The sequence below is a fragment of the Youhaiella tibetensis genome, from assembly GCF_008000755.1.
Classification (GTDB): Bacteria; Pseudomonadota; Alphaproteobacteria; order Rhizobiales; family Devosiaceae; genus Paradevosia; species Paradevosia tibetensis.
Genome location: NZ_CP041690.1, coordinates 2,249,681 through 2,306,600 on the forward strand (window position 1 = coordinate 2,249,681; position 56,920 = coordinate 2,306,600).

Below are 56,920 nucleotides of genomic sequence, written 5' to 3' on the forward strand. Positions count from 1 at the left end.
CCACCCGATCGAAACGCTGCCCCACGCGCGTGAGACGCTGGAACAACTGATGGGGACCTACCGGCTGATACTCATCACCAAGGGCGACCTGTTCGACCAGGAGCGCAAGCTCGCCCAATCGGGGCTGGGCGAATTCTTCGATGCGGTCGAGATCGTCAGCGACAAGACTGCGGCAACCTACGAGCGCATTTTCCGCAGCCACGCGGAAGGGCCCGGCAGCGCCCTCGTGGTCGGCAACTCACTTAAATCCGACATCGTGCCGGCCATCGCCGCGGGAAGCTGGGGCGTCTACGTGCCGCATGCGCTCACCTGGAGTTACGAGCATGTCGAAGCGCCGGCCGACGAGCCCCGCTTCAGGCAGATCGAGCACCTCGGTCAGTTGACCGAGGTGCTCGACCATTTGCGCTAGGCTCAGATCGCGCGCGAGCGCGCCGACCAGAGCACCCTGGGTTCGTACGAAAAATCCTTGTCGAACGGATAGGTCGGTACCGCCTTGCGCAGGCGCGGCAAGCGCTCGACATACTGGTCCACGACACCCGGCGAGAGCGCCATGATCGAGGGATTGGCGATCGGCGCCAGTTCGGGTGACAGGTAGCCCGACTTCACGACGACGATCCTGGCATCCATCGGATTGAACCCGAGACGGACGAAATCGTGGATGTTGTGGTACGGGCGCCGCTTGGAATGCACGACGACCGAAATACCGCCGACCTGCAGCACCGCTTCGCGCAGCACGGGATCCTCGACCTCGAGCAGGAACGCGACCTCGGCCTCGACCTGCACCGGCTTGCTGCCCGCGCTATCGAGCGTTGCACCGATCGAAACCTCGATCTTTGCGCCGACGCCGGCAGCATAGGCGGCCTCGGTGGCGGGCCGGTCCGTAATCCCGGCGAGGATAACGCCCTTGGCACCTTTCTCGATCAGCGTTGCCAAGACATCGGCACGGTCACCGACGCCGCCGGCGGTCGGGTTGTCGCCGGAGTCGGCCAGCACGACCGGATGCGTCTGGCTGGCCATGGCCCAATCGACGCAGTCCTCGACGCTCCCGGTGCGGGAGCCGAAGGCGAACTCCTCGCGCGCATCCCAATAGGCCCTGGCCAGGGTCAGCGCTTCGCGCGTCATGGCTTCGCGATCCGTTCCGGTCATCACCACGGCGGCGGTGGCGCGCGGCTCGTCCGCCCATACATAACCCACCATCAGCGAGGCGTCCCAGATGCCCGGGATGGCATCGAGCTTGGGTAGCCGGGCATAGAGGCTGCGTGCCGGCTCGTCTTCGGTGGACGTTTTCTCGCCCGGCAGCACCACCGGTATCGGGCACCAGAGCAGCGATGGCTTCTCGCCGCCCTCAAGTGTGCGCAGCAGCAGTGCTACCGAGCGCCGCATCGTCTCTTCGACGTCGATGTGGGGCGCCGTGCGATAGGTCGAGTAGCAGTCGAGATTGTCGATGATCCGCTCGCTGAGGTTCCCGTGGAGATCGTAACTGGCGGTGATAGGGCAATCGGGGCCGACGGCAGCGCGCGCGGCAGCGATGAAATCGCCCTCGGCGTCTTCCAATCCCTCCACGAAAGCCGCGCCGTGCAGGGCCAGGTAAAGCCCGTCGATCTCGCCATGGGCGGCCAGGCGCTCGAGGAATTCGCGCTTGAAGCCCTCATAGGTCTCACGTGCTATCGGACCGCCGGGCACTGCGCGTGCATGGAGCGTAGGCAGGAAGGTCGCGTCATAATCCTTGAGAAACCGGAAGGCGGGCGCCTCGAGAAGTGCGTCCCCGCGATGGACGGTGAAATCTTCGGTTCGGGACAGGACGGGATTGTAGGTGCTGGATTCGATGTGAAATCCGCCAAAAGCAATGCGCATGAAGTATCTCGGTGCTGCTGGTCCGCTACCGATGAGAATTGGGTGAAACCGTTTTCAGAGCAACGCACAATTTGTGAAAAGATTGGGGAATCGGGGCGTTCCGGAGCGGGTCCTGCTTGCGCACAGGCCGCCCGCGCTTCCTTATCGCTAGAGGCAACGCGCCGCGGCAATCCAGGGAGGGAACATTGACCCGTATCATCAAGCAACTGGCCCACGTCTGCATCTTCACCGACGACCTCGACGCCACCGAGGCCTTCTACCGCGACGTCCTCGGCATACCGGTCAAGTTCCGCTTCGTCCGCAACGGAAAGCCGCACGGATTCTATCTCGATGTGGGCGGACGCACGAATATCGAGGTGTTCGAGAAGGCGGATACGGCATTTGCCGAATCCAACGCGATCAACCACCTCTGCCTGGAAGTCGAGAACATGGACGAGGCCATCGCCCACGTCCGCGCGCAGGGCGTCGCCATCACCGACAAGAAGTTCGGGATCGACGACACTTACCAATCCTGGACGGCCGACCCGAACGGAGTGAAGATCGAACTCTTCGAATACACGGCCAAAAGCGCCCAGTTCCTTGGCGGCGACCGCAACGTCAACTGGTAGTCAGGAGAGATCGAGCGCGAACCGCTTGAGGACGTCCAGTTCCACATGGCGCAACGCGCCAAGGTGCGTGGCGCGCAGGAACACCTTGGGCGCCACGCCGGCGGCATAGGCTTCGACCCAACGGTCGGCGACAAGGCACCAACGATCCCCGGGCGACAGCCCCGGAAACGCGAATTGCGGCATGGGGGTCGAAAGGTCGTTGCCGACCGACTTCGAGAACGCCAGAAATTCCGCTGTCATCTGGGCGCAGATCAGGTGCCGGCCCTGATCTTCGGGCCCCGCAGAGCAATGGCCGTTGCGATAGAAGCCCGTCAGCGGATCAGTCGAACACGCTTCCAGCGGCTCGCTGAAGACGTTCAGTTCCGGCTCGCGCTCGAAGAACGGGCTATTCAACCGTCACGCTCTTGGCCAGGTTGCGCGGCTGGTCGACATCCGTGCCCATGAAGACGGCCGTATGGTAGGCCAGCAGCTGCACCGGAATGGTCGCCAGGATCGGCGCCACGAAGCTGGGCACCGTGGGGAGAACGATGGTTTCGGCTACCCCCGCCCCGACCTTGGCGGCGCCCTCCTCATCGGTGATGAGGATGATCTTGCCGCCGCGCGCTGCAACTTCCTGCATGTTCGAAAGCGTCTTTTCGAGCAGCGGATCGGATGGCGCCACCACGATTACGGGCATGGTCTCGTCCACGAGCGCAATCGGCCCATGCTTGAGCTCACCGGCGGCATAACCTTCGGCGTGGATGTAGGAGATTTCCTTGAGCTTCAGGGCGCCTTCCATAGCGATGGGGAACATCGCGCCGCGGCCGAGATAAAGCACGTCCTTGGCCTTGGAAAGCCGCTTGGCAATGCGCTCGATCTGGGCTTCGGCGCCGAGCGCGGCCGAAACGGCCCGCGGCAGTTCCACGAGCGCGCGCACGAGTTCGCGCTCCTGGGCTTCATCGATCGTGTTGCGGGCTCGAGCAGCCGCGACGACCAGGCTGGCCAGGGCCGTCAACTGCGCCGTCAGCGCCTTGGTCGAGGCGACGCCGATTTCCGGGCCGCAGAGCGTCGGAAATGCCACCTGCGATTCCCGCGCGATGGTGGATTCCGGCACATTGATGAGCGAGGCGACATGCTGCCCCTGACCGGCGCAGTAGCGCAGCGCCGCCAACGTGTCGGCGGTCTCGCCGGATTGAGAGATGAACAGGGCAAGTCCCCCGCTCTCGAGGGGCGGCTCGCGGTAGCGGAACTCGGAAGCGACATCGACATCCACCGGCAGGCGCGCATAGCGCTCGAACCAGTACTTGGCCACCGAGCCGGCCAGATAGGCGGTGCCGCAGGCGGAGATCGTCAGCCGGCGCAGGTCGGCGAAATCGAACGGCAGGGCCTCGCGCAACGCCACGGTTTCCGCGCCCATGTCCACATAATGGCTGAGCGTGTGCGAGATCGTTTCGGGCTGCTCGTAGATTTCCTTGGCCATGAAATGGCGGTGGTTGCCCTTGTCCACCATCAGCGCCGATGCGTTCGAGATCATGAGCTCGCGCTGCACGATGCCGTCCTGGCCATCGCGGATGGTGACGCCTTCTGGCGTGATGACGGCCCAGTCGCCATCCTCGAGATAGGCGAGGCGCGAGGTGAACGGCGCCAGCGCCATGGCATCGGAACCCAGATACATCTCCGCCGTGCCGTAGCCGATGGCCAGCGGCGCCCCCTTGCGGGCAGCGATCAGGAGCCGATCGTGCCCCTTGAACATCAGGGCGAGCGCGAAGGCGCCGCGCAAGTGCTTGAGGGTCGAGGACACGGCGAATTCAGGATCGGAGCCCCGATCGAGCTCGCGCGTGACCCAGAGCGCTACAGATTCCGTGTCGGTCTGCGTCTTGGGGAGGTAGCCATCCTTGGCGAGGTCCGCGAGCAGTTCACGGAAATTCTCGATGATGCCGTTGTGGACCACCGCGACCCGTTCAGTCGCGTGCGGATGCGCATTGCCTTCGGTGGGCGCCCCGTGGGTGGCCCAGCGGGTGTGACCGATCCCGATATTGCCGGCCAGCGGCTCGAAGGCCAGCTTCTGCGCCAGGTTGCCGAGCTTGCCTTCTGCGCGGCGGCGGCTGATGCGGTCGTCCTCCAGAGTGGCGACGCCGGCGCTGTCGTATCCGCGGTATTCGAGCCGCCGCAACGCATCCACAAGTCTTGGCGCGACCGGCTCGACGCCGATGATTCCGACGATGCCGCACATGGTCCTAGCCCTTCTTTCTGGCTGCCTTGATGGCTTCGGCCCGGGCCCGAAGCTTGGGGGCATAGCCCGGCTTGTTCTCCTGCCGGGCCCGGCCCAACGCCAGTGCATCCGCCTCGACATCCCTGGTGATGACACTGCCCGAGGCAATGTAGGCGCCGTCCCCGATGCTCACCGGCGCCACCAGCGAGGAATTGGACCCGACAAAGACGTTGTCCCCGATATTGGTGACGCTCTTGTTGAGTCCGTCATAATTGCAGGTGATCGCGCCCGCACCGACATTGACCTTGGCGCCCATTTGCGTGTCGCCGACATAACTCAGATGGTTGATCTTGGAGCCGGTGCCGATAGTGGCCTTCTTGACCTCGACGAAGTTGCCGACCTTGACCGCCTCGCCCAACACCGCATCCGGCCGCAGCCGCGCGAAGGGACCGATCTCGGCATTGTCGCCAATCGTGGCCCCTTCGATGTGGGAAAACGCGTGGATGGTGACGCCGTTGCCGACCTTGACGCCCGGCCCGAAGAACACATTGGGCTCCAGCACCACGTCGCGGCCGATTTCGGTGTCGTAGGAGACATAGACCGAGGACGGATCCTTCATGGTCACGCCCGCTGCCATGAAGTCGTCGCGGCGCAACTCCTGGAACTGCATCTCGGCGCGCGCCAGTTGCTTACGGTCGTTGACGCCCATCACGTCGTGCTCGGGAGCAACGTGGTAAGTCACGCGACGGCCGGACTGGTTGGCGAGTTCGACCAGGTCGGTAAGGTAGTATTCGCCCTGGGCATTGTTGGTCTTGAGCTTGTCGATCAGCTCCCGGAACACTTCGGCGCGGAACCCCAGGATGCAGGCGTTCGAGAGCACGATCTTGCGCTCCTCCTCGCTGGCGTCCTTGTGCTCGCGGATGGCGAGCAGCTGCTCGCCCCTGGTGAGGAGACGTCCGTAGCCGGTAGGGTCGCGCGGCTCGAACCCCAGGATCGCCGCATCCCATCCCGCATCGAGCCGGTCGGTAATGCCCTTGAAGTTCTCGGCGCGAAGCAGCGGATGGTCGGCATAGACCACGACCACGTAACCCTCGGCCTTCTCCCAGGCAGCGCGTGCCATCGAGGCGGCATGCCCGGTCCCCTTGCGCTCGGTCTGCTCGAAGAACTCGGCCTGCGGGGCGACCTGGGACACCTTGAGGCGAACATCGTCGTGCCCGGGAGCCGTCACCACGGCGAGACGGGTCGCTCCGGCGCCCGCTGCCGCCCGGACCACGTGCGAGACGATGGGCAATCCGCCGACCTCGTGAAGCACCTTGGGCGTGTTCGAGCGCATGCGCGTGCCGTCGCCGGCAGCGAGGATAATGGCCAAAACGTCGGTCATTGCGATTGTCTCACGGCAAGAGTGTGCACTGCGCTCTTTCTCACTTTTATGGCAGCAACGTGTTGGCAAAGCGATAATGCAGAACCCGCACGATGCTAAAGTGTTCTCCGGGGGCCTGATTCGACGGCCACATTCGGAGGATGACTTGACTAAGGCCGGCGATCAATTTCGGCAATCGGATGTTACATTCTGGGGCTTCGCGGCACTCGCCTGCGGCGTCGTCGCAGTTCTATCGGCGAATGTTTCGGCGCTGATACCTGAAGGGACATTCCTCAGCCTCCATCTTTCCCGCCTCGAAGGCGGCAGCATCACCGAATTGCGCCAGAAAGTGGCCGAACTCTCGGTGGACGCCGCACGGCTGCGCCAGGATGCGCGCCAGACCCAATCCCAGATCAAGCTCACCGAGAATACGAGCGGAGAGATCGCCCGCCGCGTCGGCGCCCTCGAGGTAACCTTGCCCGCCCTGGTCGAAGCCATGCCCGGTGCAGCCTCGCTGGACCATTCCATCCTCACCTCCTCGATCGCTGACGATCCGGAACGGGAGACCGTACCGGCCGATGGTGGAGCGGTATCGGTCAAGCAGACGCCGATGGCCATTGCCAATTCGTCTGAGCAAAAGGCCGTTGCCGCCGCCCAACCGATTCCCCAGGCCCTGCCCGCCGCCCAGTTCGGCATTGCGCTCGGGCCTGCCATCGCCTCCACGCAGGCGAGCGCCACGTGGGACGCGCTCAATGTGAAGCTGGGCGACATTCTTGCCGGACTTGAGCCCGTGATGAACGGGGGTACCGCCGCGGAAGACGGCCACCTGATCGCCGGCCCCTTCGCGGACGTCAAGGACGCCACCGCGCTCTGCAAGCGCCTCGAGGCTGTCGCGGTCGCCTGCCTTCCGGTGCCCTATATCGGAGCCACGATCACCAACTGAGCGCGCCGCGCCTGAGGACAGGTGTGGGCGCAGCCGATTTGCGGTTGACAGGAAAAGGCTAAACACTATGTTCCGCGCCGACACGACACGGTGCTCGAACAGATGTATCGTGGTCACGAGATGTGTGCGCGTAGCTCAGTGGTAGAGCATCCGACTTTTAATCGGATGGTCGAGGGTTCGACCCCCTCCGCGCATACCATCCCTCCCCTCCAGAGCCGATCAACCCGGTAGCGTAACCACCACGGGGCCGCGCTTCGTGGCGACGATCGTATGCTCGTACTGCACCGTCAGGGCCGGCGGCTCGCTTACCAGAGTCCACTCGTCATCAGGATCCTTCTCGACGGCGTTGCGGCCACCGAGGGAGAGGAACGGCTCGACCGTGAACACCAGGCCTTCGGCGATCTGACGACGCTCGGAACGATCGGGCCAGGTGGGAATCTCGCCCGGCTCGTCGTGAAGGCTGTAGCCGATGCCATGGCTGGCAAGGTTGCGGATCAACGTATAGCGGTTCTTCTCGGCGAACTTACCGATGGCGTTGCCGATATCGGCCAGCGGGGCTCCGGGACGCACGGCACGAATACCGGTCCACATCGCCTTGCGGCCATCGCGGCAGAGGTTTTCGACCGCCTTGGCTACCGGCGCGACCGCGTAGGACGCGCCCATGTCGGCAAAGAGTCCGTCCTTTTCGGCCGATACATCGAGATTGACCAGGTCGCCCGGCTGGATGACCCGCGGCCCGGGTATCCCGTGCGCCACTTCCTCGTTGACGCTAATGCAGGTGGCACCGGGAAATTCGTAGGTGACCTGCGGCGCCGAACGGGCGCCGGCTTCCGCCAGTACCCGCGCGCCGATCTCGTCGAGCTCCTGAGTGGTGATGCCAGGGCGCAGCGCGCCGGCCATGGCATCGAGCGCCTGGGCGCAGATGCGCCCGATTGCCTTGAGTTTTTCGAGCTCTTCGTCGGTCTTGATGATCATTGAGACTTCAACTGGTGGAAATAGGCCAGGAGCCCCCGCGTCGAGCTGTCGTGGCCTTCCGAGGAAGCAGTTCCCTCGACCTTGGGGAGCAGAGCCTTGGCCAATTGCTTGCCGAGTTCAACGCCCCATTGGTCGTAGGAGTTCACGTTCCAGATCGTGCCCTGGACGAACACCTTGTGCTCGTAAAGGGCAATCAGCGACCCGAGAGTTTCCGGCGTGAGCTTGGAATACATAATGGTATTGGAGGGGCGATTGCCGGGGAAGACCTTGTGTGGGGTCAGTTCCTTGATCCGCGGCTTGTCGAGGCCCTGCGCCTTGAGTTCGGCCTCGACCTCGTCCTCGGTCTTGCCGAGCATGAGCGCTTCGGACTGGGCCAGCACGTTCGCCACGAGCTTGGCGTGGTGCGGCGGCAGATGCTCATGGGGGTTGGCTGCGATCAGGAAATCGCAGGGAATGACATCGGTGCCCTGGTGGATGAGCTGGTAGAACGCGTGCTGGCCATTGGTTCCCGGCTCGCCCCAGACGATGGGGCCGGTCGACCAATCGACCTGCTTGCCGTTGAGCGTGACCGACTTGCCATTGCTCTCCATGTCCTGCTGCTGCAGATAGGCGGCGAAGCGGGACAGGCGCTGGTCGTAGGGCAGCACGGCCTGCGTCGAGAAATCCCAGACGTTCCGGTACCAGACGCCGATCAGGCCCATGATGACCGGCAGGTTCTTTTCCAGCGGCGCCGAAAGGAAATGCGCATCCATTTCGGCCGCGCCCTTGAGGAACTTCTCGAAGTTCTCAAAGCCCACCGCGATGGCGATGGGCAGGCCAATCGCCGACCACACCGAATAGCGCCCGCCGACCCAATCCCAGAAACCGAAGATGCGATCCTGCTTGATGCCGAAAGCATCGCAGGCCGGCAGGTTCGTCGAGAGCGCGGCGAAATGGTCTGAGACCCCCTCCTCTCCCACACCTTCGGCGATCCATTTGCGGGCCGTGGCCGCATTTGTCATGGTCTCGTCGGTGGTGAAAGTCTTGGATGCCACGATGAACATCGTGCGCTTGGGATCGAGGCCCTTGAGGGTATCGTGAATATGGGCGCCATCGACGTTCGAAACGTAATGAACGCGCAGGTCGGCGCGGGTATAGGGCGCCAAGGCCAGCGTCACCATGGCCGGCCCGAGGTCCGAACCGCCGATACCGATGTTGATGACGTCGGTGAACTGCTCGCCAGTGGCGCCACGAATCGAGCCGTCGCGAACCTGATCGGAAAACACCTTCATGCGCCCGAGCACGTCCCGCACATCCGGCATGACGTCCTTGCCGTCGATCGGGACAGCCTTGTCGCCCTGGTAGCGCAGCGCCATGTGCTCTACGGCACGATCTTCGGTGATGTTGATGTGCTCGCCGCCCCACATTGCGTCCCGCCGGGCTTCCAGGTCGACCTGCCGCGCGAAATCGAAGAGCGCCGCCATCACATCCGCATCGATGCGGTTCTTGGAATAATCGAGCAGGATATCGCCGGCCCTGGCCGAGAATTTCTCGAAGCGCGCCGGATCGGCCGCGAACATCTCCCGCATCGGCGTCTTGTTGAGGCGCTTCTTGTGCGTTTCCAGCGCGGCAAAAGCCGCCTTGCGTCCAGACTTGGCCATCGTAACCCCTGTTAGAGCGGTGGCAGATCGCCACCCGCCCATCCGGCGCGCGTGGCTTCCGCATATTCGGAAAACGTCCCGGCTTCGATAGCGGCCCGGGCACCGGCTACAAGTTCTTGATAATAGGCAAGGTTGATCTGCGAAAGGATCATCGCGCCTAAAATCTCTTCGGTCTTCACCAGATGGTGGAGATAGGCTCGCGAAAAGCGCCGGCAATTGCGGTTGGGCGACTGCTCGTCCACCGGGCGCGCATCATCCTTATGCCGGGCATTCTTCATGTTGATGACGCCGAAGCGCGTGTAGATGTGCCCGTGCCGGCCGGCGCGGGTCGGGTGCACGCAGTCGAACATGTCGATGCCGCGCTCGATGGCGCCCAGGATGTCGTCGGGCTTGCCGACGCCCATCAGGTAGCGCGGACGGTCCGAGGGCAGAAGCGGGCAGACGCCGGACAGCACCTCGAACATCACTTCCTGCGGCTCGCCCACCGCAAGGCCACCCACCGCATAGCCGTCGAAGCCGATCGACTGCAGGCCGGCGGCCGACTTGGCGCGGAGCCGCAGGTCGTCGCCGCCCTGGACGATGCCGAAAAGCGCGCGATTGGCCTGATTGTTGAACGCGGTCTTGGACCGGTCGGCCCATCGCAGCGAAAGCTCCATGGCCCGCTCGATCTCGCGCGTCTCGCTGGGCAGCGGAATGCACTCGTCGAGCTGCATGATGATGTCGCTGTCGAGCAGCGTCTGGATCTCGATGGAGCGCTCAGGCGTGAGTGAATAGGCCGAGCCGTCGATATGGGAACGGAAGGTGACGCCCTTCTCGTCGAGCTTGCGCAGCTTGGCCAGCGACATCACCTGGAACCCGCCGCTGTCGGTCAGAATGGGGCGCTCCCAATCCATGAAGGTGTGAAGCCCACCCAGCGACGCGACGCGCTCCGCTCCCGGCCGCAGCATCAGATGGTAGGTGTTGCCCAGAAGGATATCCGCCCCGGTCTCGCGCACCTGTTCGGGATACATGGCCTTGACGGTGCCAGCCGTACCGACCGGCATGAATGCCGGGGTCTGGATGTCGCCGCGAGGGGTGTCGATGCGCCCGCGCCGGGCATTGCCGTCGGTGGCGAGGAGGGAGAAATTGACCTGCTTCATGGGCGGCGTTCTACCGGTTTGCTCTGGCGCGGACAACGGTGCAACTCACCGGATCGACTCGATGGCCGTGCTGGCCAGCTCGAACGCCCCGAAGAGAGCGGCGGCGGCAACAGTGAGGCCAAGCAGGCAGACGACGAGCCCGGCCAGAAGTCCGACGCCGTCGCGATTGAGCATCGAAAAGCTCATGATGCAGAGCCCGACATTGGGAATGGCGTTGATGAAAGGGATCGGGATGGTCATCACTACGCTGATCGCCATCACGAAGATGCCGAACGGAATGGTCGCGGCCGCCCCGGTGAGCCACTTGAGCCGGGGCCGGGAGAAGCGCGCCGCATAGCGCGCGGCGACGGCCACGCGTTCGCTCAGCTTGATCAGCAGGCTGAGCGGGAGCTTGCGGTCGCCGATCAGGGCCGGAAGCCGGATGGGCCAGCCGAAGATCATCGCCAGCGCGATGCCAAAGGTCGTCCAGGCGATGGTGCCGCCGAAACCGGGCGGCCCGGGCAGCATGTTGAGCAGGGTGAAAAGCAGGATCAGCAACCGGTGCGAGCTACGCCCCATGACATCGATCAGGCGCGAGAAGGTCAGGTTGGGATCGTCGCTCGCCTCCAGCCGCTGCAAGGCAGCGACCATGCGGTCGGTGTAGCGCTCGACGGGACTGCGCGAAACCCCGCCCGCCCCGTCCGCGCTCACTGGTTCGTCCCGGCGTCCGATGGCAGGTCGGCGCGGAACAGCAGCGAGGAATCGCCGTAGGAATAGAAGCGATAGTGGTTTTCGATCGCATGCCGATAGGCGGCGTGCATCGTCTCGAACCCGGCGAACGCACTCACCAGCATGAACAGCGTCGAGCGCGGCAGGTGGAAATTCGTCATGAGGACGTCGACCACGCGGAACCGGAAACCGGGCGTGATGAAGATGTCCGTGTCGTCGGAAAAGGGCGCGAGGGTGCCGGTCGCGCGCGCCGCGCTCTCGAGCAGGCGCAGGCTCGTCGTTCCGACGGCTACGATCCGCCCGCCACGGGCCTTGGCGGCGAGAATGCGCGATACCGTATCCTCGTCGATCACGCCCCACTCGGCGTGCATCTTGTGGTCCTTGACGTCATCGACCTTGACCGGAAGGAACGTCCCTGCCCCGACATGGAGCGTCACGCGCTCGAAGGCCACGCCCTTGGCGGCGAGACGTTCGAGAAGTGACTCGGTGAAGTGCAACCCAGCCGTCGGCGCCGCCACTGCCCCGTCGTGGCGGGCATAGACGGTTTGGTAGTCGGACTTGTCGCGCTCCTCGAGGTCGCGCTTGGCCCCGATATAGGGCGGCAGCGGCATCGCGCCATGCGATTTGATGGCTTCATCGAGCTCGGCGCCGGACAGGTCGAAGGTGAGCGTAACCTCCCCTCCCTCTCCCTTTTCCGAGAGCGTAGCCAGCAGCGGCTCCTGCTCGCCATTGCCCAGTTCAAGCCGATCGCCTTCGGCGAGCCGCTTGGCGGGGCGCGCAAAGGCCTTCCAGGTGCGCGCGTCCACGCGCTTGTGGAGGTTGAAGGCAACGGACGAGCGGTTCTCGCCACGCACGCGGATGCCGCGCAGATCGGCCGGCAGCACCTTGGTATCGTTGGCCACCAGCACGTCGCCCGGCTGCAGGATGTCGACGAGATCAGTGACGACGCGATCTTCCATACCCCTCCCCGGCTCGACCACCAGCATCCGCGCGGAATCGCGGGGCTCGGCCGGGTGAAGGGCGATCAGGTCGTTGGGGAGCTCGAAATCGAAATCGTCTACGCGCATCGGGAACCGTGCAGGACGCGGGCACGGCGTGCCGCGTCGAAGAAATGCAATGGCGCGGGCCGTAAAGCCCACGCCATCAACAGCGCCGCGTCAACCGCGGCGCGCATCATCAGGCGATGTCGGCAGCGACCTTGACCGACACCATCTTGTCCGGATCCTGAACGGGCTCGCCGCGCTTGATCTGGTCGACATTTTCCATGCCCTCGATGACCTTGCCCCAGACCGTGTACTGGCGGTCGAGGAAACGGGCATCGTCGAACACGATGAAGAACTGCGAGTTGGCGCTGTTCGGGTTCTGGGCGCGGGCCATCGAAACCGCACCGCGAACGTGCGGCTCGGCATTGAATTCCTGCTTGAGGTCCGGGTACTTGGAGCCGCCCATACCGGTGCCGGTCGGATCACCGGTCTGCGCCATGAAGCCGTCGATCACGCGATGGAACACCACCCCGTCATAGAAGCCTTCACGGGCGAGCTTCTTGATGTGCTCTACGTGGTTGGGAGCCAGGTCCGGTCGCATCTGAATGACGACGTTGCCTTTGGTGGTCTCGATGACCAGGGTATTTTCGGGATCGGCGTAATCGGCCATGAGAGATCTCCTGAAGGTTCGGGGTTACTTGTATTCGATCTTTGCGGAAATGATCTTGTCCGGATCGGTGACAGCGCCGTTATCGGCCTGCGAACCCTTCTTGATATTGTCCACGAACTCCATGCCCGCAACCACCTTGCCGAAAACGGTGTACTGACCGTTCAGGTGCGGCGCGTCGGCGAACATGATGAAGAACTGCGAATTGGCGCTGTTCGGGTCCTGCGTGCGCGCCGCGCCGATGACACCACGAACGAACGGCTCGCTCGAGAATTCGGCCGGTAGGTCGGGAAGATCCGAGCCCCCCATGCCGGTGCCGGTCGGATCGCCGGTCTGCGCCATGAAGCCGTCGATCACGCGATGGAAGACGATGCCATCGTAAAAGCCCTTCTCGGTGAGCGTGACGATGCGCTCGACATGCTTGGGCGCCAGGTTCGGCAGCAGCTCGATATCGACGGTGCCGTCCTTGAGCTGCAGCATCAGGTGCGGGGTGCCGGTCTGCTGGGCCTGGGCTGCCTGGGGCACGCCCAGCGCGCTGGCGATGACCGCCACGAAGGCGAATGCAAGAATGCCGATGAAGCGATCGACGCGCGGAAAGGCAGCAGCGCTCATTTGTTTTTCAGGGCCTTAAGAACGATTGCGGGAACGAAAGCGGCAATGTCACCGCCCAGTTGGGCGATCTGACGCACAAGTGTGGCGGAGATGTGCCGGACATGCGGACTGGAGGGCACAAAAACCGTCTGGAGGTCGGGCGCCATCTGGGCGTTCATCCCGACCATCTGCATTTCGTAGTTGTAGTCGGTGGTGTCGCGCAGGCCACGGATGACCAGCTTGGCCCCCGCCTCGCGCGCCGCCAGGACCATGACGCCATCGAACTCGATGACGTCGATGACGGTGTCGGTACGCTTTCCGATGGGATCCACGGTCTGGCGCAACAGCTCCATGCGATCCTCGTGGGCGAAAAGCGGCGCCTTTGAATGATGGGTGCCAACGGCGACTACCAGCCTGTCGACCAGCTTGCAGGCCCGTTCGATGACGTCGAGGTGCCCATTGGTGACCGGATCGAACGAGCCCGGATAAAAGCCGACAAGCCGCGACATTGACGTCCCCCGCCTGGTTTTTCGTTGTTGGGCGGGTTGTGTCACGCCTGATGCTGCAAGGCAAGCCAGAGGGCCGCCCCGATCAGGATCGCTCCGGCCGCACGATTGACCTGCAACGCCAACTGGCCCGTCAGCAGATGCCGGGCCCGCGAGGCGATCACGATATAGCCTGTATCGGTGATGAGCGCGGCGCCCATCTCGATCAGCCCCAACACCAGCACCTGCGGCCAGGCCGGATGCATCGGGTTGACGAACTGTGGCAGGAAGGCCCCGAAGAACAGGAACGCCTTTGGATTGCTCCAGAGCACGAAGAAGCCCGATACGACCTGCCGCCAGGCGGTACGCTCGGTGTGTGACTTGTCTACGGAGATCGAGCTCCGCGAGCTCAGATACCCCCAGCCGACCCAGGCGAGATAGGCCGCCCCGCCCAGCTTGATCCAGAAGAAGGACGCGTTGACCGCTGCCGTGACGGCCTCGAGCGCGATCGCCACTAGGATCACCATGGAAAGCCGGCCGACCTGCGCTCCCAGTTCCATGAGCATGCCGGCCTTGAACCCGCGCGCCAGGGCCGTGCTGACGATGGCCGAAACGGTGATGCCCGGGACGATGACGACCACAAAGGCGGCGATAATGAAGGTGGTGAGGCTGGCTAGATCGAACACGGCGAGGTCAAAGCTGATGCTGCATCCAGAGATTGGGTTCGACATAGACCGCCTGGTCACGTTCCACATCGACCGACAGCGGCGCCAGGCCACCATCGAAGGCGTATTCCCCGCTCTGCGGAAACCGCAGGCCCGTCCATTCCTGCCATTGCGCCAACGTGCCTGGAATCACCATCGAGCGGGGTGCAACCTTCACGATGCGCGCGCCCAAACGCCAGTGCTTGCGCACCCAGGGATCGAATGGCGCGCCGTCCGGCAGCTGCCACCCGCAATACTGCGCGAACGACTGCAATTGGTATTGGGCCTTGCGCGTCGGACGGACCGGGGCAACCAGGGCACCAAGCCCCTTGGCCCGCGCCGCTTCTTTCATCGCGCCCAGCATGCGATCGGCAAGATCGGATCCACGCTGGGAGTGCGCAACGACGATCGAGAGAGCCGAAAGAGCATTGGCCTTGCGGCCTGCACGCATGTCGGACACGCCGCCTCCAAGCACTGCGTCCCATCCCTCATCAGGAAGTTCAGTGCCATCCTCCCAAAGGAACGGAATGGCGTTCCCCAGGGCAACCACCACGCCCGCCTCGTCGACGGCAATCGTCTGATAGTCGGCAAGTTGCGGATCGTAGAGCGCCTCCCAGGCCCAGTTCGAGACCGTGTCGTGCTGCATGTAAGGCGGATAGAGCGCGGCGGTAAGCGCTTCGGCGGCGGGCCGCAGGTCGGGCCGCGCCGCCGCGCTCAGGAGTTGGATGCTCAAACTCTCAAGCTCGCTTCTGGAGGGCCAGCCAGACGCCGCCGGCCATGAGGATAACGCCGGAAACGCGATTGAGCAGGCGCACGCGAGCCGTGCTCAGCAGCCCCCGGGCACGGCCCGCAATGATGGCGTAGATGGAATCGGTCGAACCGGCGACGAGCATGAAGAAGAAGCCGAGGACCATGATCTGCGGAAAGGTCGGGCTCTCGACCTTTACGAACTGCGGAATGAAGGCCCCGAAAAAGATCAGCGCCTTGGGATTGGCCCAGATGACGAAGAACCCTTCGAGCACGATGGCCATGAAGGACTTATCTTTGACGGCCTTGGCCGTGCCGAGCTCGCCTTTGCTGCGCAGCATCTTGAAGCCGAGCCAGATCAGATACGCCGCGCCGACCAGCTTGATCCAGTCGAAGGCCCAACCCATGAAACTGACGAGCGCCTCCATCCCGGTCGCCACGACCAGGATCATGGTGACGAGCCCGATTTGCGTACCGAGCACGATGGCAAGACCGGCGAGCGTTCCGCGCGCCAGCGCATTGGCAATGATGACGGTCACGGTCGGCCCCGGCACTATGGCCAGCACGAAACACGCACCGAGATAGGTGATGATGGTCGGCAGATCGAACATGTTTGTCCCCCGCGAGCAAAACGCCCATCAGGAGATATCACTGCCGCACCTTGGTTCGAAACCGGAAAGTGGCGCCGAACCGGCTAATTGAGGCGAACGTCGGTTACCCCGGCCAGGGCCTTGATGCCGCCCGCCACCTCCGCCGTCAGCTTGAAGCTGCCCGGAAGCTTGATCTCGTATTCGCGCGCACCGCCATCGCGCGACACGATGAGCGTCACTGCCCCCTCACCACCCGGCTTGAGCTGGGCGCGAATGGCCGGCAGGCACTTCTCGCTCTCCGGGAACACGGTGAGCTGGCGCCCGAGCTTCTCGGTAGCGCCGTCGATCGATTCCGCCTTGATCAAGCGCAGGCTGATCCCATCCGGGCGCTCGTCCGCCTCGACCTCGAGGATCAGCGAACGACCGGTTTCGAGCACCGAACCATAGAGCGAAATCTGCTCGGAGAACGCGATGCACTCGTAGCCGCCACTCTGATCGGAGAGGTTGAGAATGGCCATTGGCGTGCCCTTGCGCGTCCGTCGGTCCTGCCGCGAGGACAGCGTGCCCGCAATACGCCCCGCCCGCGCCCCTTCCTTGACGGCACGCTCGAAATCGCCCCAGCGCTGCACGCGCAGTTTCTCGAAGAGATCGGTATAGGCGTCGAGCGGGTGAGCCGAGAGATGGAAACCGATGGCCGAGTACTCACGCTCCAGCCGCTCGGCCAGGCTCCAGGGCTCGAACATCTCAGGCAGGATGATCGGCTCAGGCTTGTCGGACGCAAACATGTCCACGATGCCATCGTTGCGGTCAGACGCGACGCGTTGAGCGGTGCCCAGCACGGAGTCGATTGCGGCAAAGGCCTGCTCGCGCCGCGAAACCAGGGAATCGAAGGCGCCGGCATTGACCAGCGTCTCGAGCGTGCGTCGGTTGACGATCTTGGGGTCGACGCGCGTGGCGAAGTCGGCGAGATCCGCGTACGGGCGATCGCCCCGAATCTCTGCGATATGGTCGGCCACCTGCCGGCCGATGCCTTTGACCGCGGCCAGGCCGTAATGGACCTTCTTGTCTCGCACCGAGAAGACCGCCTCGGACTGGTTCACGCACGGAGGCACGATGGTGATGTTGTGGCGCAGGGCCTCGCGCCGGAAATCCGCCAGCTTTTCAGTGAGCCCCATGTCGAGGGTCATCGAGGCTGCAAGGAATTCCTCGGGATAATGGGTCTTGAGGTAGGCCGTCTGATAGGACACCCAGGCGTAGGCGGCCGCGTGGCTCTTGTTGAAGCCGTAGTTGGCGAACTTTGCGAGAAGATCGAAGATCGTATCGGAGAGGGCTTCCGAGACGCCATTCTTGATGGCGCCGTCGCGGAATCGGACGCGCTGGGCGTCCATCTCGGCCTTGATCTTCTTGCCCATGGCTCGGCGGAGCATGTCGGCCTCGCCGAGCGAATAGCCCGAGAGCACCTGGGCGATCTGCATCACCTGCTCCTGGTAGACGATGATTCCGTAGGTTTCATCGAGCACCGAACTGAGGGCCTCGTGCGGGTATTCCACCTGCTCGCGGCCGTGCTTGCGGTCGCAGAAGCTGGGGATGTTATCCATCGGGCCGGGCCGATAGAGCGCGTTCATGGCGATGAGGTCTTCGATGCGGTCGGGCTTGAGGTCGATAAGGGCACGCCGCATGCCCGGACTTTCAAACTGGAAGATACCCGCCGTGTCCCCGCCCGCGTAAAGTTTGTAGGTCGCCTCGTCATCGAGGGGAATCTTGTCGATGTCGAAGGTGCCGTTCTCGCCGTTGATCATCTTGACGGCGTAGCTGATGGTCGTCAGCGTCTTGAGGCCCAGGAAGTCGAACTTCACTAGCCCAGCGGGCTCGACCCACTTGAGGTTGTACTCGGTGACCGGCATGTCCGAGCGCGGATCGCGGTAAAGCGGCACCAACTCCTGGAGCGGGCGGTCGCCGATCACGATGCCGGCAGCATGCGTCGAAGCGTGGCGGAAGAGCCCTTCGAGCGCCTGGCCGATTTCGAGGAGCTGGGAGACGGTTTCGTCCTCGTCGCGCATCGCCCGCAATTGCGGAACTTCGGCGAGGGCACGTTCCAGCGTCCAGGGATCGGCGGGATTGGCCGGAACGAGCTTGCAGATGCGATCCACCTGGCCGTATGGCATCTGCAGTACGCGGCCCACGTCGCGCAGCACAGCGCGCGCCTGAAGCGTACCGAAGGTGATGATCTGGGCCACCTGCTCGGCCCCGTATTTCTGCTGCACGTAACGGATCACCTCTTCGCGGCGATCCTGGCAGAAGTCGATATCGAAGTCGGGCATCGAGACGCGTTCCGGATTGAGGAAGCGCTCGAAGAGCAGGTTGTAGCGGAGCGGGTCGAGGTCGGTGATGGTCGTCGCCCAGGCGACGAGCGAACCGGCGCCCGAACCACGGCCGGGGCCAACGGGTATACCCTGCCCTTTCGCCCACTGGATGAAGTCGGCCACGATGAGGAAGTAGCCGGGAAACTTCATCTTCTGGATGATGCCGAGCTCGAACTCGAGCCGTTCATGATACTGCTCGGCGGTCCAACCCGGCGCCAGGCCGTTGACCTCGAACCGCTTGGCGAGGCCATCACGCGCCATTTTCCCGAGCGCTGCCGCTTCGGCGGCCACGGCCTCATCCTCGCTCACCCCCGGGGCAGCGGCGAACTTGGGCAGGATCGGCCCGCGCGTGCGCGGCCGGTAGCTCGTGCGCTGCGCGATCTCGATGGTGCTGTCGAGCGCCTCGGGGAGATCGGCGAAGAGCTCCATCATCTCGGCGCGCGTCTTGAAATAGTGCTGGTCCGAGAGCTTGCGCCGCTCGGTCTGGGCGAGCACGGTGCCGCCCGCAATCGCCAGCAGCGCGTCATGCGCCTCGAAATCCTTGCGCGACTTGAAGAACGGCTCGTTCGTGGCAACGATCGGAACGCCGCGCTTATAGGCGTAGTCGAGCAGCTGCGGCTCAACGAGCGCCTCGTTGTGGCGTCCGTGGCGCTGCAACTCGATATAGAGCCGGTCGTCGAACAGCTCGCGCAACCGATCGAGCCGCGAATGGGCGTGGGCTTCAAGGCCACTGGCGAAGAAGGGATCGACTGATCCTTCCGGCCCGCCCGTCAGGCAGATGATGCCCTGGAGGTTATCACGATCGAGCCAGCCGATCTTGGCGGCGGCCCTGCCGTTCTCGCCTTCCAGATAAGCGCGGCTGACCAGACGCGAGAGATTGGAGAACCCCTCACCGGTCGCCGCCATGAGCACAACCCCGCCCTTGCCGAAATTGCCGCGTTCGGGCCCGCGATCGTCGGCGGTCCAGAAATCGAGCGCCAGCTCGCACCCGATCAGCGGCTGAATGCCCTTGCTGGTGGCCTTTTCGGAGAGTTCGAGAGCGCCGAAGAGGTTGTTAGTGTCGGCGATGCCGATCGCGGGCTGCTTGTCCTCCTTGGCCAGCTCCAGAATCTTGGCGAGCTGGATGGCCCCTTCGAGAAGGGAAAAGGCCGAGTGGACGTGCAGATGAATGAAACCTGGACCGGGCATGAACGATATTCCGTGTGGACGTATCTTTTACATCCAGGAGGCGCAGAACCAACTGCGCCTCACGATCAATTCACAACCCTCACACGAGTCGGGAGAACACATCCATCCAGGTGAGCGCGGAGATGGTGAAAGCACCCAGGGCGAGAACGGCGAACAGGTCCTTGATGAAACCGATGATCATTTCAAAGCTCCTTTGTTGCTGTTCCGTTCTTATATGTTCTCTATTCGTTCATGTCCAGGAACACGGGTGTTCGCGAGGTTAAAAGGGTAACGAAACGTTAAAATTTGAATCAAATCGGGTGCCCTCCCCGCTGTTCACGCAACGAACAACAGGACCAAAGCGCAAGATGGCCGGAGAGGCCTAGAGGGTGTGCGGAAGCACCAGGCCGTCACGAAGGGTGACGATGCGATCGGCGCGGCGGGCCAGGTCGTGATTGTGGGTTGCGATAAGGGCTGCGGCGCCCTCGTCCCGGATAAGCTGACGCAGCGCCTCGAAGACCAGATCGCTGGTGGCAGGATCGAGATTGCCCGTCGGTTCGTCGGCCAGCACGACGCGGGGATGGTTCGCCGCCGCGCGCGCGATGGCGACGCGTTGCTGCTCGCCGCCCGACAGTTCGGCCGGCCGATGTGCGGCACGCGAGTCCACACCGAGCATCGCCAGGAGTTCGTGACTGCGTTTGTCGGCATCAGCCTGGCTCTTGCCCGCGATCAATTGCGGGATCGAGACGTTTTCGAGGGCCGTGAACTCGGGCAGCAGATGATGGAACTGGTAGACATAGCCGACGGTGGTGCGACGCAGCATGGTGCGCGCGCGGTCGCCCAGATGACTGGTCGGCACGCCCAGGATTTCGACCTCACCCTGCTGGGGCCGCTCGAGCAGGCCCGAGATGTGCAGGAGGGTCGACTTGCCTGCGCCCGAGGGCGCCACAAGCGCCACCAGTTCACCGCCCTTGACCGTCAGGTCGGCGGATTCGAGAACCCGTACGATGGTGTCGCCGTCGCCATAGTGGCGGTGGACACCCCGCAGAACCAGTTGCGTATCACTCATACCGCAGGGCCTCGACCGGATCGTACTGGGCGGCCCTCAGGGCCGGATAAAGCGTCGCCAGGAAGCTGAGCAGCAAAGCCAGCCCCACCACGACCGTTACCTCGAAGGGATCGATCTTGGAGGGAAGCGACGAGAGGAAGAACACTTCCGGCGGGAAGAGCCGCACCCCGATGAGCTCGGAAATGCCGGCGCGCAGCGCCTCGGCATTGGACGCAATCAGCACGCCCGCCACGAACCCGATGAGCGTGCCGATGACCCCGATCGCCGTGCCGGTGATCGAGAAGATGCGCATGATCGAACCGCGCGTGGCCCCCATGGTGCGCAGGACGGCGATGTCGGCGCCCTTGTCCTTCACCAGCATGACGAGGCTGGAAATGATGTTGAATGCCGCCACAAGCACGATCATCGAGAGAATCGTGAACATCACCACCCGCTCGACCTGAAGGGCCGAGAAGAACGTCTCGTTGCGCTGCTGCCAGTCCGAAAGGATCATCGGCCGTATCCCGGGCGTATTCTGCAACCGTTCGCGCATCGTGTTGATGTCGTCGGGGTTGTCGATGAAAATCTCGATGGCGCTTGCCCGATACTGGCGCTCGTAGGCCGCGTCGATCTCCTCGTCCGTCGCCATGGGATCGGGTGGTTCGACCCCTGGCTTGAGGACATCGTCGTACATCTTGAAGTAGTCCTGGGCCAGGTGCATCGGCATGTAGACGTAGAAACTGTCGAACTCGACCATGCCCACGTTGAAGATGACGTTGACGGGGAACGAGCGGATCTGTGGCGTCGTGCCGAAGGGCGTGGTGGCTCCGTTCGGATTGACGATCGTTATGGGATCGCCAATGCCGACGCCGAGCCGTTCGGCAAGCCGATAGCCGATTGCGACACCCTGGGACTGATCCCACTGATCCCATCCGCCCTGCTGGGCGCTCTGGGAGAGCAGCCCGAGCTTCTGGATGTCGGAAAACTCCATGCCGCGCACGGTGGCCCCGGTCGAGGCGTTGGACTGGCTCGAGACCAGGGCCTGCCCCTCGACATAGGCAACGGCATGCCGAACCCCCGGCACGCCCTCGATGAGCTCAACCGTCGGCTTGTAGTCGGTGAACTTCTCTTCGATCGGGTAGGCCGAGAAATGGCCGTTGAGACCGAGGATCTTGGTCAGCAGTTCGTCGCGGAACCCGTTCATGACCGACATGACCACGATGAGCGTGGCGACGCCGATGGCGACGCCTGCCATGGTCAGGGCCGCAATCACCGAGATGAAGGCGTCCTTGCGGCGGGCGCGAAGGTAACGGCCTGCTATCATCCATTCGAAGCGCGAAAAGGCGTTCGTGGATTGCTCGGCGATCTGCGGTGTGGGAGCGTTCAAACCTTGTTCCGCCTTTGCGGTTCGATCAGGCCTCGCAGCCTTTCGACCGCGGCCGCGACCGGCAACGTCTCGCGCTCACCGGTCTTGCGATGCTTGATTTCGACTTCGCCCGACTTGAGGCCGCGCGGCCCCACGATGAGCTGGTAGGGAATGCCGATCAGGTCGGCGGTCGAGAACTTGGCGCCGGCGCCCTGCTCGGTGTCGTCGTAGAGCGCATCCACGCCGGCATTCTGCAGCTCGCCATAGAGCTTCTCGCTGGCGGCGTCCGAATCGGCGTCGCCGGACTTGAGGTTGATCACGACCGCTTCGAAGGGGGCCACGCTGACCGGCCAGATAATGCCGGCCTCGTCGTGGCTCGCCTCGATAATGGCGGGCACCACGCGGGTGGGGCCAATGCCATAGGAACCCATATGCACGGTTACTTCCTTGCCATCGGGACCGGTCACGGTCGCCTTCATGGGCGCGGAATACTTCGTCCCGAAGTAGAAAATATGGCCGACTTCGATACCGCGCGCAGAAACCCGCTTGGCCTCTGGCACTTCCGCCTCGAAGGCGCCCATGTCGACCATCTCTTCGGTCGCCGCATAGAGCGAGGTCCAGTCCGCCACGATGGGCGCCAGGTCACCGCGATAATCGGTGTCGATGGCCGGGATGGGCTTCTCAAGCAGGTCGGCATGGCAGAAGACGGCGCTTTCGCCGGTGTCGGCCAGGATGATGAACTCATGGCTGAGGTCGCCGCCGATCGGGCCGGTGTCTGCACGCATGGGAATGGCGGTGACGCCCAGACGATAGAAGGTGCGCAGATAGGCCACGAACATCCGGTGATAAGCCTTGACCGCGCTCGCCTCGTCCAGGTCGAACGAATAGGCGTCCTTCATGAGGAACTCGCGGCTGCGCATGGTGCCGAAGCGCGGGCGGATCTCGTCACGGAACTTCCACTGCACGTGATAGAGATTGAGCGGCAGGTCCTTGTAGGACTTCACATAGGTCCGGAAGATGTCGGTGATCATCTCCTCGTTGGTGGGACCGTAGAGCATGTCGCGCTCGTTGCGATCCTTGATGCGCAGCATCTCCTTGCCATAGGCGTCGTAACGCCCGCTCTCGCGCCAGAGGTCGGCGGACTGCAGCGTGGGCATGAGCAATTCGATGGCGCCCGAGCGATCCTGCTCCTGCTCGATGATGGCCTTGACCTTCATCAGCACGCGGTAGCCGAGCGGCAGCCAGGAATACATGCCCGACGCCTGCTGGCGGATGAGGCCCGCGCGCAGCATGAGCCGATGGGAAACGATTTCGGCTTCCTTGGGAACCTCGCGAAGAACGGGCAGGAAGTAACGGGAAAGACGCATAACTACTCCGGTTTCGCGGACGTCGATTCGAGGCTTTGGATGGTCCGTAGTCAAATCCTACAAATCACCGCGTTGCAAGCATACAAGCTATGCAGAATCTGCGTGACAGGGGTGTTTTGAGTTGTTAGGGTCCAGCCCCATAAACACAAAGGCGGCGAGAAACCGCCGGACGCCGACAACGTCAAGGGAGGAGCGTTGGCCGCCGCTACGTGCGCGCGTAAGACCGACGTATTGTCGCGAAACTTTCCAAAAGCAGGGCTACGCGCCCTGCTTTTTTTATTGCCTATCAGCGGATTATGGCAGGAATTTTACAGTCCGCTCGAAGAAGCGCCTGCACCGCCTTCACGGAAATGAGAGCACACGTGTGCGCATCGAAACTGAGCGGCGGATGCGTCTCGCGCGGGAGGCTGGCGCCGCTTCAGGTGTGTAGCTGGAAGACCGCGCTACGCGTACCGGCAGCGTGCGGGGAATCGCCGAAATCGGCGACGGAATATTCCGCGATCGGGTGCAGAGCGCCCAGCGGGAGATGGGCCCGAAAAGGATCGCCGACCACGACCTCGACACCCGCCGCCACGCACCGGGCAAGGAAAGGCAGAACACGACCTGCCAGGTCCGGCGCATAAAAGAGGTCGCCCACAAGCACGAGGTCGGCATCGGGCGGATCGCCCGCGATCAGGTCGTCGCCGGTTGAGGCGAGTTCCACCCCGTTAGCGGCGGCGTTGAGCGCGATGGCAGCCAGCCCGTTCCTGTCGACCTCCGCCGCCAGAACAGAGGCCGCGCCAGCCTTGGCCGCGGCAATGCCGACGATTCCCGAGCCGGACCCGAGATCCACGACCCGCCGTTCCCGCACGAGCCCGGGATTGGCCCGGATGTGCCGGACGAGCACCGCTCCCCCGCCCCAGACATAGGCCCAGTACGGAGGACAGGGATCGGCGTCCTCATCGACGGCGCTCTCCAATCGCCGGAGACCGCTGGCGGGATGGGGAGTATAAAGGACGATGTCGGGAAAGGCCGGCACCGGGAGAAGCGCAAGGTTCTCCCGGATGAATGCGGCGACATCCGACGCAGTGCGGCGCGGGGCGTTCTCGATTTCGCTCAAGACGCCCCCGTTTGGCCTAGTGCCAGTAGTGCTGCAGCCAGGGGTTGGAGAGCCCCCAGAGAATGAGGCCCATCACCACGGCCGACACCAGGCTGTTGGCGATGAGGCGCGGCACGAGGCGCGGCAGGACCGGCGCGCCGGGCTCGGTGCCCCGAACCACTTCGCCCGCGTCGATCTGATTGCGCACGCGGAACGGCAGCACTGCGAACAGGCATACCCACCAGATGATGAAGTAAATCGCGATCCAGCTGCCGATCTGCATAAGGCTCTCCTAAACTCGGTGCACGAACACCGTGACGTTCGGCTTGCGGCCCCAGAACGAGTTGACCTCGGCCCGGATGGCGCGATGCAAGGCGCTGTTGAGCATCTCGACATCGCCCCGGCGCTTGGCCGGAACGCTCCGCAAGACGCCCTTGATGGTCTTGTCGACCACCTCGCCGATCGTCTCGTCGTCGTCCTCGACCTCAGGCAGACCTTCTATCACCACCTCGGGGCCCGAAACCACCTGCCCATTGCCGGTGACCGCCAGGCTCACGACTATATGACCGCCGAACGAAAGTCTCCTGCGGCCTTTCACCCCACTCTCCTCGGGCGTGCAGAGCACGAGCCCGTCGAGATAGAGCTCACCGGAGCGAACTTCACCGGGGAAAGACATGGGCTCGGGGAAGAGCCGCACGAGATCGCCGTTGCGGATCTCGAGGACGTTCGGAACGCCATGGTCGCGGCCGAGCTTGGCATGGGCCTGAAGGTGCGCAGCCTCGCCATGCACGGGGACCAGAACCGTCGGCTTGACCCAGTCGTAAAGGCGCTTGAGCTCCTCGCGGCGCGGGTGGCCGGTCGTGTGCACCAGGCCATCGGCCTGCGTGATGACGTCGACGCCGCGGTCGATGAGGCGGTTCTGAATGTCGATGACTTCGCGCTCGTTGCCGGGGATCGCCCAGGACGAGAAGATCACCTGGTCGCCGGCATTGAGGTCGATCGCCGGGTGCTCGCCGCGCGCGATGCGGGCGATGGCCGCACGGGCTTCGCCCTGCGAGCCGGTGCACAGCAGCACGACCTTGTCGCGCGGCAGGCTCTTGTACATGTCCTGGTCGAGGAACGGCGCGATGCCTTCCATCATGCCCAGCTCACGGGCGATGCCGGTGATGCGGTGAAGCGCCCTGCCCGACACCACGACCTGACGTCCGGCCTTCTCGGCCGCGCGGGCGATCGAAATCACGCGTCCCACATTGGAGGCGAAGGTCGTGAGCGCCACGCGATAGGGCGCTGCAGCAATGAGCGCGGCCAGCGTATCGCCGACGATGGATTCGCTCGGGCTCTCGCCGTCCTTGAGCGCATTGGTGCTGTCGCAGATGAGCGCCAGCGGCGGCGCGCCTTCATCGGCGCCGATGCGCTTCAAACGCTCGATGTCGGTCGGCGGGCTGCCGACGGGAGACGGATCGAGCTTCCAGTCGCCGGTGTGAAGCACACGGCCCACCGGCGTGGTGATCAGGAGCGCGCAGCTTTCGGGAATCGAGTGCGCGACGTTGATCGGCTCGATGGTGAACGGGCCGACTTCGAACGGCTTGCCGGTCTGCATCAGGCGCACCGGCACTTCATCGACGATGGCATCGGCGGCGCGCTTGGCGGCCAGCATCGCGGCGGTGAACGCGGTGGCGTAGACCGGCTTCTCGAAGCCCGGCCAAAGGTCGAGCACGGCGCCGTAATGGTCTTCGTGGCTGTGGGTGAGGATCAGCGCCAGCACATCGTCGGCGTTCTCTTCGAGGAACTCCGGGTTGGCCATGATCAACTCGATGCCCGGCAGGTCCGGCCCGCCAAAGCTCACGCCGCAATCGACCACGATCCACTTCCGGCGGTTTGCGGGGCCGAAACCGTAGGCCCCCATGTTCATGCCGATCTCGCCGACGCCCCCAAGGGGGACGAAGACAAGTTCATCGGTCAATGGCTTCTTCATTAGCTATCCAATCCAAAATCGGTCGTGGCGACAGCGGAGTTCCGCTCGCCCGACGCCTACTTGCAATGTCAATTCCGTTACGGCGCGACGCTTGCCGTCGTACCGAAATGGACGTCGCCGGCGGTTATCGCGATGCGCGTGTCGTCATCCGCGCGCACGACCAGCCTGCCGGCGTCGTCTATCGTCTCGAAGATTCCGCGGACGATGTCGCCGTGGCGATTCACCGCCACCGGCGCGCCGATTCCGGCCGCGAAATCGCGCCACTGGCGCAAAACCTCAGGAATGCCCCTGCCCTGGTCCCACAACGCATAGGTATCCACCCACGCCTGGGTCAGGGCCTCGAACACGGCCTGTGCATCCACATCGGCGCCCAGGTCGCGAAGGCTGGTTGCGGGATACGGTGTTCCTTCGGGCGCTGCAACGACGTTGACGCCGCACCCCATCACGATCGCGGTACGGCTATCGGCGAGCTTCTGCGCCTCGAGCAGGATGCCCGAGAGCTTGGCCCCGTCGGCCAGCACGTCGTTGGGCCACTTGAGGGCGATGCGGGCACGTTTGCCGCCCTCGTCGCCATCAGCTCCGTCCAAGCCGGTCTTGAACTTGCCTTGCGGAAGTACCGCCGCCAGCGCGCAGTTGAGCGCGACGCCGGCAACGAAGCCCAGCGTTGCAGCGAAGGTGGGGTCGACATCGGGCACGATCAAGAGGCTGGCCGCCAGATTGCCGTGCGGCGACACCCAGGGACGCCCGCGCCGGCCGCGCCCATCGGTCTGCTGGAGGGCAGCAAACCAGATCGGGCCGCCATCTCCGCCCTGCGCGGCCTTCATTGCCTCGGTATTAGTAGAGCCTACAGTATCAAAACCCCGCAGGCGGTAACCTGCGAGGCTTGCTTTTGCACCGAGCCTGAAGGGCCGGGACACCTTAGAACAGGCTTCCCGACGCCGTGTGGGCCCAGGAGGCGAGCGGCGAACCGAGCGTGAAGTAGTAGGTGACGATAAAGAAACCCGTCACCGCCATCACGGCAGCCAGTTCGCTTGGCACGCGCTCGAACTGGCGCACCGGTTCATCGAAATACATCGTCTTGATCACGCGCAGGTAATAGAAGGCGCTCACCGCCGATGCCAGCACGCCGATGACGGCAAGCACGAAGAGCCTGGCCTCGATCGCCGCCAGGAACACGTGCCACTTGGCGAAGAACCCGGCGAGCGGCGGCAGGCCGATCAGCGAGAACATCAGGATGGCGATGATCGCAGCGACGAAGGGACGGCGCTGGGCCAACCCAGCATAGTCGGAAATCTCCTCGACAGCCTCGCCATCGGCGCGAACCGAAAGCAGAGCCGCAAAGAGGCAGACAGTCATCACGATATAGATGGCCATGTAGATGGCGACGCCCTCCACACCCACCTGCGTCCCCGAGGAGAGGCCGACAAGGGCGAAGCCGATATGGCCGATCGAGGAATAGGCGATCAGTCGCTTCATGTTGCGCTGGCCGATGGCGGCAAACGCGGCGAGCACCATCGAGGCGATCGACAGGAAGATCACGATCTGCTGCCAATCCTGCGAGATTGGCGCGAAGCTTTCGATGACGAGGCGGATGAAGAGCGCCATGGCGGCGACCTTCGGCGCGGTCGCAAAGAACGCGGTTACCGGCGTCGGGGCGCCCTCATAGACGTCGGGCGTCCACATGTGGAACGGCACGGCCGAGATCTTGAAGGCGAGGCCGGCCAGCAGGAACACCACGCCGAAGACGACGCCGATATTGCGTCCGCCCGAGGCAATGACCTGGGTGATCTGGTCGAGCTGAGTGTGGCCGGTGAAGCCATAGATCAGCGAGGCGCCATAGAGCAGCATGCCCGAGGACAGGGCACCAAGCACGAAATACTTGAGGCCCGCTTCAGTCGCCTTCTCGCTGTCACGCTTGATGGCAGCGACGACGTAAAGCGCCAGGCTCTGCAGTTCGAGACCGACATAAAGGCTCATCAGGTCGTTGGCCGACACCATCATCATCATGCCGGCGGTCGCCAGCAGCACGAGGACCGGATACTCGAACTTGTCGAGCCCGTTCTCCTTGTTGGTGGAGAACGACAGGATCAGCGCGAAGGCCGAGCCGCCGAGCACCAGCACCTTCATGTAGCGGGCGAAGCCATCAAGGATGAAGCCGCCCGAGAAGATGATGCCGCCCACCGGCTGCAGGATGACGAGCGCCATCGCAACCAGCAGGACAAGGATCGCCAGCCACGAAAGCACGATCGTGTTGGGCTTCTTGGAGAAGACGCCGAGCAACAGCAGCACCAAGGCACCGGCCGCGACCAGCATTTCCGGGTAGGCCGGAGCGAGGGAAGCGAAGCTCGTGATATCGGAGGTCATCGAAAAGCCCCTAGTGCGCCGCTACGGCAGCGGGAACGTGCCCGACCGCGGCGGAAAAGTTCGTGACAAGCAGGTCGACCGCCGTGCGGGTCGCATCCAGGATCGGTGCCGGATAGACACCGAAATAGATCGTCAGCACGGCCAGCGGGATCAGGATCGCCGCTTCACGCCAGTTGAGATCCAGGATGCCCATCAGCGCTTCCTTGGTGAGCGCGCCGAAGACAACACGGCGATAGAGATAAAGCGCGTAGCAGGCCGACAGGATCACGCCCGTGGTCGCAAACGCGGCAACCCAGGTGTTGATCTGGAACGTGCCCAGGAGCGTCAGGAATTCACCGATGAAGCCGGACGTGCCGGGCAGACCGACATTGGCCATGGTGAAGATCATGAACACGAACGCATAACGCGGCATCCGCTCGACGAGACCGCCATAGGCGGAAATCTCGCGGGTGTGCATGCGGTCGTAGACGACGCCGACGATGAAGAAGAGCGCGCCCGAGACGATACCGTGCGAGATCATCTGGAAGATCGCGCCCTGAACGCCATAGACGTTGCCCGCGAAGATACCCATGGTGACAAAGCCCATGTGCGCCACCGACGAATAAGCGATGAGCTTCTTCATGTCGGTCTGCACGAGCGCGATGAGCGAGGTCAGGATGATGGCCGCTACCGAGAGCACGAACACGAAGTTCGCGAACTGGGCGGAGGCATCGGGGAACATCGGCAGCGAGAAGCGCAGGAAGCCGTAGCCGCCAAGCTTGAGCAGGATGGCCGCCAGGATGACCGAGCCACCCGTCGGCGCCTCGACGTGCGCTTCAGGCAACCACCGGTGGAACGGCCACATCGGCATCTTGACCGCGAACGAGGCGAAGAACGCGATCCACAGCCAGGGCTGCACGCTCTTGTCGAACTTGAAGGTCAGGAGCTTGGCGATATCGAGCGTACCGGCCTGCCAGTAGATGGCCATGATGGCCAGCAGCATCAGGACCGAGCCGACGAAGGTGTAGAAGAAGAACTTGTAGGCCGCCTGGATGCGACGGGCGCCGCCCCAGATGCCGATGATGAGGAACATCGGCAGCAGCGTGCCTTCGAAGAAGACGTAGAACATGGCGCCGTCGAGCGTCGAGAAGACGCCGAGCATGAGGGTCTCGAGCACCAGGAACACGATCAGGTACTCGCGCACCCGGTTGTGCACCGAGTCCCAGCTCGCCAGCACGCACATCGGCATCAACAGGCCCGTGAGCGGGATGAAAAGCACCGAAATGCCGTCCACGCCCATACGGTACCCGATGCTCTCACCGATCCACGGCACGTTGACCACCATCTGGAACCCGGCATTGGCCGGGTCGAAGTGTGCCCAGACCATCAGGGTCAGCACGAAGGTCACCAGCGTGGTGATCAGCGCTATCCAGCGTTGCGTATTGGCAGCCGCCTCATCGCGCCCCGGAAAGAAGAGCAGCAGCAGCGCCCCGACCAGCGGCAGGAATGTGACGATGGTCAGGATGGAGTTGTCGAACGTCATCCGAGGAGCCCCCCACTCGCGATGGCCCAGGTCAGCAGGGCTGCGACCCCGATGAGCATCGCGAAGGCATAGTGATAGAGATAGCCGGACTGCAGCTTGACGACCCGTGCCGTCAGGTCCTTGACCCGGTTGCCAAGGCCTTCGACGATGGTCTGGTCAACCAGCCAGTCATCGAAGCCGCGCCAGAGTGCGTTGCCGATCCAGCGGGCCGGACGCACGAAGATGAAGTCGTAGAGTTCGTCGAAGTACCACTTGTTCAGCAGGAACTGGTAGAGGCCGGGATTGGCCTTTGCCAGGTTCTGCGGAATGCGGGTATCGCGGATATACATCTGCCAGGCGGCCACGAAGCCGATGATCATGGCGATGGTGGCCGACCACTTGACCCAGAGCGGGCTTTCGTGAGCCGCCTCGAGCGCATGCTCGTTCACCGCGATCGAGCCCTGGAAGAAGTGGGTGATATGCTCGGCGTGGCCGAAGAACATGTCGTAGAACACCACACCCGAGAACACGGCACCGATACCGAGAACGAAGAGCGGGATCAGCATGACGCTCGGGCTCTCGTGAGCATGCTCGAAGGCGTCATGGCTGTCGTGGCTTTCGCCGTGGGCATCGGGCTCGACATGGGAGTGCTCGTCATGATCGTGCATCGGCGCACCGCGGCGAGGCTCGCCGTGAAAGGTCAGGTGAATGAGGCGCCACGAGTAGAAGCTCGTGAACATCGCCGCCACCACCAGCAGCCAGAAGGCCAGCGTGCCGACCGAACCGCCGACGCCATAAGACGCCTCGATGATCGAATCCTTGGAGAAGAAGCCGGCAAATCCAAGCGGCGTGCCGGGAATGCCGACACCCGTCAGCGCCAGCGTGCCGATGATCATCATCCAGTAGGTGATCGGAATCTTGCGGGCGAGACCGCCCATGTTCCGCATGTCCTGCTCGTGATGCATCGCATGGATGACCGAGCCAGCGCCCAGGAACAGCAGCGCCTTGAAGAAGGCGTGCGTGAACAGGTGGAACATGCCGGCCGAATAGACCCCTGCCCCAAGCGCCACGAACATGTAGCCGAGCTGCGAACAGGTCGAATAGGCGATGACGCGCTTGATGTCGTTCTGGACCAGTCCAACCGTCGCCGCAAAGAACGCGGTGATGGCGCCGATCACGAGCACCACGGTCATGGCGACGGTGGAGAGCTCGAAGAGCGGCGAAAGACGGGCGACCATGAACACACCCGCCGTCACCATGGTGGCGGCATGGATGAGGGCCGAAACCGGCGTCGGGCCTTCCATAGCGTCCGGCAACCAGGTGTGGAGCAGGAACTGCGCCGACTTGCCCATGGCGCCAAGGAACAGCAGCAGACAGACCACGGTCATGGCGTGGAAGTCCCACGACAGGAAGTGGAACCGCGCATCTTTGACGCTGTCGAGCGAGTGGAAAACCGTGTCGAAATCAAGCGAGCCGATAACCGCAAAGGCCGCGAAGATGCCGAGCAGGAACCCGAAGTCACCGACACGGTTGACGACGAAGGCCTTCATGGCCGCGGCATTGGCGGACGGACGCGTATACCAGAAGCCGATCAGCAGGTAGGACGCCAGGCCCACGCCTTCCCAGCCGAAGAACATCTGCGCGAAGTTGTCGGCGGTCACCAGCATGAGCATGGCGAAGGTGAAGAGCGAGAGGTAGGCGAAGAAGCGCGAGCGGTGCGGATCGTCGGCCATGTAGCCGATCGAATAGACGTGCACGAGGCTCGAAACCGTCGTCACCACGACCAGCATGATCGCGGTGAGCGTATCGACGCGCAGGACCCAGCGCAGATCGAGCGCACCGGACTGGATCCAGCGGAAGAGCTCCACCTTGGTCGCGGCGCCGTGCGCGGCAGCCTCTGCCTCGGCCCCGCCGCCAAAGGCGTAGGGAATGAAGACAGCCCAGGAGAGGAGCGCCGCGAGGATGAGCAGGCCCGTGGTGATGTATTCGGACACCTTGTGTCCGATCACCCGGCCCAGGAGACCCGCGATCAGTGCGCCGATCAGCGGCAGGAAGACGATGGCCTGGATCATCGCAGGGTCAGCCCTTCATCACGTTGACATCGTCCACGGCGATCGAGCCGCGGTTACGATAGAAGATCACGAGGATCGCCAGGCCGATGGCGGCTTCCGCCGCCGCGACCGTCAGGATCAGCAGCGCGAAGACCTGGCCGGCGAGGTCGCCCAGGTGGGCCGAAAAGGCCACGAAGTTCAGGTTCACCGCCAGAAGGATCAATTCGATCGACATCAGGATGATGATGATGTTCTTGCGGTTGAGGAAAATCCCGAAAACGCCCAGCGTGAACAGGATGGCTCCGACGGTCAGGTAATGACCGAGCCCAATTGCGACTGCCATTTTAGCCCTCCAGTCCCTGACCTGTCTTGACGCTGACGACCTTGATCGAGTCCTTGCCGCGCGCGACCTGCTTGGCGATGTTCTGCCGCTTGGCCTGCGTGCGGTGGCGCAGGGTGAGCACGATGGCGCCAACCATGGCGACCAGCAGCACGGCACCTGCCGCCTGGAAGAGGAACACGTAGCGGGTGTAGATCACCTGCCCGAGCGCACGGGTATTGTCGATGGTGGCATCGATCGGCACCACGCTCTGCCCAACCACGTCGGGCGAGATGAAGAACGTACCGGCCAGCAGCAGCAACTCAAGCAGGAAGATGATGCCGACGACCGCGGCGATGGGCGCGTATTGCAGCATGCCCTGGCGCATCTCGGCGAAATCGACATCGAGCATCATGACGACGAAGAGGAACAGCACCGCCACCGCACCGACATAGACGACGATGAGGATCAGCGCGAGGAACTCCGCACCGGCCAGCATGAACAGACCCGCAGCGTTCACGAACGTGAGGATCAGGAACAGCACCGAGTGCACGGGGTTTCGCGAGAAGATCACCATGGCGGCGGACGCCACCGCGATGATCGCGAAGATGTAGAAGAAGAAAAGCGGCAGGGTCATATTATGGTCCTGTCCTTACCGGTAGGGCGCGTCGAGCGCGATGTTGCGCGCGATCTCGCGCTCCCAGCGATCCCCGTTGGCGAGGAGTTTTTCCTTGCTGAAGTAAAGCTCTTCACGGGTTTCGGTGGCGAACTCGAAGTTCGGGCCTTCCACGATCGCATCCACCGGGCACGCTTCCTGGCAGAAGCCGCAATAGATGCACTTCACCATGTCGATGTCGTAGCGCACCGTGCGGCGCGTGCCGTCGTTCTGGCGCGGACCGGCCTCGATGGTGATGGCCTGGGCCGGACAGATCGCTTCACAGAGCTTGCAGGCGATGCAGCGCTCTTCCCCATTGGGGTAGCGGCGCAGCGCGTGTTCGCCGCGGAAGCGCGGGCTCACGTGCCCCTTCTCGAAGGGATAGTTGATGGTGGGCTTGGGGCTGAAGAAGTAGCGCATCGACAAGGCAAAGGCCGACACGAACTCCTTGAGCAGCAGCGAATTCAGGAACTGGCGCATATCAGGCCACTCCTCCATGCCAGCCCCAGCCGGTGAGCTGGAGAACGAAGGCGACGACGATGATCATCGCCAGGGAAATGGGCAGGAACACCTTCCAGCCGAGCCGCATGAGCTGGTCGTAGCGGTAACGGGGGACGAAGGCCTTGACCATGGCGAACATGAAGAACACCAGGCAGAGCTTGATGACGAACCAGACCACGCCGGGGATCCAGGTGAACGGCGGCAGCTCGATGGGCGAAGACCAGCCTCCAAGGAAGAGGATCGTCGTCATGGCGCACATCAGGATGATCGAGACGTACTCGCCCAGCATGAACATCACGTAGGGCGTGGACGAATACTCGACCATGAAGCCGGCCACGAGCTCGGACTCGCCTTCCGGCAGGTCGAACGGCGGGCGGTTCGTCTCGGCAAGCGCCGAGATGAAGAAGATGATGAACATCGGGAAGAGCGGCAGCCAGAACCAGTTGAGGAAGCTGAGCCACGGCACGCCGAGCATATGGGCCAAGCCCATTTCGCGCTGCGCGATCACGATATCGGTGAGGTTGAGCGAGCCCACGCAAAGCAGCACGGTGACGATCACGAAGCCGATCGAGACTTCGTAGGACACCATCTGCGCCGCCGAGCGCAGGGCACCGAGGAAAGCGTACTTCGAGTTCGAAGCCCAGCCGCCCATGATGATGCCGTAAACGCCGAGCGATGAGATCGCCAGGATGTAGAGGATGCCGACATTGATATCGGCCATGGCCCAGCCCTGGTCGAGCGGGATCACCGCCCAGGCCGAGAGCGCCAGCAGCACGGTGACGAACGGCGCCAGCAGGAACGGCACCTTGTCCGCGCCGGCAGGGACCATCGGTTCCTTGAAGACGAACTTCAGAAGGTCGGCAAAGCTCTGGAGCAGGCCGAACGCACCCACCACGTTGGGGCCGCGACGGATCTGGACCGCGGCCCAGACCTTGCGGTCCGCCAGAAGGATGAAGGCGGTGAAGACCAAGAGCGCAACGAGCAGCAGCAGCGCCTTGTAGATGAAACCAACCGTGTCACCCCAACCCAGGATGGGGATGCCGAGCAGGTAGTTCAGCGCTGAAACAACGAAGTCCATAGTGCTTCCCTATTCCGCCGCCTGCTTGAGACCGGCGGCCATCTGGGCGCATTCGCCCATCACGGCCGAGGCCCGCGCAATCGGATTTGTAAGATAGAACTCGGTGACCGGCGAAGCGAACTTGGCCGCCTTGGTCTTGACGCCGGCCTTGGCCAGCTTCCTGACGTCCTCGACGCTGCCCGCAAGGATCTGGTCGATCCGCGCCAGATGCGGATACTGCGCGTAGATCGCGGCCCGCAGCTGGTTGAGCGAGTTGAACGGCAGCGGCTGCCCGAGAACGGCGGAGAGCGCGCGAATGATGGCCCAGTCTTCCTTGGCCTCGCCCGGCGGGAAGATTGCGCGCGCCGTCATCTGCACGCGTCCTTCCGTATTGACGTAGGTACCGCTCTTTTCGGTGTAGGTCGCAGCCGGCAGGATGACGTCGGCGCGGTGAGCACCGGCATCGCCATGCGTGCCGATATAGACCACGAATGCCTTGCCCATGGCCGCCATGTCGTATTCGTCGGCGCCGAGCAGGAACATAACGTCGAGCTCGCCCTTGCCCGCCAGACCGATCTGGTCGGCCGAGCAGACGCCCCCGTCATGCGGCACGAAACCGATATCGAGGCCACCGACGCGGCTCGCCGCGTTGTGGAGCAGCGCAAATCCGTTCCAGCCTTCGGCAAGCGCCTCGCCGGAGGTGGCGAGTTTGGAGGCGAGCGCGATCACGTCGCGGCCCGGCTGCTTGCCGAGCTTGGCGTGCGAAACAGCGCCCTCGCCGACGATGATGAGAGGCTTGCTGGCCTTCTTGAGAACCTCGGCAAAAGCACCCTTCCCTGCGGCAAGATCGGCCAGGCTTTCATAGCCTTCGCCCAGGTAGTCGTAGGGGTAGGTGAGGTCTGCCTGCTCGCCGATGACGGCAATCGGGCTGCCCTTGGTCCGCCAGTTCTTGCGAATACGCGCGTTGAGGACCGAAGCCTCGCGGCGCGGGTTCGAACCGATGATGAGAATGGCGTCGGCTTCTTCGATGCCCGCAATGGTCGGGTTGAAGATGTAGGCCGAACGCGGCATCGAGGGATCGATGCCCGACATGGCCGGACGCACGTCGGTGTTGCCCGAGCCGAGCGAAGCCAGCAGCGCCTTGAGCGCATACATCTCTTCGACCGCGGCAAGGTCGCCGGCGATGGCGCCGATGCGGTTGCCGCCCGACTTCTTGACCTGGGCAGCGATGGCAGCGAAAGCCTCTTCCCAGGACGCAGCCTTGAGCTTGCCGCCCTTGCGGACATAGGGGCGATCCAGACGCTGGGACTTGAGGCCATCCCAGACGAACCGGGTCTTGTCCGAAATCCACTCTTCGTTGATCGCCTCGTTGATGCGCGGCAGGATGCGCATCACTTCGCGGCCACGGCTGTCCACACGGATATTGGAGCCCACCGCATCCATCACATCGATGGATTCGGTCTTGGTCAGCTCCCACGGACGCCCGTGGAACGCGTAGGGCTTGGAAGTCAGCGCGCCGACCGGGCACAGGTCGATGACGTTGCCCTGCAGTTCGCTCGACAGCGCACGCTCCAGATAGCTGGTGATCTCGGCATCCTCGCCGCGACCGATCAGGCCCATCTCGGAAATGCCGGCCACTTCCGTAGTGAAACGGACGCAGCGCGTGCAGTGAATGCAGCGGTTCATCGAAGTCTTGACCAGTGGGCCAAGATACTTGTCTTCGACGGCGCGCTTGTTCTCGTGGAAGCGGCTCTTGTCCACGCCATAAGCCATGGCCTGGTCCTGGAGGTCGCACTCACCGCCCTGGTCGCAGATCGGGCAATCGAGCGGATGGTTGATGAGCAGGAACTCCATCACCCCTTCGCGCGCCTTCTTGACCATCGGCGTGTTGGTGAACATCTCGGGCGGCTCGCCATTCGGGCCAGGACGCAGGTCCTTGACCGACATGGCGCACGATGCCTGCGGCTTGGGCGGACCGCCCTTCACCTCGACCAGGCACATGCGGCAGTTGCCCGCCACCGAAAGGCGCTCGTGATAGCAGAAGCGCGGAATCTCGGCGCCAGCAGCCTCAGCGGCTTGCATCAGCGTGAAATAGTCCGGAACCTCAATGAGTTGGCCGTCGACCTTAATGCTTGTCATCTGACTACCTGCCGCCTCCAAAGTTCACGGAGCGTACGAAAAAGGCCAGGGCGTTCCCCGGCGTCCGCAACAGGCGCGCAAACGGCCCGCTGCCGGAAATGGCGTAAAGTCCCGCAACGATCGCGATGCCGGCGGTCCACCAGGCATTGCTCGCATCATTGGGGAGCACGGCGAAGAAACCGATGGCGGCGAGCACCAGCCAGACAATGCCCGTGCAGACATTGTCGAGCCCTCGCTCCATGATTTCCGCCTCGGATTTGCTGCGTCCCATCGTCCTAGTCCGCCTTGCGCGCGTTGTAGGCTGCAAAGAGCTCGGTGATCAGCACGCCATCGATGCGTGCGCCATCGAGCAGGCAATCCTCGATCGACAGCGCCGAAAGATTGGCGTCGGTGATCTTCGAGTTCGACATGTTGGCGTTGTTGATCTTGAGATTGCTCAGATTGACGTCATTGACGCGCAGGTTGCTCACGTTGGCGTTGTCGATAACGGCATTGGAGAAGTTGATGCCGACAAACTGCGTCGCCGAGAGATTGACGTTGTTGAAGTGGCTGTTGGAAACGTTCACGTCATCGAACGTCGAATTGGTGACGACACTCTCCGTGACCTGCAGCCGCTCGCGCTTCTGATGCACCTCGATCATCGCCCTACTCCGCCGCGATCGAAGGCACTGCGCCCTCGGATGTCGAGTTGTAGGTGTAGGCGTCGATCCGCTCTTCGATCACGTGGCGGAAGTTGCGGATCAGGCCCTGGATCGGCCACGCCGCCGCGTCGCCGAGAGCACAGATGGTGTGACCTTCGACCTGCTTGGTGACTTCGAACAGCATGTCGATCTCGCGCTTCTGGGCGCGGCCCTCGACCATGCGCTCCATCACGCGCATCATCCAGCCCGTGCCTTCGCGGCACGGCGTGCACTGGCCGCAGCTCTCGTGCTTATAGAAAGCCGAAAGGCGCCAGATGGCCTTGATGATGTCGGTCTGCTTGTCCATCACGATGACCGCGGCGGTACCGAGGGACGACCCCACTTCGCGCAAGCCGTCGAAGTCCATGATCGCGTGACGGATTTTCTCGCCGGGCACGCAAGGAACCGATGCACCGCCAGGGATCACGGCGAGGAGGTTATCCCACCCGCCACGAATGCCGCCGCAATGCTTCTCGATCATCTCTTCGAACGTGACGCCCATGGCTTCTTCGAACGTCGCCGGGGTATTCACGTGACCCGAAACGCACATGAGCTTCGTGCCCGTGTTGTTCGCACGGCCGATCGAAGCGAACCACGCGCCCGAGCGACGCAGGATTTCCGGGACGACGGCGATCGATTCCACGTTGTTGACCGTGGTCGGGTTGCCATAGACGCCCATACCGGCCGGGAAAGGCGGCTTGAGGCGGGGCTGGCCCTTCTTGCCTTCCAGCGATTCCATCAGGGCTGTTTCCTCGCCGCAGATGTAGGCGCCGGCGCCGTGGTGGACGATGATGTCCAGGTCCCAGCCGTGGATGTTGTTCTTGCCGATCAGCTTGGCGTCATAAGCCTCCTGAACGGCATATTCGAGCCGCTGGCGCTCACGGATGAACTCACCACGAACGTAGATGAACGCCGTATGCGCATCCATGGCGCGGGCCGCCAGCAGGCACCCCTCGACCAGATGGTGCGGATCGTGACGCAGGATCTCGCGGTCCTTGCAGGTGCCCGGCTCGGATTCGTCGGCATTGACCAGCAGGTAATGCGGACGGCCGTCGGAGACCTTGGGCATGAAGGTCCACTTGAGCGCGGTCGGGAAACCGGCGCCGCCGCGGCCACGCAAGCCAGAGGCCTTGACCTCGTTGGTGATCCAGTCCCGGCCGGACTCGATGAACTCCTTGGTGCCGGACCAGGCGCCACGCGCCCGGGCACCCGCCAAGGTCCAGTCGCCCTGGCCGTAGAGGTTGGTGAAAATGCGGTCTTTATCTGCGAGCATCTCTCACACCCCTTAGCGCGGCTTCTTGCCGAAGACGCGGATGTATTCGGCCTCGCCGCCCTTCGCGAGCGCCTTGGCCTGCTTGATCCAGTCATCGCGCTCGATGCGGCCATGGAAGGTCAGCACTTCCTCGACCCTGGCGATGTCGGCCTTCTTGAAAGCCGCCACCTGCGCGAAGGTTGTGATCCCGAGGGCATTGAGCTTGCCTTCGAGGACCGGCCCCACGCCAGCGATCATCTTGAGATCATCCTTGGCGCCCTCGGGCGCCGTGAACAACGGAGCGGCACCATCGGCAGGAGCGGTCTTGCCCACAGCAGCACCGCCATCGACCTTGCCGGCCTTGGACTCTGCGCCCGTGGCCGTCGAGCGCATGGCGCGGGCAGGCTTGCCGTCAGCCTTGGCCGACGCGCCGGCAGCGGCGCGTTCGCCTTCGGCAGCGTCCACCGACACCTTCTTGGAACGCGACGGTTCCTTAAGAGCCGGCGCGGCTTCCTCCGAGACCTGGCGCTTGCGGCCGGGGGCGGTGGGAGCAGGCTCGTCCTTCTTGGCGGGCGCGGCAGCAGCAGCCGGAGCCGCAGGCGCCGCAGCAGTAGCGTCGGGAGCCGATGGAGCCACGAATTTTTCGCGCTTGGCGGAGGGCTTCTCGAGCAGCGTCGTCGCGCCGGACTCGGCCGCGGAGAACGCACGCTTGATCTGCGGCCCCGTCGGAACCTTCTCACCCCTGCCCGCCTGGAACTCGTTGATGATCTCTTCGAGCCGCTGCGGGGTCAGGTCCTCATAGGTGTCGTGGCCGATGGCCACCATCGGCGCATTCACGCACGCACCCAGGCACTCAACCTCTTCCCAGGACAGCGTTCCGTCCTCGTTGAGGGTGTGCGGATCGTGATGGATCTTGTGCTGGCAGATCGAACGAAGGTCCTCGGCACCGCGCAGCATACACGGCGTCGTGCCGCACACCTGGATGTGGGCGCGCGTACCGACCGGAGCCAGCTGGAACTGGGTATAGAAGGTCGCTACTTCCAGCACGCGGATATAGGCCATGCCCAGCATGGTCGCGACGTGCTCGATGGTGGCGCGGGAAATCCAGCCATCCTGATCCTGGGCGCGCATCAGCAGCGGGATCACCGCCGACTGCTGGCGACCTGCCGGGTACTGCGCCATCTTGGCGCGAGCCCAGCTTTCGTTTTCCTTGGTGAAGGCGAATGAGGCCGGCTGAACCGACTCGTCCGCAAGGCGCCGCACACTCATCAGCGATCCACCTCTCCGAACACGATATCAAGCGAACCCAGGATGGCCGCGACGTCGGCCAGCATGTGGCCGCGGCACAGGAAATCCATGGCTTGCAGATGTGCAAAGCCCGGCGCGCGGATCTTGCAGCGATAGGGACGGTTCGAGCCGTCCGAAACCAGGTAGACGCCGAACTCACCCTTGGGCGCCTCGACGGCGGCGTAGACTTCGCCGGCGGGAACCTTGTAACCCTCGGTATAGAGCTTGAAGTGGTGGATCAGCGCTTCCATCGAGCGCTTCATCTCGCCACGGCTGGGCGGCACGACCTTGCCGTCGATCGAAGAAACCGGCCCCTGCCCTTCAGGTGCGTTCAGCTTCTCGATGCACTGCTTCATGATGTTGTTGGCCTGGCGCATCTCTTCCATGCGGATGAGGTAGCGGTCATAGCAGTCACCATGCGAGCCGACCGGAACGTCGAACTCCATTTCCTCGTAGCACTCGTAGGGCTGCGATTTGCGCAGGTCCCAGGCGGCACCCGAGCCACGCACCATCACACCCGAGAAACCCCAGCTCCAGGCATCCTCGAGCGACACGACGCCGATATCGGCATTACGCTGCTTGAAGATGCGGTTGCCGGTCAGCAGACGATCGATGTCGGCAAGCGCCGCGGGGAATTGCTCACAGAACACCGCGATATCGTCGATGAGGTCCTGCGGCAGGTCCTGGTGAACGCCACCGGGACGGAAATAGGCCGCGTGCATGCGCGCGCCCGACGCGCGCTCGTAAAAGACCATCAGCTTTTCGCGCTGCTCGAAGCCCCAGAGCGGCGGAGTGAGCGCGCCGATGTCCATGGCCTGGGTGGTAACGTTCATCAGGTGGGAGAGCAGCCGGCCGATTTCCGAATAGAGAACGCGGATCAACTGGCCGCGGCGCGGCACCTTGATATCGAGCAATTTCTCCACGGCCAGGGCAAAGGCATGCTCCTGGTTCATCGGCGCCACATAGTCGAGGCGGTCGAAATAAGGGACGGCCTGCAGGTAGGTCTTGGCTTCGATCAGCTTCTCGGTGCCGCGGTGCAGCAGGCCGACGTGGGGATCGACGCGCTCGACGAGCTCACCGTCCAGCTCCAGGATCAGGCGCAGCACGCCGTGGGCCGAAGGGTGGACCGGGCCGAAGTTGATGGTGAAATTGCGGACTTCGACTTCGCTCATTACTGCTTCGCCTTCTCGTCGCCCGGCAGGACGTAATCGGTGCCCTCCCAGGGGGAGAGATAGTCGAACGAGCGGAATTCCTGGGCCAGCTTCACCGGCTCATAGACCACGCGCTTGCGTTCCTCGTCGTAGCGAACCTCAACGAACCCGGTGGTCGGGAAGTCCTTACGCAGCGGATGCCCGTCGAAGCCATAGTCGGTGAGGATGCGGCGCAGGTCCGGGTGACCGGAGAACAGCACGCCGAAGAGGTCGTACGTTTCGCGCTCGAACCAGTTCGCGCCCGGGAAGACGCCGGTGATGCTGGGCACCGGATCGACGTCGTTCGCCGCAACTTTGACACGAATGCGCTGATTAAGTTCAGGGCTCAGCAGGTGATAGACCACGTCGAATCGCGGATCGCGCTCCGGATAGTCCACGCCGCACACATCGGAGATCGAATAGAAGCGACATTTTGCGTCATCGCGCAGGAACCGGACAACGTCTACGATCGCCGTCCTCTCCACCGAAATGGTGAGTTCTCCGAACGCGACGTCCGCGGAGCGAACGACCGCTCCCAGCGTGCGCGAAATGTAGTCGCCGAGGTCCGTAAGTGGATCGACTTGAGCTGTTTCGTCCATGACTGGCGCCCTATCTTTCGATCGTACCGTCCCGGCGAATCTTCTTTTGCAGAAGAAGAATGCCGTAGAGGAGAGCTTCCGCGGTCGGAGGGCAACCGGGCACGTAGATATCGACCGGAAGCACCCGGTCGCAACCGCGCACGACGGAATAGGAATAGTGGTAGTAGCCGCCGCCATTGGCGCAGCTGCCCATGGAAATGACGTAACGCGGCTCGGGCATCTGGTCGTAGACCTTGCGGAGCGCGGGCGCCATCTTGTTGGTCAGCGTGCCGGCAACGATCAGAACGTCGGACTGGCGCGGCGAAGCGCGCGGAGCCGTACCGAATCGCTCGATGTCGTAGCGCGGCATCGACATCTGCATCATCTCGACGGCGCAGCAGGCCAGGCCCGTCTGCATCCACATCAGGGAACCGGTACGCGCCCAGGTAATCAGCTGGGCTGCAGTGGTGACCAGGAACCCCTTGTCCGCCAGTTCGTCCGAAACGCCGGCAAAGAACGGGTCGTCCGAACCCACCGGCTTGCCCGTACGCGGGTCGATCGCACCGGTCGGGCGCGGCGTAACCAGAGTGCCGCCCTGTCCGCTCAATCCCATTCCAACGCTCCTTTGCGCCACTCGTAGATGAAGCCCACGGTCAGAACGCCCAGGAAGATCATCATCGACCAGAAGCCGAACCAGCCCACATCCTTGAAGGCCACGGCCCACGGAAACAGGAAGGCGACTTCGAGATCGAAGATGATGAAGAGAATCGACACGAGGTAGTATCGGACGTCGACCTTCATGCGCGCGTCATCGAACGCATCGAAGCCGGCTTCGAAGGCGGAAACCTTCTCGGGATCGGGCTTCTTGAAGGCAACGATGAAGGGGGCCACAAGCAGCGCCAAACCAATGACGCCGGCGATGCCTATGAAGAGCACGATAGGCAGGTAGTTGCTGAGCAATTCGTTCATGCCAGGCCTATTCTTCGGTCCGGTCGGGCGACCGGGTTAGCGAGAGTTCAGCGGGCAATTGGGGCGCGCGAACCAACGCTCTCAAGATGGCTAGGGCTTATCGCTTCCCTACCGGTGATTCAAGCGAAACAAAACCGGATAAAAGCAGTCATAATTTCATTACGGACGCAATATCCGACAATAGCGAGCATCAGCGCGGACGTTTGGAAAAACACGTTCTGCACCAACGGGGAAAGAAGGCAAATTGCCTCACCCGGAAACCGGCTGGAACCGCGAAAACGGGCGGCGACAGCTCCTCGAGGCGATCGCGAATCGCCGCCTTCCGCCGCTGGCAAAAAACAAAGGCCCCGCCGTGGCGGAGCCTTCGAAAAAACCAAAACGGCGAACCGGGCCCGGTTCGCCGAATTGGGTTTGCAAGACGCTACCCCGCCCGAGGAGCCCCCGGGTAGAGTCGAGCAGTTCGGACTAGAAGTGGAACAGGACGCCGATGGTCGCCTTGGCCGCATTCTGGTTGACTGCATCAGGCATGTGCAGGCCCAGAACTTCGCCGCGGATCGACATGTTGTCGGTCACAGCCACTTCAACGCCACCGCCGTAAGCCCAGGTGCCGTAGGTCGTGCCGCCGCCGGCGTTGTCGTGGACCCAGCCACCACCGAGCGAAGCATAAACCAGGACCTGCGGCGAGGCGAGAACGCCGATCTTGCCGAGGATGAGGGCATCATAGCCGTTGAGGCCGGAGTCGTAGTACAGGCCATCGAACTGGCCTTCGACACCGAGCAGGAACGGGTCGGCGACGGTGAAGTTGGCACCGGCGACAACGCCGATCGAACCAGCCGAACCACCACCGGAAACCCAAGCGCCGCCGCCAGTGATACCAGCGTAGAAACCATCGAAATTGAAGATCGAGGTATCAACAACCGGAGTCGGCTGAACCGGGAGCATAAGGTCGGCCGCATGAGCGCCCGACGCCATGAGCGTGGCAACGCCAACGCCAGCCAAAAGTGCAGAAATCTTCATCTTGCATTCCCCTAGGGTAGACAACAGTCACAAGCATATGTCTCAGACCGTCTGGTCCATGACAACCCCGTCAACCCCCTAATCAGGGCCTTCGAGGAGGAATCCATGTCTTTTCGCGGGCACCTGTTGCAAGAATGGATCGGATTTGACCCAACCGTCAACACAATCGCGGACTTCCGTCCGGAGGCGCGGCCGCGAACAGGCCACGGAGAGGCAGAAACCCTTAGGGTCCCGCCCCAACTATGATGCGCCGGAATGATCCGGCGCAGCACGTATTCGTATTCCTGGGCGGGAGCAGTGTCCGGATTCGCCCGACCCTGCAACCACCCCCTGACGGTTTAGGCGCCGTCAGTTGAAATGAAACAACACACCGGCCGTCGCCTTGGCGGCGGAAGGTCCCTGCCCCCAGTTTGCGAGGCCGAGAACTTCGCCGCGCACGCTGATCGACTGGAAGGTCGCCACTTCGACGCCGCCGCCGAAAGCGTAGACGCCGTTGCCCGCCACGTTACCGACGCCGGCCGTACCGTAGGCCATGACGCCGTCTGTGAACTGGGCGCCGACGCGCGCCAGACCGAGCATATCCCACTTCCAGCCACTGTCGGGCCACATGACGCCGCCCTGGAATTCGACACCGGCAAGAAGCAGGTCGGTCATGGCGAAATTAACACCCGCCACCAGGTCCAGGTTCCAGCCGGTGACGGATGGGCCGTTCACTGTGCCCGAAAAGCCACCACCCTGGACGCCCGCATAGGCGCCGTCGAAGCTGAACATCGGGCTCGAATAGAGATCGGTCGCCGGCGTCCCGGAATACAGATCCGCCGCAAAGGCACCCGTAGACAGGAGCGTCGCAACGGCGGCGCCGAGCGTAAGTGTCCGTGCAATCATTTTTGTACTCCGCACATACATGTCGTTTGTGCACATCTTGTCGCTCACGCGGGCGCGGAGCCACCCCCTGCGGGGGTCATTTTGGCAGGTGCGGATAACGATTAGTGACGGAAGACAAGGCTTTGCGGCCCGATTGATCCAATTTGATACAAATTGCGTGAAAGAACGGTCGAACGATCAGAAGTGATAGTTCGCGCCAATGGTGACCTGGTTGGTCGGATTGCTGCCTTCGGCCTCGAACCCGTGCAGGAATTGCGCGCGCAGGGAGACGTTATCGGTGATGGCCATCTCGACGCCCGCACCCAGCAGCCAGTTGCTCTGGTCCGGAACGCCCAGGTCGATGCCGTAGCCGGCGGTGGCATAAAGCGCCAGGTCGTCCGCAACCAGGACACCGCCCTTGGCCAGGACCTGGCCATAGGAACTCTCGCCCTCGCCGCCCGCGAGGCCCTGCACCGCCACTTCGGCGCCGACGAGATAGAAATCGAATTGCGCATTGACGCCCAGGTCGATGCCGAGGCCGTACTGGTTGCCGCGCCCGGCGCTGAACTGGCCGGCGCCATAGACGCCGCCATAGAATCCGTTCCAGTCAAAGCCGGCATCGGCAACGGGAATCGCGGACGAAGGCGCGCTGGTTTCGTAGGTTATGGCATCGGCCGCCACGACAGGAAGCGGCGCCATAGCCAGAACGGCTGCGATCGCAAGTTTCCTGATCAAGCTCATCGTGCGGTCTCCTGTCACGGCCACTGAACGGTTGCGTTCAACGCGGAGCTTTCGCCGACGGTTCCTTTCCGGATACCAACGCCAATATGGTGCCTTCGCCGATCCGCGCCAATGCATCTTTGGGTGAGGTTGCGCATAAATTCGGGCCCGCGCTGGGCTAGAAAAAGGCACGGTCCCGGTGTGACCGGAACGACACAGCCTTCGCCCTTGCGCCGGGCACGACCATGCTCAAAAAATGCTCCATCCTGCTGGGAGCGTGCGAGATGGACCTGCGTCGTCTGACCGAGCTCTTCGAAACCAACCGGAAGACCGGCCATGGGGGCATTGCCTCGGTGTGCAGCGCCCATCCTCTTGTCATCGGCGCGACACTGGCGCTGGCGGGCGAGCGGGACCAGCTGGCGCTCATCGAAGCGACCTGCAACCAGGTCAACCAGTTCGGCGGTTACACCGGCCTCGAGCCTGCCGACTTCGCGGCAATGGTTCGCAAGGAAGCGGAATCGGTCGGATTGGGCGAGGACGACCTGCTGCTCGGGGGCGATCACCTTGGCCCGCAACCCTGGCGCAGCGAGCCTGCCGAGGAAGCCCTGGGAAAGGCGCGCGATCTCGTGCGCGCTTTTGCGGCTGCCGGATTTCAGAAGCTGCACCTGGACTGCTCGATGCGTTGCGCCGACGATCCGGACGTCCTTCCCGACGCCCTGATCGCCGGACGCGCTGCCAGTCTCGCGAGTGCGGCGGAGGAGACGGGCGCGCGTCCACTCTATGTCATCGGCACAGAGGTGCCCCCACCCGGCGGCATGGGCGCCGGTCATCACATCGCCGTCACCTCGCCCGCAAGCGTCAAGGACACCTACGAAGCCCACCACGAGGCCTTTGCCACGGTCGGACTCAAGGATGCCTTCTCACGCGTCGTGGCTGTCGTGGTTCAACCAGGCCTTGATTTCGGCAATGAGGAGATCGTCCATTTTGCGCCCGACAAGGCCGATCGCCTGGCCGAAGCGGTGCGGGACTATCCGGGAATCGTTTTCGAAGCGCACTCGACCGACTACCAGCTGCCTGCCGCCTACAGGGAGCTGGTGGCGCGTCACTTCGCGATCCTCAAGGTGGGCCCCGCCGCTACATTTGCGATGCGCGAAGCGTTTTATGCGCTCGAAGCCATGGAAGCCGAACTCGTGCCCTCGGGCGAGCGCTCGCGGCTACGCGCCATGGTCGAAGCCAGCATGCTGATGCGCCCGGCAGACTGGCAGGCGCACTATCATGGCGACGCGGACAAGCAGGCCTATCTGCGCCATTTCAGCTACTCGGACCGTATCCGCTACTACTGGGCCGCCCCGGAGATCGAGGCGGCACGCGAACGCCTCTTCGCCAACCTGGCCCGTACCGGCCTGCCACTTCCGCTGATCAGCCAATACCTGCCCCAGCATCACGGCGCGGTGGCAGAAGGTCGGATCGAGGCAACGCCCGGTGCACTGGTCGGCGCCAATGTGGTGCGGGCGCTCGCCCCCTATTTCGACGCCGCGGCGAGCCATTGACGCCCCATAGGGGCCCAGGCAAACCTCAGCCTCAGGGAGAAAGCCATGCAACGTGTCCTCGTCACCGGCGCCGCCAAAGGAATCGGCCAGGCAGTCGCCGAGGCTTTTGCGGCCCAGGGCGCCGCCCTGGTGCTGATGGACCTCGACGAAGCGGCCCTGACGGAGACGGCCCGAAGCCTTGCGGGAGCCCAGCGGGTGGAAATCTTGGTCGGCTCGGTGGCAAGCGCAACTGACTGCGCCGCCGCCGCCGAACTGGCGCAAAGCGCCCTTGGCGGCCTCGATGTCCTCTCCCACAACGCCGGCATCCAGACCTACGGCACGGTCGAAACGACCGATGAAGAGCTTTGGGATCGCACGCTCGGCGTCAACCTCAAGGGTGCCTTCCTCATTTCGCGCGCCGTGATGCCCTTGCTGCGCCAGTCACGCGGCTCCGTCGTCCACATGGCTTCGGTGCAGGGCATGGCCTCCCAGGCGGGCGTCACCGCCTATTCGGTCTCCAAGCACGGCCTGATCGGGCTGGTGCACTCGATGGCCATCGACTACGCCCCCTTCGGCGTTCGCGTGAACGGCATCGCGCCCGGCTCGGTGGATACGCCCATGCTGCGGGCGTCCGTCGCGCTGGCCGAGCATCCCGACGAGGTCTGGGCCGAGATCCGCCATATGCACCCGCTCGGACGGAGCGCACGGCCATCCGAGATCGCCGAGGCGGTGCTGTTCCTCGCCTCCGAGAAGGCCTCGTTCATAACGGGAGAAGTCCTGCGGGTGGATGGCGGCATGCTGGCTGGCCTGGGTGGCTCACCCAAGAAGGAATAGCCATGCGCAAGGTCGTCACCATCGGCGAAATCCTGGTGGAGATCATGGCGACCGAGCCCGGCGATGGCTTCAACGCGCCCATAGCCCTCGTCGGCCCCTACCCCTCGGGAGCCCCGGCGATCTTCATCGACCAGGTCGCGCGGCTCGGCCATCCTGGAGGCATCATCGGATGCGTAGGCGCCGACGACTTCGGCCGGCTCAATCTCGACCGCCTCCGTGCCGATGGCGTGGACGTTTCTGCGGTTCGCGTCGACGCCGAACTGCCCACCGGCACGGCGTTCGTGCGGTATCGCAGCGACGGCGGACGAGATTTCGTCTTCAACATCAAGCACAGCGCATGCGGCGCCGTTCGCGCAACGCCGCAATCGGCGGCTCTTCTTGCCGAGGCGGGGCACCTTCACGTCATGGGCTCCTCCCTCTTCTCCCCCGCCCTGGTCGAGGCGACGCTCTCCGCGCTCGAGGAGATAAAGGGGCGCGGGGGCACGATTTCCTTCGATCCCAACATCCGCAAGGAGATGCTTGGCCTCCCCGGCCTCGAGGCCGCCCTTCACGCAGTTCTCGAGCGGACGGACCTGTTCCTGCCGAGCGGGCAGGAACTGTTTCTCTTCACAAGCGCGCGCGAGGAAGCTTCGGCCGTCGCCGAAATCCTGACGCGTGCACGGGCGGTCGTGATCAAGCGCGGCGCGGATGGATCGAGCTATTTCGATCGCGACGCCGCGTTCCACGCTGCGGCCTTCCCGGCGAAAGAGGTCGATCCGACCGGCGCCGGTGATTGCTTCGCGGGCGCGTTCGTCGTCGGCTGGCTGAACGGGGTGGCCCCCGGCGAGGCGCTACGCCGGGCCAACGCCGCCGGCGCGCTCGCGGTGACCCGCAAAGGCCCGATGGAAGGCGCGGCTAGCGCCGCAGAGCTCGATCGGTTCCTCGCCTCACACGGCTAGTTGCGCGCTCTGCGCACGATAGCCCTTGCACAATTTCCGTTTTTGATGTGCGCTCGTCACCGGCCGGCGCTCCTCAGGAGGCCGGGGTCTCCCCGTTGGCGGAGCGTTCGGCCGGTATTCGGTTTCGCGCATAAGCAGACGTCCGCCCAAGGACGGACGAACCGGAGGAGAAATCATGAAGAAGTTCGTTATCGCGCTGGCGGCGATCGCCATCGGCGCGTCCTCGTTCCTGACGCCCGCAGTGGCCCAGGATCAGAAGAAGTTCACCATTGCCCTCATACCGGGCCTGACGACAGACGCCTTCTACATCACCATGCGCAAGGGCGCTCAGGCCGCCGCCGACGCCCTCGGGGTCGACCTGGTCTTCCAGGGCGCGCCCGACTTCAACCCCGTAACGCAGGTTCCGGTGCTCGATGCAGTCATCGCGCGAAAGCCCGACGCCATCCTCATCGCACCGACCGACAAGACCCAGCTCATCGAGCCGCTACGCAAGGCCAACGACGCCGGCATCCCCGTGATCACGGTCGACACCTTCATCGGCACCGGCGTCTACCAGACCGGATCGGGCGATGCCGACTTCCCGCTCGCCTACATTGCCTCGGACAACATCCTGGGCGGCGAAATTGCCGCGCGTGCCCTGGCCAAGTCGATCGGGGACACGGGCAAGGTCTATGTCTCCAACGTCAAGCCGGGCATTTCCACGACCGACCAGCGTGAAGAAGGCTTCAAGAAGGAGATGGCCAACCATCCCAACATCACGGTGCTCGACACCCAGTACAACGACGACGACGCCAACAAGGCAGCCTCCCAGCTCCAGTCGGTCTTCGCCCGCAACCCCGATCTCGTCGGCGTCTTCGGCGCCAACCTGTTCTCCGCGCTCGGCGCGGCCAACGGCGTGCAGCAGGCGGGCCAGACCGGCAAGATCAAGGTGGTCGCCTTCGACGCGCCGACCAGCATCGTGGACAACATCAACTCCGGCCTCGTGGACCTGGCGATCGCCCAGCACCCGGCCGAAATCGGCTATTACGGCGTGGTCTCGGCCTATGCCCACCTCACCGGCCAGTCGATCCCGACACTGATCGGCACGGGCTTCACCGTCATCGACAAATCCAACGTCACGGACCCTGACGTCGCCAAGTTCATCTATTCGGACTGACGACACGGTCCTCGCCGCTCCTCCGGTTCGCCGGAGGGGCGTTCCGCCCTTTCTCACGCAGAACGGACGCTAGATGACTGCACCCTCACCCGAGACCGCTTCGCCCGAAGCCGCCCCGCCGGCCGACCACGCCGACACCACCAGCGCCTGGCTCTCCACGCTCGCCGAAGGGCGCGCCTGGATTTTCCTGGTCCTGCTCATTCTCGTCTTCGAGTTCTGGTCGCGCAGCTTTGGAGCGACCTTCATCTTCTCTTCGTTCAACGTCGCCTCAATCGCCGTCTTTGCGGTGGCGCCCCTGCTCCTGGCCACCGGGCAGACTTTCGTCATCATCTCGGGTGGCATCGACCTTTCGGTGGGGTTCATCATGGGCCTGGCGGCGGTCGTCGCGGCCCATATCACCAATATCGCCGGCACCTTCATGCCGCTGCCGCTGGCCATGGTCGTCGGCATTCTCGTCGCGCTGCTGGCGGCAATGGTTCCCGGGCTCATCAACGGACTGCTGATCTCGCGCCTGCGCGTACCGGCCTTCATCGGCACGCTCGGCATGTTCGGCGTGGCCCGCGGCGCGGCTTTCCTCATCGCGGGCGGCACGACCGTGCCGGTGCGCAACGAGTATTTCGCGGCCCTGGGCAACGGGCGTTTCTTCGGCGTGCCCTATCTCGTCATCGTCACGGTGCTGTTCGTCCTGCTGATGCATTACCTGCTCAGCCAGACGCGGTTCGGCCAGCACAACTACGCCATCGGCGCCAATCGCCAGGCGGCGCGGCGCGCCGGCATCGACGTGGCCGACCATACCCTGCGCCTCTATGTGCTTTCCGCGCTCTGCGCCGGCCTTGGCGGCGCGCTCTACGCCGCCCGATTCAGCGCCGGCGCTGCGCAGGCGGGCGAACCGCTGCTCCTCGACTCCATCGCCGCCGTGGTCATCGGCGGGGCAAGCCTTTTCGGGGGGTCGGGCACGATCCTCGGGACGGTGGCGGGCGCGCTGGTCATTGCCGTGATCCAGTATGGCCTCGTCTTCGTCAACGTCGAACCCTTCTGGCAATTCATCGCGGTGGGCGTGGTGATCATCATCTCAGTGCTGATCGACCAGGCGCAGCGCCGCTTCAGCGGAGGCAGGCAGGATGAGTGAGTTCGACCCCACGGCCCTGCTTGAAGTCCGCAACCTCTCCAAGAACTTCGGCGCGGTCCAGGCCCTCAAGGACTTCTCGATGACCATCCATCCGGGAGAGGTGGTGGCGCTCGCCGGCGACAATGGGGCGGGCAAGACGACCATGATCAAGGTGGTTTCGGGCGTCTTCGCTCCATCGAGCGGCGAAATCCGCATGCAGGGCAAGCCCGTGACCTTCGCCTCCCCCCAGGACGCCCGCGCCCAGGGCATCGAGACGATCTACCAGGACCTGGCTCTGGCGGACAATCTCTCGATCGGCGGTAACATCTTCCTCGGCCGCGAACCGATGCGGCGCCTCTGGGGCGTATTGCCGGTGCTCGATCGCAAGGCGATGGCCGAAGCGGCGCGCGAGACCATGGCGCGGCTCGATTTCCACGTCAGCCGTCTCAACGCCCCGGTTTCCAATTTCTCCGGCGGTCAGCGCCAGGCCGTCGCCATCGGACGGGCCGTCTACTGGAACGCCCAGATCCTGATCATGGACGAGCCGACCGCCGCCCTGGGCGTTCCGGAACAGCGCAAGGTTCTCGCCCTCATCCGGCAGCTCAAGACCCAGGGGCGCGGGGTGATCTTCATCTCGCACAACCTGCAGGACATCTTCGCGGTGGCCGACCGCATCGTCGTGCTTCGCCGCGGCAATACGGCCGGCGAGCGGCAGATCGCCGACACCAACCCGGACGAGATCGTCAAGCTCATGGTCGGCGGGTAAGCCCGGCGCCCCGACCCTTTAGCCAGGGCGCCGGTCTTCGCATCAGGTCGAAGCGTCCCTGGGGACAGCGGTGGCGGCAGCCACGACCTCGTCGGGGATGTCGTCGAACGAGGCGTAGTTCATGTTGTAGAGCTTGGAGTAGAGCCCCTTTTGGGCCATGAGTTCATCATGGTTGCCGCTCTCGATCTTCTCACCGTTCTGGAGCACGATGATACGATCGGCGCCCCGGATCGTCGCCAGCCGGTGGGCGATCACGAGGCCCGTCCGGCCCTCCAGCAGCTTCACAAGCGCCTTCTGGATCAGCATTTCGGTGTAGCTGTCGATATTGGCGGTTGCTTCGTCGAGCACCAGAATCTTGGCATCGGCGACGAGCGCCCGGGCGAAGCTGATGAGCTGGCGCTGGCCGAGTGACAGGTTGCCGCCGCGCTGCTCAAGGACGCTGTCATAGCCGCCGGGAAGCTTCATGATGAAGTCATGAGCGCCCACCGCCCTGGCCGCCTCGATCACCTGTTCGCGCGTCGCCTGCGTCTTGTGGTAGCGGATGTTCTCGAGCACCGTGCCGGTGAAAAGGAACGGCTCCTGAAGCACCATGGCGATCTGCTCGCCCAGCGAATCCTGGGTGAGGTCGCGCACGTCGGTGCCCCCGACGAGAACCTCGCCGTCCCACACGTCGTAAAACCGATGGACGAGGGCCATGGAGCTGGTCTTGCCTGAGCCCGTCGGCCCGACCAGCGCCACCGTCTCACCGGGATTGACCTTGAATGAGACGTTCTTGAGGACCGGCAGACCCTTGCGGTAGCCGAAGGTCACGTTTCGGAACTCCACCGACCCGTCCATATCGGGACGCAGCACCTTGGCGTCGGCCTTGTCGACAACGTCCACCGGCACGTCGAGCACCTCAGTGATGCGCTGGCCCGACGCCATGGCGCGCTGCATGACCGAATACTGCATGGTCAGTGAGCGGATGGGGTCGAAGAAGCGCTGAATGTAGAACAGGAACGCCACCATCACGCCAACGTCGAGCCCGCCGTTGAGCACCATCGAGCCACCGACGACCACGACGATGGCCATGGCCATGCCGGTGAGGCTATCCACGATCGGCACCATGACCTGGGCAAACTTGGCCGCCGTCAGGTGCGTCTTGAGGTTGGCGTAGGCCTTCTCGTCATAGAGCTCGAAATTGACCTTCTGCCGGTCGAGGCTCTGGATGGTGCGCACCCCGTTGATGCCCTCGGCCAGCGCGCCGTTGGCCACCGAATTCGTCTCGTGCGCGGCCATGAACGCCACCTTGGCCTTGGGCAGCCAGAAGAGGCGGACGATGAACAGCACAGGCATGGTGGAAAGCGTGAGCAGGCCAAGCCGGAAATCGAGGAAAAGCAGCACGAAGACGATGCCAAACAGCAGCGCGATGTCGCCGACCGACATCACCGAGGTCTCCAGGAACTCCTGCATCGAGTTGACGTCGCCCTGAAGGCGCGACATCAGGCGACCGACCTCGGTCTTGTCCATGAACGAGAGCGACACGCGCTGCAACTGCGCGAACATCGCCCGCCGCATGTCGAACAGCACGTTCTCGGCCACCTTGCCGACCACCGATTCCTGAAGCCAGTTGGCGCCGAAATTGACGAGGATGACGATCGCGAAGGCAACCGATGCCCACACGAGGGTCATCGGATCGGCGCCGGGCGCCATGCCGTTGTCGATGGCGTAGCGGATGATGAGCGGGATGAGCAACTGGCTGCCGGTGAACACCAGCACTGCCAGGACCGAGATCACGATCTGGGCCTGATAGGGCTTCACGAAAGTCCAGATACGGCGCACGATCCGCGGATCGTAGGCCTTGCCGAAGATTTCCTCTTCCTCGCGGTGCGAGCCGACCACCGCCCGCGGCGGCTTGCGCGTGCGGTCTTCGCTTTCCTCGTCCCGAATCTCCTGAACCGACATCAGATGGCCTCCTCGGATAGCGGCGCTGCGTCATCCTCAGGCCTGACCTGCAAATCATAGAGCGCCCGGTAGCGCCCGCCCTTCGCCAGCAATTCTTCGTGGGTCCCGCGCTCGACGATCTGCCCGTTCTCGATGAAGAGGATCTGGTCCGCATGCATGAGCGAGCTCAGCCGGTGCGAAATGATCAGCGAAACCCGGTCGGAGGCGAAGCGCTTCATGGCGCCACGGATGCGCTGCTCGGTTCCCGCATCGATGGCCGCGGTCGAATCGTCGAACACCATGACTGCCGGCTTGAGGATCAGGCTGCGCGCGATCGACAGGCGCTGCCGTTGCCCGCCCGACAGCGACACGCCGCGTTCGCCCACCACCGTGTTGTAGCCCGTGGGCAGGCCGACGATGTAGTTGTGAAGCTGCGCGAACTCGGCCGCCCGCTCGATCCGGCGTTCCTTGGCCCATGGGTCGCCATAGGCGATGTTGTTCTCGATCGAGGTCGTGAACAGGAACGAATCCTGCTGCACCACGCCCACGGACTTGCGCAGCGACTGCAGCCGGACCTTGGAAATGTCCTGCCCGTCGATGGTGATCTTTCCGCCCGACACGTCATAGAAACGCGGGATCAGATGCGCGATCGTCGACTTGCCGCTGCCCGGCGGGCCTACGATGCCTACGGTCTCACCCTTGCGAGCCTCGAAGGAGACGCCGCGTAGCGTGGGCTCGGTATTGCCCGGATAGGTGAAATCGACATTGTCGAAGCGAAGCGTTCCGTCCCGAACCACGAGGTCCTGTGCGCCCGGCTCGTCCTTGATGGCCAGATCGAGATCGAGCAGCGCGAAGAGACGCGAACCGCACGTGGAGGCGCGGGCGAAGGAATTGACCATCAGGCCCAGCTGCCGGACCGGCATCTGCAGGATGGTCATGAAGGTGAGGAACGAGGCAAGTGTACCAACGCTCATATCACCCGCCATCACCTTGGCGCCGCCAAAGCCAAGCACCAGCCCCATGGAAACGAAGAACGAGAAGTTCATCGTCGCCGTGTTGCCGACGCGCAGATCGACGCGCTTGTGGGCCAGTTCGAGCGCGTCCTGCGAGGCGCGGTCGTATTTGTCGAGCTCGTGCTGCTGCGCCGCAAAGGCGCGGACCACGCGGATACCGCCAAGGTTTTCATCCATGACGCGCGAAAGCGCCTGCATCTTTTCCTGCAGGATCAGCCAGGTGTGGCGCAGGCGCAGCTGGGTCGTCGAAGACCGCCAGGCGACGAACGGCACAAAGCTGAGAGCGAGCAGCCCGAGCATCAGGTCCGTGCTCAGCAGCATATAGGAACCGACGCCAATCAGCGTTCCGAGCAGGACCACGCGCAAAAGACCGGTGGCGAAGAACATACGCACGCCATCGATATCGATGATGCCGAGCATGATGAGATCGCCCGAGTGCACGCGATCATGGAAGGAGAAGCTCAGGCGCTGGAGTTTTTCGTAGCAGGCCAGGCGCAGTTCATAGGCGCAATGGTGCCCCACCGCCTCGCCGAAATAGTTGTGCGTCATCGTGAAGATGCCGCGCAGCACGCTCACGACGAGCAGCAGGATCGCGGTCATCCAGAGCGCTGACTCGGCCGCTTGCCCCGCCGTCCCGGCGGTAGCCAGGCCGTGCGCCTCGTCCACCGCGCGCCCCAGCAATTGCGGAATGAGCAATTGCAGCCCCGAGGCTATGACGGTTGAGACCAACGTGATGGTCACCAACCACGGATGGCGCAGGTTCATCCGCGCAATGCGTACAAGCGTGCTGAGACCCTGCCCCCACTGGGCTTCGGCCACGTGGGCAAACGAATTGCTGCGCCCCTCGGCGCTGCTAACCGCTTCGGTTTTCAAGGAACTGATCCAGAGATGTAAAAAATATTGCCCGGAAACGAGCGTAGGGAGGAAGACTCAGCCGGACGGCCCAACTTCCATACCAAGAATGCGCTTTTTTTGTGCAGGTTCAAGAATGGAAAACCCAATAACCGACGTTTAGGTTCACCAAACTCGAAAGCTCAGGCAGGAGACACCCGTGAGCAGACTTCGTAGCCACTCCGAGAACCACCAGGTCAGCCGCATCGGCTGGCTGCGCGCCGCAGTTCTGGGCGCAAACGACGGCATCGTGTCAACGGCCAGCCTGATCATCGGCGTGGCCGCGGCCGCCTCCGACCGCAACGCGATTCTCCTGGCGGGGATAGCGGGCCTGGTTGCCGGGGCGCTCTCGATGGCGGCAGGCGAATACGTTTCGGTCAGCTCCCAATCCGACACCGAAAAGGCGGATATGGCGCGGGAAACCGCCGAGCTCGAGAACTATCCCGAAGCCGAGCATGCCGAACTCAGCGCGATCTACCAGGAGCGCGGCCTCGACAAGGCGTTGGCCGACGAAGTGGCGACCCAGATGATGGCCAAGGACGCCCTCGGCGCGCACATGCGCGACGAGCTGGGGCTTTCGACGGTGACCGCGGCCCGCCCCATCCAGGCCGCCATAACCTCGGCCCTGACCTTCAGCGTCGGGGCCGCGCTGCCCCTCCTCATGGTCCTGGTCTCGCCGCCCGCCTGGGTCGTCTGGAGCGTCGCGGTGGCCTCGCTCGCTTTCCTGGCGCTTCTCGGTGCCCTCGGAGCCTATGCCGGCGGAGCATCCATCCTGCGCCCCACCATCCGGGTGACCTTCTGGGGCGCCCTGGCAATGGCCATTACCGCAGGGATCGGCGCGCTCTTCGGGACGGTGGCCTAGGGACGGGTGCAAATGCCCTGTTAGTCCTAACCGTTCGTTTATCATCGGTGCGCGGGACGATTCCGGCGCGGGTCAAACATGGCTACCCATGCGGCGCCTCGAGACGCGTTTGTGACGGACCCGACCGAGGTCGCGCCGGCGGACCAAGCCCCCAAACACCTTGACCGCTGGCGCGTTCGGGCTCGCGTCGACTTGCCCCTTCCGGCA

Annotated in this window: 54 protein-coding genes and 1 tRNA gene (1 of these 55 only partly in view); 11 read left to right on the forward strand and 44 right to left on the reverse strand. The window is 63.7% G+C overall.

Going from position 1 to position 56,920, the window contains the following annotated elements; translation table 11 throughout:
* Positions 1-409, forward strand: partial view of an HAD family hydrolase gene (locus FNA67_RS10910; RefSeq protein ID WP_147656049.1) — the 3' portion only. The gene continues 287 nt to the left of window position 1, outside the view; the window shows 409 of its 696 coding nt (coding positions 288-696); its start codon lies off the left edge, out of view; it ends in the stop codon at positions 407-409.
* Between the two features lie 2 nt (positions 410-411).
* On the opposite strand, the gene FNA67_RS10915 is transcribed toward FNA67_RS10910, so the two are convergent.
* Positions 412-1,854 carry a M81 family metallopeptidase gene (locus FNA67_RS10915; protein WP_147656050.1) on the reverse strand — a complete coding sequence of 481 codons (1,443 nt, stop codon included), beginning with the start codon at positions 1,852-1,854 and terminating at the stop codon, positions 412-414.
* A gap of 185 nt (positions 1,855-2,039) precedes the next feature.
* Here FNA67_RS10915 and FNA67_RS10920 point away from each other — a divergent pair, with 185 nt between their 5' ends.
* Positions 2,040-2,462, forward strand: coding sequence for a VOC family protein (locus tag FNA67_RS10920; RefSeq protein WP_082202076.1), 423 nt, complete (start codon positions 2,040-2,042; stop codon positions 2,460-2,462).
* On the opposite strand, the gene FNA67_RS10925 is transcribed toward FNA67_RS10920, so the two are convergent.
* From FNA67_RS10925 to glmU, 3 genes are read right to left on the reverse strand one after another with little or no spacing between them, the layout of a single operon-like run.
* Entirely contained in the window at positions 2,463-2,855 is a 393-nt protein-coding gene (locus tag FNA67_RS10925) for a DUF2237 family protein (RefSeq protein ID WP_049705141.1), read from the reverse strand.
* Positions 2,848-4,674, reverse strand: coding sequence for a glutamine--fructose-6-phosphate transaminase (isomerizing) (glmS, locus tag FNA67_RS10930; RefSeq protein ID WP_049705142.1), 1,827 nt, complete (start codon positions 4,672-4,674; stop codon positions 2,848-2,850). Before glmS ends, FNA67_RS10925 begins: the two co-directional genes overlap by 8 nt.
* 4 nt (positions 4,675-4,678) lie before the next feature.
* A complete protein-coding gene (glmU, locus tag FNA67_RS10935) occupies positions 4,679-6,034 on the reverse strand; it encodes a bifunctional UDP-N-acetylglucosamine diphosphorylase/glucosamine-1-phosphate N-acetyltransferase GlmU (RefSeq protein WP_147656051.1) in 1,356 nt (451 codons plus the stop codon).
* Positions 6,035-6,179: 145 nt separating this feature from the next.
* Here glmU and FNA67_RS10940 point away from each other — a divergent pair, with 145 nt between their 5' ends.
* A complete protein-coding gene (locus FNA67_RS10940) occupies positions 6,180-6,956 on the forward strand; it encodes a hypothetical protein (protein ID WP_049705144.1) in 777 nt (258 codons plus the stop codon).
* A gap of 124 nt (positions 6,957-7,080) precedes the next feature.
* Positions 7,081-7,155, forward strand: a tRNA-Lys gene (locus FNA67_RS10945).
* Between the two features lie 20 nt (positions 7,156-7,175).
* On the opposite strand, the gene map is transcribed toward FNA67_RS10945, so the two are convergent.
* From map to FNA67_RS11135, 38 genes are all read right to left on the reverse strand, one after another.
* Complete coding sequence (map, locus tag FNA67_RS10950) at positions 7,176-7,931, reverse strand: type I methionyl aminopeptidase (RefSeq protein ID WP_147656052.1); 756 nt, start codon at positions 7,929-7,931, stop codon at positions 7,176-7,178.
* Positions 7,928-9,571 carry a glucose-6-phosphate isomerase gene (gene pgi, locus FNA67_RS10955; RefSeq protein ID WP_147656053.1) on the reverse strand — a complete coding sequence of 548 codons (1,644 nt, stop codon included), beginning with the start codon at positions 9,569-9,571 and terminating at the stop codon, positions 7,928-7,930. Before pgi ends, map begins: the two co-directional genes overlap by 4 nt.
* An 11-nt stretch (positions 9,572-9,582) precedes the next feature.
* Positions 9,583-10,710, reverse strand: a complete 1,128-nt coding sequence (gene tgt / locus FNA67_RS10960; protein ID WP_147656054.1) for a tRNA guanosine(34) transglycosylase Tgt — start codon at positions 10,708-10,710, stop codon at positions 9,583-9,585.
* A 45-nt stretch (positions 10,711-10,755) separates the two neighbouring features.
* The gene (locus FNA67_RS10965; RefSeq protein WP_147656055.1) at positions 10,756-11,400 is read right to left on the reverse strand and encodes an exopolysaccharide biosynthesis protein; all 645 of its coding nucleotides are present in this window, start codon (positions 11,398-11,400) and stop codon (positions 10,756-10,758) included.
* Entirely contained in the window at positions 11,397-12,485 is a 1,089-nt protein-coding gene (queA, locus tag FNA67_RS10970; RefSeq protein ID WP_147656056.1) for a tRNA preQ1(34) S-adenosylmethionine ribosyltransferase-isomerase QueA, read from the reverse strand. Before queA ends, FNA67_RS10965 begins: the two co-directional genes overlap by 4 nt.
* Before the next feature lie 109 nt (positions 12,486-12,594).
* The gene (locus tag FNA67_RS10975; RefSeq protein WP_049705150.1) at positions 12,595-13,071 is read right to left on the reverse strand and encodes a peptidylprolyl isomerase; all 477 of its coding nucleotides are present in this window, start codon (positions 13,069-13,071) and stop codon (positions 12,595-12,597) included.
* 24 nt (positions 13,072-13,095) lie between these two features.
* Entirely contained in the window at positions 13,096-13,680 is a 585-nt protein-coding gene (locus FNA67_RS10980; protein WP_049705151.1) for a peptidylprolyl isomerase, read from the reverse strand.
* A complete protein-coding gene (gene coaD / locus FNA67_RS10985; RefSeq protein ID WP_049705152.1) occupies positions 13,677-14,168 on the reverse strand; it encodes a pantetheine-phosphate adenylyltransferase in 492 nt (163 codons plus the stop codon). Before coaD ends, FNA67_RS10980 begins: the two co-directional genes overlap by 4 nt.
* 41 nt (positions 14,169-14,209) lie before the next feature.
* The gene (locus FNA67_RS10990) at positions 14,210-14,830 is read right to left on the reverse strand and encodes a LysE family translocator (protein ID WP_170267289.1); all 621 of its coding nucleotides are present in this window, start codon (positions 14,828-14,830) and stop codon (positions 14,210-14,212) included.
* A 7-nt stretch (positions 14,831-14,837) separates the two neighbouring features.
* Positions 14,838-15,581 carry a hypothetical protein gene (locus tag FNA67_RS10995; RefSeq protein WP_147656058.1) on the reverse strand — a complete coding sequence of 248 codons (744 nt, stop codon included), beginning with the start codon at positions 15,579-15,581 and terminating at the stop codon, positions 14,838-14,840.
* A 4-nt stretch (positions 15,582-15,585) separates the two neighbouring features.
* Positions 15,586-16,206 carry a LysE family translocator gene (locus FNA67_RS11000; protein WP_147656059.1) on the reverse strand — a complete coding sequence of 207 codons (621 nt, stop codon included), beginning with the start codon at positions 16,204-16,206 and terminating at the stop codon, positions 15,586-15,588.
* Positions 16,207-16,289: 83 nt separating this feature from the next.
* Complete coding sequence (gene dnaE, locus FNA67_RS11005) at positions 16,290-19,736, reverse strand: DNA polymerase III subunit alpha (protein ID WP_147656060.1); 3,447 nt, start codon at positions 19,734-19,736, stop codon at positions 16,290-16,292.
* A gap of 361 nt (positions 19,737-20,097) precedes the next feature.
* Positions 20,098-20,784, reverse strand: coding sequence for an ABC transporter ATP-binding protein (locus FNA67_RS11010; protein ID WP_049705157.1), 687 nt, complete (start codon positions 20,782-20,784; stop codon positions 20,098-20,100).
* Positions 20,777-22,087 carry an ABC transporter permease gene (locus FNA67_RS11015; protein ID WP_147658187.1) on the reverse strand — a complete coding sequence of 437 codons (1,311 nt, stop codon included), beginning with the start codon at positions 22,085-22,087 and terminating at the stop codon, positions 20,777-20,779. Before FNA67_RS11015 ends, FNA67_RS11010 begins: the two co-directional genes overlap by 8 nt.
* Positions 22,088-22,146: 59 nt before the next feature.
* Complete coding sequence (gene proS / locus FNA67_RS11020; RefSeq protein WP_147656061.1) at positions 22,147-23,496, reverse strand: proline--tRNA ligase; 1,350 nt, start codon at positions 23,494-23,496, stop codon at positions 22,147-22,149.
* A gap of 418 nt (positions 23,497-23,914) precedes the next feature.
* Positions 23,915-24,595 (reverse strand): class I SAM-dependent methyltransferase, encoded by a 681-nt coding sequence (locus FNA67_RS11025; protein ID WP_147656062.1) that lies wholly within the window; start codon positions 24,593-24,595, stop codon positions 23,915-23,917.
* Positions 24,596-24,611: 16 nt separating this feature from the next.
* Positions 24,612-24,857 (reverse strand): DUF1467 family protein, encoded by a 246-nt coding sequence (locus tag FNA67_RS11030; protein ID WP_049705160.1) that lies wholly within the window; start codon positions 24,855-24,857, stop codon positions 24,612-24,614.
* 9 nt (positions 24,858-24,866) lie between these two features.
* Positions 24,867-26,486: a ribonuclease J gene (locus tag FNA67_RS11035; RefSeq protein WP_244616670.1), complete on the reverse strand. Its 1,620-nt coding sequence runs from the start codon at positions 26,484-26,486 to the stop codon at positions 24,867-24,869.
* 140 nt (positions 26,487-26,626) lie between these two features.
* On the reverse strand, positions 26,627-27,373 hold the full coding sequence (locus FNA67_RS11040; protein ID WP_147656064.1) for a biotin--[acetyl-CoA-carboxylase] ligase: 747 nt from the start codon (positions 27,371-27,373) through the stop codon (positions 26,627-26,629).
* Positions 27,374-27,467: 94 nt separating this feature from the next.
* The gene (gene nuoN, locus FNA67_RS11045) at positions 27,468-28,913 is read right to left on the reverse strand and encodes an NADH-quinone oxidoreductase subunit NuoN (protein ID WP_049705163.1); all 1,446 of its coding nucleotides are present in this window, start codon (positions 28,911-28,913) and stop codon (positions 27,468-27,470) included.
* A 10-nt stretch (positions 28,914-28,923) separates the two neighbouring features.
* Positions 28,924-30,435, reverse strand: a complete 1,512-nt coding sequence (locus FNA67_RS11050; RefSeq protein ID WP_147656065.1) for an NADH-quinone oxidoreductase subunit M — start codon at positions 30,433-30,435, stop codon at positions 28,924-28,926.
* Complete coding sequence (nuoL, locus tag FNA67_RS11055; protein ID WP_147656066.1) at positions 30,432-32,486, reverse strand: NADH-quinone oxidoreductase subunit L; 2,055 nt, start codon at positions 32,484-32,486, stop codon at positions 30,432-30,434. The genes FNA67_RS11050 and nuoL overlap by 4 nt, the downstream gene beginning before the upstream one ends.
* Positions 32,487-32,493: 7 nt before the next feature.
* Positions 32,494-32,808 (reverse strand): NADH-quinone oxidoreductase subunit NuoK, encoded by a 315-nt coding sequence (gene nuoK / locus FNA67_RS11060; protein ID WP_049705166.1) that lies wholly within the window; start codon positions 32,806-32,808, stop codon positions 32,494-32,496.
* A gap of 1 nt (position 32,809) precedes the next feature.
* On the reverse strand, positions 32,810-33,421 hold the full coding sequence (locus FNA67_RS11065; protein WP_049705167.1) for an NADH-quinone oxidoreductase subunit J: 612 nt from the start codon (positions 33,419-33,421) through the stop codon (positions 32,810-32,812).
* A 15-nt stretch (positions 33,422-33,436) separates the two neighbouring features.
* Positions 33,437-33,919 (reverse strand): NADH-quinone oxidoreductase subunit NuoI, encoded by a 483-nt coding sequence (nuoI, locus tag FNA67_RS11070; protein ID WP_049705168.1) that lies wholly within the window; start codon positions 33,917-33,919, stop codon positions 33,437-33,439.
* Between the two features lies 1 nt (position 33,920).
* Positions 33,921-35,018 (reverse strand): NADH-quinone oxidoreductase subunit NuoH, encoded by a 1,098-nt coding sequence (gene nuoH / locus FNA67_RS11075; protein WP_082202084.1) that lies wholly within the window; start codon positions 35,016-35,018, stop codon positions 33,921-33,923.
* Between the two features lie 9 nt (positions 35,019-35,027).
* Entirely contained in the window at positions 35,028-37,136 is a 2,109-nt protein-coding gene (gene nuoG / locus FNA67_RS11080; protein WP_147656067.1) for an NADH-quinone oxidoreductase subunit NuoG, read from the reverse strand.
* Positions 37,137-37,140: 4 nt separating this feature from the next.
* A complete protein-coding gene (locus FNA67_RS11085; RefSeq protein WP_147656068.1) occupies positions 37,141-37,407 on the reverse strand; it encodes a hypothetical protein in 267 nt (88 codons plus the stop codon).
* Between the two features lie 4 nt (positions 37,408-37,411).
* Positions 37,412-37,777, reverse strand: coding sequence for a pentapeptide repeat-containing protein (locus tag FNA67_RS11090; protein WP_053167855.1), 366 nt, complete (start codon positions 37,775-37,777; stop codon positions 37,412-37,414).
* Between the two features lie 4 nt (positions 37,778-37,781).
* Complete coding sequence (nuoF, locus tag FNA67_RS11095) at positions 37,782-39,089, reverse strand: NADH-quinone oxidoreductase subunit NuoF (protein ID WP_049705171.1); 1,308 nt, start codon at positions 39,087-39,089, stop codon at positions 37,782-37,784.
* Between the two features lie 12 nt (positions 39,090-39,101).
* Positions 39,102-40,337, reverse strand: coding sequence for an NADH-quinone oxidoreductase subunit E (locus tag FNA67_RS11100; protein WP_147656069.1), 1,236 nt, complete (start codon positions 40,335-40,337; stop codon positions 39,102-39,104).
* Positions 40,337-41,527 carry an NADH-quinone oxidoreductase subunit D gene (locus tag FNA67_RS11105; RefSeq protein WP_049705173.1) on the reverse strand — a complete coding sequence of 397 codons (1,191 nt, stop codon included), beginning with the start codon at positions 41,525-41,527 and terminating at the stop codon, positions 40,337-40,339. Before FNA67_RS11105 ends, FNA67_RS11100 begins: the two co-directional genes overlap by 1 nt.
* Entirely contained in the window at positions 41,527-42,144 is a 618-nt protein-coding gene (locus FNA67_RS11110) for an NADH-quinone oxidoreductase subunit C (protein ID WP_147656070.1), read from the reverse strand. The genes FNA67_RS11105 and FNA67_RS11110 overlap by 1 nt, the downstream gene beginning before the upstream one ends.
* Positions 42,145-42,154: 10 nt before the next feature.
* A complete protein-coding gene (locus tag FNA67_RS11115) occupies positions 42,155-42,736 on the reverse strand; it encodes a NuoB/complex I 20 kDa subunit family protein (protein ID WP_035038913.1) in 582 nt (193 codons plus the stop codon).
* On the reverse strand, positions 42,727-43,092 hold the full coding sequence (locus FNA67_RS11120) for an NADH-quinone oxidoreductase subunit A (RefSeq protein ID WP_049705176.1): 366 nt from the start codon (positions 43,090-43,092) through the stop codon (positions 42,727-42,729). Before FNA67_RS11120 ends, FNA67_RS11115 begins: the two co-directional genes overlap by 10 nt.
* A 465-nt stretch (positions 43,093-43,557) precedes the next feature.
* Complete coding sequence (locus FNA67_RS11125; protein WP_049705177.1) at positions 43,558-44,109, reverse strand: outer membrane protein; 552 nt, start codon at positions 44,107-44,109, stop codon at positions 43,558-43,560.
* Positions 44,110-44,457: 348 nt separating this feature from the next.
* Positions 44,458-44,994 (reverse strand): hypothetical protein, encoded by a 537-nt coding sequence (locus FNA67_RS11130; protein WP_049705178.1) that lies wholly within the window; start codon positions 44,992-44,994, stop codon positions 44,458-44,460.
* 177 nt (positions 44,995-45,171) lie between these two features.
* Positions 45,172-45,714, reverse strand: a complete 543-nt coding sequence (locus tag FNA67_RS11135; RefSeq protein ID WP_170267290.1) for an outer membrane protein — start codon at positions 45,712-45,714, stop codon at positions 45,172-45,174.
* 263 nt (positions 45,715-45,977) lie between these two features.
* Here FNA67_RS11135 and FNA67_RS11140 point away from each other — a divergent pair, with 263 nt between their 5' ends.
* The 6 genes from FNA67_RS11140 to FNA67_RS11165 all read left to right on the forward strand — a co-directional run bounded on the left by FNA67_RS11140 (position 45,978) and on the right by FNA67_RS11165 (position 52,024).
* Complete coding sequence (locus tag FNA67_RS11140) at positions 45,978-47,243, forward strand: class II D-tagatose-bisphosphate aldolase, non-catalytic subunit (protein ID WP_147656072.1); 1,266 nt, start codon at positions 45,978-45,980, stop codon at positions 47,241-47,243.
* 45 nt (positions 47,244-47,288) lie between these two features.
* The gene (locus tag FNA67_RS11145) at positions 47,289-48,056 is read left to right on the forward strand and encodes an SDR family NAD(P)-dependent oxidoreductase (protein ID WP_147656073.1); all 768 of its coding nucleotides are present in this window, start codon (positions 47,289-47,291) and stop codon (positions 48,054-48,056) included.
* Between the two features lie 2 nt (positions 48,057-48,058).
* The gene (locus tag FNA67_RS11150; RefSeq protein WP_147656074.1) at positions 48,059-48,994 is read left to right on the forward strand and encodes a tagatose kinase; all 936 of its coding nucleotides are present in this window, start codon (positions 48,059-48,061) and stop codon (positions 48,992-48,994) included.
* 175 nt (positions 48,995-49,169) lie between these two features.
* On the forward strand, positions 49,170-50,150 hold the full coding sequence (locus FNA67_RS11155) for an ABC transporter substrate-binding protein (protein WP_049705182.1): 981 nt from the start codon (positions 49,170-49,172) through the stop codon (positions 50,148-50,150).
* A 73-nt stretch (positions 50,151-50,223) separates the two neighbouring features.
* Entirely contained in the window at positions 50,224-51,279 is a 1,056-nt protein-coding gene (locus FNA67_RS11160) for an ABC transporter permease subunit (RefSeq protein WP_147656075.1), read from the forward strand.
* Positions 51,272-52,024 (forward strand): ATP-binding cassette domain-containing protein, encoded by a 753-nt coding sequence (locus tag FNA67_RS11165; protein ID WP_049705184.1) that lies wholly within the window; start codon positions 51,272-51,274, stop codon positions 52,022-52,024. The genes FNA67_RS11160 and FNA67_RS11165 overlap by 8 nt, the downstream gene beginning before the upstream one ends.
* A gap of 42 nt (positions 52,025-52,066) precedes the next feature.
* On the opposite strand, the gene FNA67_RS11170 is transcribed toward FNA67_RS11165, so the two are convergent.
* Both FNA67_RS11170 and FNA67_RS11175 read right to left on the reverse strand, forming a co-directional pair.
* Positions 52,067-53,968 carry an ABC transporter ATP-binding protein gene (locus FNA67_RS11170; RefSeq protein ID WP_147656076.1) on the reverse strand — a complete coding sequence of 634 codons (1,902 nt, stop codon included), beginning with the start codon at positions 53,966-53,968 and terminating at the stop codon, positions 52,067-52,069.
* Positions 53,968-55,833, reverse strand: coding sequence for an ABC transporter ATP-binding protein (locus FNA67_RS11175; protein ID WP_147656077.1), 1,866 nt, complete (start codon positions 55,831-55,833; stop codon positions 53,968-53,970). Before FNA67_RS11175 ends, FNA67_RS11170 begins: the two co-directional genes overlap by 1 nt.
* 178 nt (positions 55,834-56,011) lie before the next feature.
* On the opposite strand from FNA67_RS11175, the gene FNA67_RS11180 reads away from it, so the two are divergent.
* A complete protein-coding gene (locus tag FNA67_RS11180) occupies positions 56,012-56,713 on the forward strand; it encodes a VIT1/CCC1 transporter family protein (RefSeq protein ID WP_147656078.1) in 702 nt (233 codons plus the stop codon).
* Positions 56,714-56,920: the final 207 nt, after the last annotated feature.

Excerpts from the sequence above, each read along its gene's own strand:
- nuoN (WP_049705163.1), bottom strand. The coding sequence starts at position 28,913 with ATGACCTCCGATATCACGAGCTTCGCTTCCCTCGCTCCGGCCTACCCG.
- FNA67_RS11120 (WP_049705176.1), bottom strand. The coding sequence starts at position 43,092 with ATGAACGAATTGCTCAGCAACTACCTGCCTATCGTGCTCTTCATAGGC.
- FNA67_RS11125 (WP_049705177.1), bottom strand. The coding sequence starts at position 44,109 with ATGAAGATTTCTGCACTTTTGGCTGGCGTTGGCGTTGCCACGCTCATG.
- FNA67_RS11015 (WP_147658187.1), bottom strand. The coding sequence starts at position 22,087 with ATGATAGCAGGCCGTTACCTTCGCGCCCGCCGCAAGGACGCCTTCATC.
- queA (WP_147656056.1), bottom strand. The coding sequence starts at position 12,485 with ATGCGCGTAGACGATTTCGATTTCGAGCTCCCCAACGACCTGATCGCC.
- FNA67_RS11115 (WP_035038913.1), bottom strand. The coding sequence starts at position 42,736 with ATGGGATTGAGCGGACAGGGCGGCACTCTGGTTACGCCGCGCCCGACC.
- FNA67_RS11035 (WP_244616670.1), bottom strand. The coding sequence starts at position 26,486 with ATGAACATGGGGGCCTACGGTTTCGGCCCCGCAAACCGCCGGAAGTGG.
- FNA67_RS11040 (WP_147656064.1), bottom strand. The coding sequence starts at position 27,373 with ATGAAGGCCGCGCAGGGCGGAGATGGCGGCCCGATCTGGTTTGCTGCC.
- nuoG (WP_147656067.1), bottom strand. The coding sequence starts at position 37,136 with ATGACAAGCATTAAGGTCGACGGCCAACTCATTGAGGTTCCGGACTAT.
- FNA67_RS11130 (WP_049705178.1), bottom strand. The coding sequence starts at position 44,994 with ATGATTGCACGGACACTTACGCTCGGCGCCGCCGTTGCGACGCTCCTG.
- nuoL (WP_147656066.1), bottom strand. The coding sequence starts at position 32,486 with ATGATCCAGGCCATCGTCTTCCTGCCGCTGATCGGCGCACTGATCGCG.
- proS (WP_147656061.1), bottom strand. The coding sequence starts at position 23,496 with ATGCGTCTTTCCCGTTACTTCCTGCCCGTTCTTCGCGAGGTTCCCAAG.
- FNA67_RS11165 (WP_049705184.1), top strand. The coding sequence starts at position 51,272 with ATGAGTGAGTTCGACCCCACGGCCCTGCTTGAAGTCCGCAACCTCTCC.
- FNA67_RS11065 (WP_049705167.1), bottom strand. The coding sequence starts at position 33,421 with ATGACCCTGCCGCTTTTCTTCTTCTACATCTTCGCGATCATCGCGGTG.
- glmS (WP_049705142.1), bottom strand. The coding sequence starts at position 4,674 with ATGTGCGGCATCGTCGGAATCATCGGCGTCGAGCCGGTCGCGCCAAGA.
- FNA67_RS11030 (WP_049705160.1), bottom strand. The coding sequence starts at position 24,857 with ATGCAGATCGGCAGCTGGATCGCGATTTACTTCATCATCTGGTGGGTA.
- coaD (WP_049705152.1), bottom strand. The coding sequence starts at position 14,168 with ATGTCGCGGCTTGTCGGCTTTTATCCGGGCTCGTTCGATCCGGTCACC.
- FNA67_RS11100 (WP_147656069.1), bottom strand. The coding sequence starts at position 40,337 with ATGAGTGTGCGGCGCCTTGCGGACGAGTCGGTTCAGCCGGCCTCATTC.
- nuoK (WP_049705166.1), bottom strand. The coding sequence starts at position 32,808 with ATGGCAGTCGCAATTGGGCTCGGTCATTACCTGACCGTCGGAGCCATC.
- nuoI (WP_049705168.1), bottom strand. The coding sequence starts at position 33,919 with ATGCGCCAGTTCCTGAATTCGCTGCTGCTCAAGGAGTTCGTGTCGGCC.
- FNA67_RS11050 (WP_147656065.1), bottom strand. The coding sequence starts at position 30,435 with ATGACGTTCGACAACTCCATCCTGACCATCGTCACATTCCTGCCGCTG.
- FNA67_RS11145 (WP_147656073.1), top strand. The coding sequence starts at position 47,289 with ATGCAACGTGTCCTCGTCACCGGCGCCGCCAAAGGAATCGGCCAGGCA.
- map (WP_147656052.1), bottom strand. The coding sequence starts at position 7,931 with ATGATCATCAAGACCGACGAAGAGCTCGAAAAACTCAAGGCAATCGGG.
- nuoF (WP_049705171.1), bottom strand. The coding sequence starts at position 39,089 with ATGCTCGCAGATAAAGACCGCATTTTCACCAACCTCTACGGCCAGGGC.
- FNA67_RS11000 (WP_147656059.1), bottom strand. The coding sequence starts at position 16,206 with ATGTTCGATCTGCCGACCATCATCACCTATCTCGGTGCGTGTTTCGTG.
- FNA67_RS11155 (WP_049705182.1), top strand. The coding sequence starts at position 49,170 with ATGAAGAAGTTCGTTATCGCGCTGGCGGCGATCGCCATCGGCGCGTCC.
- FNA67_RS10975 (WP_049705150.1), bottom strand. The coding sequence starts at position 13,071 with ATGGCCGATTACGCCGATCCCGAAAATACCCTGGTCATCGAGACCACC.
- FNA67_RS11160 (WP_147656075.1), top strand. The coding sequence starts at position 50,224 with ATGACTGCACCCTCACCCGAGACCGCTTCGCCCGAAGCCGCCCCGCCG.
- FNA67_RS11105 (WP_049705173.1), bottom strand. The coding sequence starts at position 41,527 with ATGAGCGAAGTCGAAGTCCGCAATTTCACCATCAACTTCGGCCCGGTC.
- glmU (WP_147656051.1), bottom strand. The coding sequence starts at position 6,034 with ATGACCGACGTTTTGGCCATTATCCTCGCTGCCGGCGACGGCACGCGC.
- dnaE (WP_147656060.1), bottom strand. The coding sequence starts at position 19,736 with ATGCCCGGTCCAGGTTTCATTCATCTGCACGTCCACTCGGCCTTTTCC.
- FNA67_RS11135 (WP_170267290.1), bottom strand. The coding sequence starts at position 45,714 with ATGAGCTTGATCAGGAAACTTGCGATCGCAGCCGTTCTGGCTATGGCG.
- FNA67_RS10915 (WP_147656050.1), bottom strand. The coding sequence starts at position 1,854 with ATGCGCATTGCTTTTGGCGGATTTCACATCGAATCCAGCACCTACAAT.
- pgi (WP_147656053.1), bottom strand. The coding sequence starts at position 9,571 with ATGGCCAAGTCTGGACGCAAGGCGGCTTTTGCCGCGCTGGAAACGCAC.
- tgt (WP_147656054.1), bottom strand. The coding sequence starts at position 10,710 with ATGAAGCAGGTCAATTTCTCCCTCCTCGCCACCGACGGCAATGCCCGG.
- FNA67_RS11150 (WP_147656074.1), top strand. The coding sequence starts at position 48,059 with ATGCGCAAGGTCGTCACCATCGGCGAAATCCTGGTGGAGATCATGGCG.
- nuoH (WP_082202084.1), bottom strand. The coding sequence starts at position 35,018 with ATGGACTTCGTTGTTTCAGCGCTGAACTACCTGCTCGGCATCCCCATC.
- FNA67_RS11090 (WP_053167855.1), bottom strand. The coding sequence starts at position 37,777 with ATGATCGAGGTGCATCAGAAGCGCGAGCGGCTGCAGGTCACGGAGAGT.
- FNA67_RS11110 (WP_147656070.1), bottom strand. The coding sequence starts at position 42,144 with ATGGACGAAACAGCTCAAGTCGATCCACTTACGGACCTCGGCGACTAC.
- FNA67_RS11010 (WP_049705157.1), bottom strand. The coding sequence starts at position 20,784 with ATGAGTGATACGCAACTGGTTCTGCGGGGTGTCCACCGCCACTATGGC.
- FNA67_RS11170 (WP_147656076.1), bottom strand. The coding sequence starts at position 53,968 with ATGTCGGTTCAGGAGATTCGGGACGAGGAAAGCGAAGACCGCACGCGC.
- FNA67_RS10980 (WP_049705151.1), bottom strand. The coding sequence starts at position 13,680 with ATGAGCGCTGCTGCCTTTCCGCGCGTCGATCGCTTCATCGGCATTCTT.
- FNA67_RS11140 (WP_147656072.1), top strand. The coding sequence starts at position 45,978 with ATGGACCTGCGTCGTCTGACCGAGCTCTTCGAAACCAACCGGAAGACC.
- FNA67_RS11085 (WP_147656068.1), bottom strand. The coding sequence starts at position 37,407 with ATGGGACGCAGCAAATCCGAGGCGGAAATCATGGAGCGAGGGCTCGAC.